The sequence below is a fragment of the Methylococcus capsulatus str. Texas = ATCC 19069 genome (genome assembly GCF_000424685.1).
GTDB classification, from domain to species: Bacteria; Pseudomonadota; Gammaproteobacteria; order Methylococcales; family Methylococcaceae; genus Methylococcus; species Methylococcus capsulatus.
The window spans coordinates 673,653-729,186 of sequence record NZ_KE384224.1 but is presented as its reverse complement, the minus strand read 5'-3'; the positions used below and the strand labels follow the sequence as shown (position 1 = coordinate 729,186).

At 62.6% G+C, this 55,534-nt stretch carries 60 protein-coding genes and 2 pseudogenes (1 of these 62 running past the window's edge); 47 read left to right on the top strand and 15 right to left on the bottom strand.

Annotation, left to right across the window (positions count from 1 at the left end):
- Positions 1–170: 170 nt before the first annotated feature.
- The 11 genes from gspE to gspD all read left to right on the top strand — a co-directional run bounded on the left by gspE (position 171) and on the right by gspD (position 11,251).
- Complete coding sequence (gene gspE / locus H156_RS0114775; RefSeq protein WP_017365124.1) at positions 171–1,928, top strand: type II secretion system ATPase GspE; 1,758 nt, start codon at positions 171–173, stop codon at positions 1,926–1,928.
- 52 nt (positions 1,929–1,980) lie between these two features.
- Entirely contained in the window at positions 1,981–3,198 is a 1,218-nt protein-coding gene (locus H156_RS0114770; protein WP_017365123.1) for a type II secretion system F family protein, read from the top strand.
- 37 nt (positions 3,199–3,235) lie between these two features.
- Positions 3,236–3,667: a type II secretion system major pseudopilin GspG gene (gspG, locus tag H156_RS0114765; RefSeq protein WP_017365122.1), complete on the top strand. Its 432-nt coding sequence runs from the start codon at positions 3,236–3,238 to the stop codon at positions 3,665–3,667.
- A gap of 13 nt (positions 3,668–3,680) precedes the next feature.
- On the top strand, positions 3,681–4,136 hold the full coding sequence (locus H156_RS0114760; RefSeq protein WP_017365121.1) for a GspH/FimT family pseudopilin: 456 nt from the start codon (positions 3,681–3,683) through the stop codon (positions 4,134–4,136).
- Positions 4,111–4,611: a type IV pilus modification PilV family protein gene (locus H156_RS0114755; RefSeq protein WP_017365120.1), complete on the top strand. Its 501-nt coding sequence runs from the start codon at positions 4,111–4,113 to the stop codon at positions 4,609–4,611. The genes H156_RS0114760 and H156_RS0114755 overlap by 26 nt, the downstream gene beginning before the upstream one ends.
- A gap of 2 nt (positions 4,612–4,613) precedes the next feature.
- Positions 4,614–5,216: a prepilin-type N-terminal cleavage/methylation domain-containing protein gene (locus H156_RS0114750; RefSeq protein WP_010960413.1), complete on the top strand. Its 603-nt coding sequence runs from the start codon at positions 4,614–4,616 to the stop codon at positions 5,214–5,216.
- 110 nt (positions 5,217–5,326) lie between these two features.
- Positions 5,327–6,391, top strand: a complete 1,065-nt coding sequence (locus H156_RS0114745; protein WP_238536844.1) for a type II secretion system minor pseudopilin — start codon at positions 5,327–5,329, stop codon at positions 6,389–6,391.
- 31 nt (positions 6,392–6,422) lie between these two features.
- Positions 6,423–7,541: a PilN domain-containing protein gene (locus tag H156_RS0114740; RefSeq protein WP_010960415.1), complete on the top strand. Its 1,119-nt coding sequence runs from the start codon at positions 6,423–6,425 to the stop codon at positions 7,539–7,541.
- Positions 7,492–8,103 (top strand): type II secretion system protein GspM, encoded by a 612-nt coding sequence (gene gspM, locus H156_RS0114735; RefSeq protein ID WP_017365118.1) that lies wholly within the window; start codon positions 7,492–7,494, stop codon positions 8,101–8,103. Before H156_RS0114740 ends, gspM begins: the two co-directional genes overlap by 50 nt.
- Before the next feature lie 2 nt (positions 8,104–8,105).
- Entirely contained in the window at positions 8,106–8,789 is a 684-nt protein-coding gene (locus tag H156_RS0114730) for a hypothetical protein (protein ID WP_017365117.1), read from the top strand.
- A 29-nt stretch (positions 8,790–8,818) separates the two neighbouring features.
- A complete protein-coding gene (gspD, locus tag H156_RS0114725; RefSeq protein WP_017365116.1) occupies positions 8,819–11,251 on the top strand; it encodes a type II secretion system secretin GspD in 2,433 nt (810 codons plus the stop codon).
- A gap of 21 nt (positions 11,252–11,272) precedes the next feature.
- On the opposite strand, the gene H156_RS0114720 is transcribed toward gspD, so the two are convergent.
- Positions 11,273–11,974 (bottom strand): ComF family protein, encoded by a 702-nt coding sequence (locus H156_RS0114720; protein ID WP_017365115.1) that lies wholly within the window; start codon positions 11,972–11,974, stop codon positions 11,273–11,275.
- Positions 11,975–12,354: 380 nt separating this feature from the next.
- Between H156_RS0114720 and bioB the strand changes: the two genes are divergently transcribed.
- The 7 genes from bioB (at position 12,355) to H156_RS0114685 (ending at position 18,645) form a co-directional block, all read left to right on the top strand.
- Positions 12,355–13,365: a biotin synthase BioB gene (gene bioB / locus H156_RS0114715; protein ID WP_017365114.1), complete on the top strand. Its 1,011-nt coding sequence runs from the start codon at positions 12,355–12,357 to the stop codon at positions 13,363–13,365.
- Positions 13,362–14,525, top strand: a complete 1,164-nt coding sequence (gene bioF / locus H156_RS0114710; protein ID WP_017365113.1) for an 8-amino-7-oxononanoate synthase — start codon at positions 13,362–13,364, stop codon at positions 14,523–14,525. Before bioB ends, bioF begins: the two co-directional genes overlap by 4 nt.
- Entirely contained in the window at positions 14,526–15,290 is a 765-nt protein-coding gene (bioH, locus tag H156_RS0114705) for a pimeloyl-ACP methyl ester esterase BioH (protein ID WP_017365112.1), read from the top strand. It begins immediately after the preceding gene.
- Positions 15,268–16,095, top strand: coding sequence for a malonyl-ACP O-methyltransferase BioC (bioC, locus tag H156_RS0114700; protein WP_026045911.1), 828 nt, complete (start codon positions 15,268–15,270; stop codon positions 16,093–16,095). The genes bioH and bioC overlap by 23 nt, the downstream gene beginning before the upstream one ends.
- A 9-nt stretch (positions 16,096–16,104) precedes the next feature.
- Positions 16,105–16,791, top strand: coding sequence for a dethiobiotin synthase (gene bioD, locus H156_RS0114695; RefSeq protein WP_010960423.1), 687 nt, complete (start codon positions 16,105–16,107; stop codon positions 16,789–16,791).
- A 93-nt stretch (positions 16,792–16,884) separates the two neighbouring features.
- A complete protein-coding gene (locus H156_RS16320) occupies positions 16,885–17,280 on the top strand; it encodes a hypothetical protein (RefSeq protein WP_143708475.1) in 396 nt (131 codons plus the stop codon).
- 6 nt (positions 17,281–17,286) lie between these two features.
- Positions 17,287–18,645, top strand: a complete 1,359-nt coding sequence (locus H156_RS0114685; RefSeq protein ID WP_010960424.1) for an MBL fold metallo-hydrolase RNA specificity domain-containing protein — start codon at positions 17,287–17,289, stop codon at positions 18,643–18,645.
- Positions 18,646–18,650: 5 nt separating this feature from the next.
- Here the strand turns inward: H156_RS0114685 and H156_RS0114680 are convergent, their stop codons facing one another.
- On the bottom strand, positions 18,651–19,418 hold the full coding sequence (locus H156_RS0114680) for a Nif3-like dinuclear metal center hexameric protein (protein WP_010960425.1): 768 nt from the start codon (positions 19,416–19,418) through the stop codon (positions 18,651–18,653).
- A 92-nt stretch (positions 19,419–19,510) separates the two neighbouring features.
- Here H156_RS0114680 and H156_RS0114675 point away from each other — a divergent pair, with 92 nt between their 5' ends.
- Positions 19,511–21,007 carry a phenylacetate--CoA ligase family protein gene (locus H156_RS0114675; protein WP_010960426.1) on the top strand — a complete coding sequence of 499 codons (1,497 nt, stop codon included), beginning with the start codon at positions 19,511–19,513 and terminating at the stop codon, positions 21,005–21,007.
- Positions 21,008–21,053: 46 nt separating this feature from the next.
- On the opposite strand, the gene H156_RS16315 is transcribed toward H156_RS0114675, so the two are convergent.
- Positions 21,054–22,271, bottom strand: coding sequence for an MraY family glycosyltransferase (locus H156_RS16315; protein ID WP_010960427.1), 1,218 nt, complete (start codon positions 22,269–22,271; stop codon positions 21,054–21,056).
- 111 nt (positions 22,272–22,382) lie between these two features.
- Positions 22,383–23,177, bottom strand: coding sequence for a TIGR01458 family HAD-type hydrolase (locus H156_RS0114665; RefSeq protein WP_017365108.1), 795 nt, complete (start codon positions 23,175–23,177; stop codon positions 22,383–22,385).
- Between the two features lie 270 nt (positions 23,178–23,447).
- On the opposite strand from H156_RS0114665, the gene H156_RS16310 reads away from it, so the two are divergent.
- Positions 23,448–23,840 (top strand): STAS-like domain-containing protein, encoded by a 393-nt coding sequence (locus H156_RS16310; RefSeq protein WP_017365107.1) that lies wholly within the window; start codon positions 23,448–23,450, stop codon positions 23,838–23,840.
- A 12-nt stretch (positions 23,841–23,852) separates the two neighbouring features.
- Here H156_RS16310 and H156_RS0114655 read toward each other — a convergent pair whose 3' ends face one another.
- The 6 genes from H156_RS0114655 to hyfB are packed head-to-tail and all read right to left on the bottom strand — an operon-like array spanning position 23,853 to position 31,323.
- Positions 23,853–24,362 carry an NADH-quinone oxidoreductase subunit B family protein gene (locus tag H156_RS0114655; protein ID WP_017365106.1) on the bottom strand — a complete coding sequence of 170 codons (510 nt, stop codon included), beginning with the start codon at positions 24,360–24,362 and terminating at the stop codon, positions 23,853–23,855.
- 11 nt (positions 24,363–24,373) lie between these two features.
- Positions 24,374–25,996, bottom strand: coding sequence for a hydrogenase large subunit (locus H156_RS0114650; protein WP_017365105.1), 1,623 nt, complete (start codon positions 25,994–25,996; stop codon positions 24,374–24,376).
- Positions 25,993–27,459, bottom strand: coding sequence for a hydrogenase 4 subunit F (locus tag H156_RS0114645; protein ID WP_010960433.1), 1,467 nt, complete (start codon positions 27,457–27,459; stop codon positions 25,993–25,995). The genes H156_RS0114650 and H156_RS0114645 overlap by 4 nt, the downstream gene beginning before the upstream one ends.
- Positions 27,456–28,133 carry a formate hydrogenlyase gene (locus H156_RS0114640; RefSeq protein ID WP_017365104.1) on the bottom strand — a complete coding sequence of 226 codons (678 nt, stop codon included), beginning with the start codon at positions 28,131–28,133 and terminating at the stop codon, positions 27,456–27,458. The genes H156_RS0114645 and H156_RS0114640 overlap by 4 nt, the downstream gene beginning before the upstream one ends.
- A gap of 5 nt (positions 28,134–28,138) precedes the next feature.
- Positions 28,139–29,077 carry a respiratory chain complex I subunit 1 family protein gene (locus tag H156_RS0114635; protein WP_010960435.1) on the bottom strand — a complete coding sequence of 313 codons (939 nt, stop codon included), beginning with the start codon at positions 29,075–29,077 and terminating at the stop codon, positions 28,139–28,141.
- Positions 29,077–31,323 carry a hydrogenase 4 subunit B gene (hyfB, locus tag H156_RS0114630; RefSeq protein WP_036246574.1) on the bottom strand — a complete coding sequence of 749 codons (2,247 nt, stop codon included), beginning with the start codon at positions 31,321–31,323 and terminating at the stop codon, positions 29,077–29,079. The genes H156_RS0114635 and hyfB overlap by 1 nt, the downstream gene beginning before the upstream one ends.
- Positions 31,324–31,428: 105 nt before the next feature.
- Between hyfB and H156_RS0114625 the strand changes: the two genes are divergently transcribed.
- The 24 genes and pseudogenes from H156_RS0114625 to H156_RS17375 all read left to right on the top strand — a co-directional run bounded on the left by H156_RS0114625 (position 31,429) and on the right by H156_RS17375 (position 50,293).
- Positions 31,429–31,998, top strand: coding sequence for a Uma2 family endonuclease (locus tag H156_RS0114625; RefSeq protein ID WP_026045909.1), 570 nt, complete (start codon positions 31,429–31,431; stop codon positions 31,996–31,998).
- Between the two features lie 50 nt (positions 31,999–32,048).
- Positions 32,049–32,480, top strand: a complete 432-nt coding sequence (locus H156_RS0114620) for a hypothetical protein (protein ID WP_238536843.1) — start codon at positions 32,049–32,051, stop codon at positions 32,478–32,480.
- A gap of 183 nt (positions 32,481–32,663) precedes the next feature.
- On the top strand, positions 32,664–33,044 hold the full coding sequence (locus H156_RS0114615) for a MarR family EPS-associated transcriptional regulator (RefSeq protein WP_017365100.1): 381 nt from the start codon (positions 32,664–32,666) through the stop codon (positions 33,042–33,044).
- Positions 33,041–34,159, top strand: coding sequence for a GDP-mannose 4,6-dehydratase (gene gmd / locus H156_RS0114610; protein WP_017365099.1), 1,119 nt, complete (start codon positions 33,041–33,043; stop codon positions 34,157–34,159). The genes H156_RS0114615 and gmd overlap by 4 nt, the downstream gene beginning before the upstream one ends.
- Before the next feature lie 6 nt (positions 34,160–34,165).
- Complete coding sequence (gene fcl / locus H156_RS0114605; protein ID WP_017365098.1) at positions 34,166–35,134, top strand: GDP-L-fucose synthase; 969 nt, start codon at positions 34,166–34,168, stop codon at positions 35,132–35,134.
- A 284-nt stretch (positions 35,135–35,418) separates the two neighbouring features.
- On the top strand, positions 35,419–36,696 hold the full coding sequence (locus H156_RS16305; protein WP_238536842.1) for a nucleotide sugar dehydrogenase: 1,278 nt from the start codon (positions 35,419–35,421) through the stop codon (positions 36,694–36,696).
- Positions 36,620–36,808, top strand: a complete 189-nt coding sequence (locus tag H156_RS17730; protein WP_238536841.1) for a hypothetical protein — start codon at positions 36,620–36,622, stop codon at positions 36,806–36,808. Before H156_RS16305 ends, H156_RS17730 begins: the two co-directional genes overlap by 77 nt.
- Positions 36,805–37,695 carry a DUF2887 domain-containing protein gene (locus H156_RS16300; RefSeq protein WP_051220202.1) on the top strand — a complete coding sequence of 297 codons (891 nt, stop codon included), beginning with the start codon at positions 36,805–36,807 and terminating at the stop codon, positions 37,693–37,695. Before H156_RS17730 ends, H156_RS16300 begins: the two co-directional genes overlap by 4 nt.
- 63 nt (positions 37,696–37,758) lie before the next feature.
- Positions 37,759–38,049: pseudogene (locus H156_RS17815) on the top strand (Rpn family recombination-promoting nuclease/putative transposase); the annotation flags it as partial.
- 100 nt (positions 38,050–38,149) lie between these two features.
- Positions 38,150–38,335: a hypothetical protein gene (locus tag H156_RS17575; protein WP_017364173.1), complete on the top strand. Its 186-nt coding sequence runs from the start codon at positions 38,150–38,152 to the stop codon at positions 38,333–38,335.
- Positions 38,336–38,469: 134 nt separating this feature from the next.
- Positions 38,470–39,786 (top strand): lipopolysaccharide biosynthesis protein, encoded by a 1,317-nt coding sequence (locus H156_RS0114585; protein ID WP_017364172.1) that lies wholly within the window; start codon positions 38,470–38,472, stop codon positions 39,784–39,786.
- Between the two features lies 1 nt (position 39,787).
- The gene (locus H156_RS0114580) at positions 39,788–40,414 is read left to right on the top strand and encodes a class I SAM-dependent methyltransferase (RefSeq protein ID WP_017364171.1); all 627 of its coding nucleotides are present in this window, start codon (positions 39,788–39,790) and stop codon (positions 40,412–40,414) included.
- 9 nt (positions 40,415–40,423) lie between these two features.
- Entirely contained in the window at positions 40,424–40,675 is a 252-nt protein-coding gene (locus H156_RS16825; protein WP_081504017.1) for a class I SAM-dependent methyltransferase, read from the top strand.
- A 414-nt stretch (positions 40,676–41,089) separates the two neighbouring features.
- On the top strand, positions 41,090–41,947 hold the full coding sequence (locus H156_RS16820) for a glycosyltransferase family 2 protein (RefSeq protein ID WP_081504016.1): 858 nt from the start codon (positions 41,090–41,092) through the stop codon (positions 41,945–41,947).
- A 44-nt stretch (positions 41,948–41,991) separates the two neighbouring features.
- Entirely contained in the window at positions 41,992–43,320 is a 1,329-nt protein-coding gene (locus H156_RS17120; protein ID WP_154656740.1) for a hypothetical protein, read from the top strand.
- A gap of 31 nt (positions 43,321–43,351) precedes the next feature.
- Positions 43,352–43,852, top strand: coding sequence for an acyltransferase (locus H156_RS16815; protein ID WP_081504018.1), 501 nt, complete (start codon positions 43,352–43,354; stop codon positions 43,850–43,852).
- Positions 43,849–45,033 (top strand): glycosyltransferase, encoded by a 1,185-nt coding sequence (locus H156_RS16490; protein ID WP_017364167.1) that lies wholly within the window; start codon positions 43,849–43,851, stop codon positions 45,031–45,033. Before H156_RS16815 ends, H156_RS16490 begins: the two co-directional genes overlap by 4 nt.
- 11 nt (positions 45,034–45,044) lie before the next feature.
- The gene (locus tag H156_RS0114555; RefSeq protein ID WP_161625752.1) at positions 45,045–46,256 is read left to right on the top strand and encodes a glycosyltransferase; all 1,212 of its coding nucleotides are present in this window, start codon (positions 45,045–45,047) and stop codon (positions 46,254–46,256) included.
- Positions 46,257–46,260: 4 nt separating this feature from the next.
- Complete coding sequence (locus tag H156_RS16290) at positions 46,261–47,406, top strand: glycosyltransferase (protein WP_017364165.1); 1,146 nt, start codon at positions 46,261–46,263, stop codon at positions 47,404–47,406.
- Positions 47,407–47,418: 12 nt separating this feature from the next.
- Complete coding sequence (locus H156_RS16285) at positions 47,419–48,150, top strand: acyltransferase (RefSeq protein ID WP_161625751.1); 732 nt, start codon at positions 47,419–47,421, stop codon at positions 48,148–48,150.
- A gap of 125 nt (positions 48,151–48,275) precedes the next feature.
- Positions 48,276–49,037, top strand: coding sequence for an FkbM family methyltransferase (locus H156_RS16810; protein WP_211221995.1), 762 nt, complete (start codon positions 48,276–48,278; stop codon positions 49,035–49,037).
- Positions 49,034–49,660, top strand: coding sequence for an LbetaH domain-containing protein (locus H156_RS0114535; RefSeq protein ID WP_050998164.1), 627 nt, complete (start codon positions 49,034–49,036; stop codon positions 49,658–49,660). The genes H156_RS16810 and H156_RS0114535 overlap by 4 nt, the downstream gene beginning before the upstream one ends.
- A pseudogene (locus H156_RS17810) lies at positions 49,660–49,995 on the top strand (class I SAM-dependent methyltransferase); the annotation flags it as partial. The gene H156_RS0114535 and the pseudogene H156_RS17810, both read left to right, overlap by 1 nt.
- Before the next feature lies 1 nt (position 49,996).
- Positions 49,997–50,293, top strand: coding sequence for a hypothetical protein (locus H156_RS17375; RefSeq protein ID WP_202948222.1), 297 nt, complete (start codon positions 49,997–49,999; stop codon positions 50,291–50,293).
- A 62-nt stretch (positions 50,294–50,355) separates the two neighbouring features.
- Here H156_RS17375 and H156_RS0114520 read toward each other — a convergent pair whose 3' ends face one another.
- From H156_RS0114520 to H156_RS17805, 3 genes are all read right to left on the bottom strand, one after another.
- Positions 50,356–50,754, bottom strand: a complete 399-nt coding sequence (locus H156_RS0114520; RefSeq protein ID WP_017364954.1) for a type II toxin-antitoxin system VapC family toxin — start codon at positions 50,752–50,754, stop codon at positions 50,356–50,358.
- A gap of 4 nt (positions 50,755–50,758) precedes the next feature.
- Positions 50,759–51,037, bottom strand: a complete 279-nt coding sequence (locus tag H156_RS0114515; RefSeq protein ID WP_017364955.1) for a FitA-like ribbon-helix-helix domain-containing protein — start codon at positions 51,035–51,037, stop codon at positions 50,759–50,761.
- 146 nt (positions 51,038–51,183) lie between these two features.
- Positions 51,184–51,327, bottom strand: coding sequence for a hypothetical protein (locus H156_RS17805; protein WP_017364956.1), 144 nt, complete (start codon positions 51,325–51,327; stop codon positions 51,184–51,186).
- A 115-nt stretch (positions 51,328–51,442) separates the two neighbouring features.
- On the opposite strand from H156_RS17805, the gene H156_RS0114505 reads away from it, so the two are divergent.
- The gene (locus tag H156_RS0114505; protein ID WP_017364957.1) at positions 51,443–52,336 is read left to right on the top strand and encodes a glycosyltransferase family 2 protein; all 894 of its coding nucleotides are present in this window, start codon (positions 51,443–51,445) and stop codon (positions 52,334–52,336) included.
- Between the two features lie 56 nt (positions 52,337–52,392).
- Here the strand turns inward: H156_RS0114505 and H156_RS0114500 are convergent, their stop codons facing one another.
- Together H156_RS0114500 and H156_RS0114495 are read right to left on the bottom strand one after the other, a co-directional pair.
- Complete coding sequence (locus H156_RS0114500) at positions 52,393–52,770, bottom strand: HepT-like ribonuclease domain-containing protein (RefSeq protein WP_017364958.1); 378 nt, start codon at positions 52,768–52,770, stop codon at positions 52,393–52,395.
- Positions 52,767–53,018: a nucleotidyltransferase family protein gene (locus tag H156_RS0114495; protein ID WP_017364959.1), complete on the bottom strand. Its 252-nt coding sequence runs from the start codon at positions 53,016–53,018 to the stop codon at positions 52,767–52,769. The genes H156_RS0114500 and H156_RS0114495 overlap by 4 nt, the downstream gene beginning before the upstream one ends.
- 447 nt (positions 53,019–53,465) lie before the next feature.
- Here H156_RS0114495 and H156_RS17110 point away from each other — a divergent pair, with 447 nt between their 5' ends.
- Both H156_RS17110 and H156_RS0114485 read left to right on the top strand, forming a co-directional pair.
- Positions 53,466–53,666, top strand: a complete 201-nt coding sequence (locus H156_RS17110; RefSeq protein WP_026597630.1) for a hypothetical protein — start codon at positions 53,466–53,468, stop codon at positions 53,664–53,666.
- 134 nt (positions 53,667–53,800) lie between these two features.
- A protein-coding gene (locus H156_RS0114485; protein ID WP_017364960.1) for a right-handed parallel beta-helix repeat-containing protein crosses the window boundary here: on the top strand, positions 53,801–55,534 show its 5' portion. 498 nt of this gene lie beyond the right edge of the window; the window shows 1,734 of its 2,232 coding nt (coding positions 1–1,734); it begins with the start codon at positions 53,801–53,803; its stop codon lies beyond the right edge, outside the window.

The window sequence follows — 55,534 nt, the reverse complement described above, 5'->3', positions numbered from 1 at the left end:
TGGGGCGTGCGCTCGTGGAAAGGTAGTCCATTCGAGCAGGAAAACCGGAACGGCATGCAAGGATGCGCACGGCAGGCCATCGTCAAGAATCATCTCGTGATCTGTAGCATAATCGTTCGCCGCGCCGCACCCTGGCAGCGAGCATTGACCTTCCTCCGCGACCCCCACCAATGACCCAGGCAGTATCGAGAAAGACCGAGGCGGAACCGCTCGTGCCCGCCGAGTTGTTGCAGGATCCTGACGGCTATGGCCGGTTCGCCGATGCCCTGCTTCGGCGCGGCAAGGTCCGCGAAATGGATCTGGCAAGGGCGAAGCGCCTCGCGGCACAGGCCGACGAGCTGCGTCTCCCCGCCTTGCTGGTCAAGCTGGGCGTGGTCTCGGAGCGTGACGTGGCCGAGACCCTGGCCGAAGCCAGCGGTCTTCCCCTGATCGGTCCCACCGATTATCCCGACGTGTCGCCCTTGCCGGAAGGCATCGCGTCCCGGTTTCTCAAGGATCGTCATGCCGTCGGCGTCGCGGCCGGGGCCGACGGTTTCGTCGTGGCGGTGGAGGATCCATTCGATGCCGAGCTGATCCATGCGCTCGGGCTGGCCTGTGGTCAGCCGGTCCATCCGGTGGTCGGTCTGGCCTCGGAGATCGACCGGGCGCTGGAGCAGCAGATCGGCTCGGGCCGTTCGGTGATGGGCCAAATCGTCGAAAACCTGGGCGGCGACGAGGACGCCGAGGAGGCCGACGTCGAACACCTGAAGGATCTCGCCAGCGAAGCGCCGGTGATCCGCATGGTGAACCTCATCATGCAGCGCGCAGTGGAATCGCGCGCCTCGGACATCCATGTCGAGCCCTTCGAGCAGACGCTCAAGGTACGGTTCCGCATCGACGGCGTGTTGCGCGATGTGGAAGCGCCGCCGGTACGCTCCACCGCCGCGGTGATTTCGCGCATCAAGATCATGGCCAAGCTCAACATCGCCGAGCGACGTCTGCCGCAGGACGGCCGGATCAAGCTGCAGGTGCAGGGGAAGGAGCTGGATCTGCGCGTTTCCACCGTGCCCACGATGTACGGTGAGAGCGTCGTGATCCGGCTTCTGCACAAAGAGAGCATCACCTTCGATTTTGGCACGCTGGGATTCGATGGTTCGGTGTTGCGGCGTTTCCTCGAGATCCTCGAGCTACCCCACGGTATCATCCTGATCACGGGACCCACCGGCAGCGGCAAAAGCACCACGCTGTATACCGCCCTGCACAAGATCAACACGCCTTCACGCAAGATCATCACGGTCGAGGACCCGGTGGAATACCAGTTGGAAGGCGTCAACCAGATCCAGGTCAAGCCCCAGATCGGTCTGAATTTCGCGAGCGCGCTGCGCTCCATCATGCGTCAGGACCCGGACGTGATCATGATCGGTGAGATGCGCGATCTGGAGACGGCCCGTATCGCCGTGCAATCGGCACTGACCGGCCACCTGGTACTGTCCACGCTGCACACCAATGACGCCGCCGGCGGCGTGACCCGTCTGTTGGACATGGGGCTCGAGGACTATCTCATCACCTCGACCGTGAATGGTATTCTCGGCCAGCGTCTGGTGCGGCGGCTGTGTCAGAGTTGCCGCGAACCACATCCGGCGCTGGAGGAGGTCGCGGAAGAAATGGGGCTGCGGCGGTTCCAGCGTGACGGCGAGGTGGTGCTGTACCGGCCGGTTGGCTGCGAACAATGCGGCGGCACCGGTTTTCGTGGACGGCTCGCGATCCTCGAGTTCCTGGTCATGTCCGACGAGGTGCGGCGGTTGGTGATGAGTCACGCCCAGGCGCGGCAGATCGAGGAGGTCGCCCTACGCGAAGGCATGCATACCATGTATGACGATGGTGTCCGCAAGGCTTTGATGGGGCTGACCACCGTCGAAGAGGTTCTGCGCGTCACCTCGGATTCCTGAAGGCGGCGATGAAGCCGCCGTTCCCCTGTGCTTTGAGGCCGAGGTAACTTTCGTGCCGCTCTATTTTTACAAGGCCGTGAACCGCGACGGCGAATCAGTGGAATCGGAGCGGGAAGCGCCCGATGAGATGAGCCTGGTCCTGGCACTCCAGGGTGAGGGACTGATCCCGATCCGGGTGGCGCCTGCCGGCGCGCGTCCGTTTGCCTGGCTCAGCCTGTCGCGGCGCCGCAACAGGATTTCGCAGAAACAGATCGGCATCTTCACCCGGGAGTTGCTGACGCTGCTGCAGGCCGGGCTGCCCCTGGACCGGGCGCTGTTCGTGCTGGAAGACCTGACCCGGGAGGATGTGGCGCTCAATGGCATGATCGGGCGCGTCATCGAACTGGTGAAGGGCGGTTCTCAGCTCTCGGCGGCCCTGGAACGGCAGGAGGGCGTATTCTCGCGTTTCTACCTGAACCTGATCCGCGCCGGCGAGGCCGGCGGGGCGCTGGAGGACGTGCTGGAGCGCTTGTCGGATTATCTCGAACGCTCCAAGGAACTGCGGGACACCGTTTCGACCGCGATGATCTACCCGGCGATCCTGCTGACCATGTCCGTCGGCTCCTTGCTGCTGCTGCTCACCTTCGTGGTGCCCCAGTTCGAGGAGATGTTCGAAACCGCGGGCAAGGAGCTGCCGGTGCCGACCCAGATCGTGGTCGGCATCGCCGAACTGCTCAAAAATTACTGGTGGGCGCTCTTCGGTGTAGTGCTGGTGCTGGTGGCGTGGGGGCGCTACGAACTCGCCGAGCCCTCGCGCCGGCTGGTGTGGGATCGGCGTTTCCTCGGCTGGCCGTTGTTCGGCGATCTGGTGCGGAAGGTCGAGGTGGCCAATTTTGCCCGGACGCTGGCAACCCTGCTCGGAAACGGCGTGCCTCTCCTGGGCGGTCTTTCGATCGTCAAGGAGACGCTGGGAAACCGGGCCGTGGCCGAGCGGGTCGATATTGCCATGGACAATCTGAAGGAAGGGGGCGCCCTTTCCGGCCCCCTGACCGATGCCGGGGTTTTTCCCACGCTGGCGCTGCAGATGATCAAGCTCGGCGAGGAGTCCGGGCATCTGACCGAGATGCTGGAACGGGTCGCGGTCACTTACGACAAGGAGATCAAGATCACGGTCCAGCGCATTCTCGCACTGCTGGAGCCGGCGCTGATCGTGGGGCTCGGCATCATGATCGGCGGCATCATCGTCTCCATCCTGATGGCGATCGTCAGCGTCAACGATCTGGCCTTCTGATTCCCTCAACCCTTTTTCCCTGATCGAGGTTTTTTCCATGAAGCATCGACGTTTCCTCCGTAGTAGCAGCGGTTTCACCCTGATCGAGCTGCTGGTCGTGCTGGCCATCATCGGGCTGCTCGCCGGACTGATCGGTCCCCAGGTCATGAAACATCTGGGCGAGTCCAAGTCCAAGACCGCCCGTCTCCAGATCGAAGAACTGGCTTCGTCGCTGGACATGTACAAGCTGGACGTGGGCCGTTATCCCACCACCGATGAAGGGCTGAACGCCCTGATCGAACAGCCCAGCACGGCGCGGGTCTGGAATGGCCCTTACCTGCGCAAGAAGAAGGTTCCGCTGGATCCCTGGAACAACCCGTTCCATTACGTCTCGCCGGGACAGCACGGTAAGTACGACCTCTGGTCGCTCGGCCAGGACAACGCCGAGGGCGGCGAAGGCGAGGATGCCGATATCCTCGGCTGGGAATAGGGTGCACGGGGGGATGCGGCGTCGTGGCTTCACCCTGCTGGAGATGCTGCTGGTGCTGTGCATCGGCGCAATCCTCATGGCGGTCGCGGTCCCCAATGTCATGCCTGCCATCGAAGCCGCCCAGCTCGGTTCAGCCGCCCGGGACGTGGCTTCCGGGCTGAGGTTCGCCCGCGGCCAGGCCCTGAGCCGGCGCCAGGAGGTGCGGTTCACGCTCGATGTGCCGGGACACCGTTACCGGGTCAGTACCCGCCCCAAGGTATTCGGCCTCCCTGCCGGGGTGGGGCTCAGGCTGTTCACCGCGGCCGGCGAGGTCGAGGGCGAAGGGGTCGGCAGCATCGTCTTTTTTCCGGACGGATCTTCGACCGGGGGGCGGGTGACCCTGGAGGCCGCCGGCCGGAAACGGCTGATCGATGTCAACTGGCTCACTGGCAGGATTTCATCCAGTGCGGAAGAAGCGGACGATTCCTGAAGCCAAGGCGCAGTCCGGCTTCTCGCTGTTGGAGATGCTGGTGGCGTTTTCCATCATGGCCATCGCTTTGGGCGTGCTGCTGCGGGTGTTCGGCGGTGCGACTCGTTCGGCCCGGATAGCCGAGGAGTATTCCCGCGCCGTGATTGCCGCGGAGTCGGTGCTCGATGACGTCGGCGTGGAAATGCCGCTGGCGCCCGGCGTGACCGAAGGCCGTTTCGGCGATGAATTCCGCTGGATTCTGCGGATCGCCCCCGTGCCCATCCCGGCACTCGAGCAGCAGGTAAGGCCCGACAACGCGCCTCTGGCGGGATCGCCGCTGGCCGGTCTCAAACTGTTCGCCGTGGACGCCAGCGTCGTATGGGGAGAGGGCGAGGAGCCGCGGGAGATCACCCTGAGCACCCTGCGGCTGTTCAACGAGAACCCTTCCGGCGTCCCCGGCCGCCTGCCGGGCGGTCCTTTCGGACCGCGCATGTAACCATGGCCTCCCGTGGTTTTACCCTGATCGAGGTGCTGATCGCGACCAGCCTGCTGGCGGTAATGTCGCTGATCCTCACTGCAAGTCTGCGCATGGCGGCCGCTTCATGGGAAAAGGGCGAGGTGTCGGTGGAGCGCGCCAGCCGCGCCCTCGTGGTGCAGGAGTTTCTTCGCGCCCGGTTGGCGACGGCTTTGCCCATCCGTGAGCCCGGCGAGATGAACCGGATGGTCCTGGCGTTTCGCGGCACTTCGCAGACCCTGAGTTTCGTGTCCACCCTGCCGGCTTACGTGCGGGGCGGTCTCCACCGGTTCCGGCTGTATCTGGCGCAGCGGGAAGACGGGACGGACCTGCGGGTTGCCGTCCTGCCCTTGACCAACAATCCCCAGGATCCGGTCGCTCCCATCGACGACGTGCTCGTCCTGGAAGGAGTGACGCAGTTCCGTTTGTCCTATCTGGGGCAGAACGAACGCAACGGTGAACTGGTCTGGGTCGAGGAATGGAATGAGCCGGTCATGCCGCGGATGGTCCGCTTCGTGATCCAGCCGGAAGGCGAGGACCCGTGGCCGCCGTTGCTGGTCGCGCCCCGCCTCGAGGTGGCGCGGTGAGTACCGCCGGGATACCAATCCGCTACCCTACGAACACACTCCTGATACAAAACCATGGTTAACTCTTGTCCGTGGCTGAAGGTTCCCAGCCACATGAAGGTAGCTTGTTCATGCGTCTTCATCTCTCTCCCTTGACGGAGTGGCCGGCTCCCCCCTTCATGCACCCTCTTGCCGCCGGCCACTTCGCTTTTTCCCTCGTTCCAGGAAATGAGGCCGGCAGTCTGCCGGAGGGGGCGGTGACCGTCCGCGGCCAGAAGGGCATGGCGCTCGTCTTGGTTCTGTGGATGCTGACGCTCATGATGATCATGGCTGGAAGTTTCTCCCTCACCTTGCGCCGCGAATCAGAACTGGTCAGCAGTGTCCGTGGGACGGCCCAAGCGCGCGCCTTGGCCGAAGGCGGCCTCTACTATGCCATGCCCATGCTGGTCGAAAGAGATCCCGCCAAGCGCTGGAGGACCGACGGAACCCCTTATTCGGTCTCGCTGGGCACCGGACGCTTGACGATCCGCGTGCTGGACGAGGAGGGAAAGCTGGACATGAACACCGCGTCGGACGCCGCGCTGCGGGAGCTGTTCCTGCGGGTCACGGGTGACGAAGATCTGGCTCAGCGCCTGTCGGATGCCATCGTCGACTGGCGCGATCCTGACGATCTCAAACGGCCCAGGGGAGCCGAGCGCGGCGACTATGAAGCGGTGGGAAGAGTGGGTCCGCGCAACCGCCCATTCCAGGTGACCGACGAACTGATGGAGGTGCTCGGTCTGACGCCCGCGGTCTATCAGCGTATCGAGCCGCTGATCACGGTATACACGGGGCGCGACGGCATCAATCCGGCCAAGGCCGGACCGGAGATGCTGCGCATCGTGTTCAAGGGTGACGAAGCCGCAGTCAGCGAGTATCTTGCGCAGCGTTCCGTCGCGATCGGGAGCGCTCCTCCGCCGATCCCAGCCAATCGCGCCAACAGTCCGATCAAGCTGACGACTGGAGGCGATACGGCCTACGGCGTTTGGGTCGAGGCGGAGCTTCCCGAGGGTGACCGGGCCGCCGTGGAGGCGGTGCTGAAACGCCAGCAGAATATCCAGAATTTGCCGTTTTCCATATTAAATTGGAAAATTCCCCGTTTACATGCGTCTTCTGGCGGTTCTTCCCCCTGGCCGGGGAATGCTGCCGGCTCTTAGCGACGGGCAGGGACACCGACTTTTCAGCACGATGGTGGATTTCAGCAAACCGATAGAACTGGATGTCCAGGCTTTCCTGCGATGGTGGGCGGGGGAGCTGGCCTTTCTGGTTCCGGATCACTTCCGGCGCCTGTTGGGGGGGCGGGCCTCCTGGATCTTCTTGACCTGGCGGGGGGAAACGCTTGATGCGGTTCACCGCACCGCCAACGGGGCGCGTCCGCTCGGCTCGTTCACACTGGACGACGTCGGCCGTGAGGCCTGGCGCCGGCTGCTGGAAGCGGAGCCCGAACTGGCCGAAAGCCGGACGGTCCTCCGGCTTCTGCCCGATCAATGCATGACGCGCGTGGTCAAACTGCCGCTGGCGACGGAAGAAAACCTGCTGCAGGTCATCGCCTTCGAACTCGATCGTCTTACGCCGTTCAAGCCCGACCAGGTGTATTTCGGGGCACGGCTGATCGAACGGCTCAAGGCGGCGGGACAGATACGGGTGAGTCTCGCCGTGGTGCCGCGGGAAAAGCTGGATCTGATGCTCGAATCCATGATCGCAGCCGGCTGGCGGCCGGATTACGTGGACGTGAGCGAGGACCCCTTCAAGCGCTCCCACCAGTTGCTGCCCGAGCGGTTCAGGGTAAAAAAAAGCCGCTGGAACCGCTGGCTCAACATCGGCTTGGGTGGGCTGGCAGTGGGGCTGATCCTGGCGCTCCTGATCGTGCCGGTCTGGAAAAAGAGCCAGTGGGTCGAGCAACTCGAGGTCGAGGTGCGCAAAGCGGGCAAGGTGGCCAAGGAAGTGGAGGCGCTGCGGCAGGAGGCCGAGCAAATGGTACACGAGATGGGATATCTGGCACAGAAGAAGCGCAAGGACCCGATCGTACTGGACGTGCTCAATGAACTGAGCAAAGTCATGCCGGACGACACCTGGCTTAATGGCCTTCAGTACAAGGAGGGGCATCTCGTCGTCCAGGGACAGTCGCCGTCGGCGTCCAGTCTGATCGCCCGGATGGAGACTTCGGAGGAGTTCAAGAACACCAGTTTCGTGTCGCCGGTCACCAAGGACGTCTCGAATGGTCTGGAGCGGTTCCAGATTGCATCGGATGCGGTCAATGGGAGGTCATCTGAAGCGTCTGCTCAATCTGAAAATCCAGGTCAGTAAGTCCCGGGCCGTGGCCCTGGCTTTGCTGGCGCTGGCTGTCCTGGCCCTGTACGGGTTGATCATGGCGCCACTGTGGGCCTTGTCCTCCGGCTACGACGAGTCGATCGAGAGTCTGCTGTTCCGGCTGAAGCGTTTCCAGACGGTGGCGGCCGAAAGATCGTACTGGGAGGGACGCCTGCAGGAAATCCGCAACGAGGGCGAGCAGGCGAAGAACCTGTTTTCCCAGGCCACGCCCGCCCTGGCGGCGGCGGACCTGCAGTCGCGCATCAAGGATACCGTGACCTCCGCAGGGGGCGAGCTGATCAGCACCCAGGTGATCCCCGAGCGCAAGGAAGACCAGTTCACCCGCATTGCGGTGAAAGTCCGTCTGAACGGCAGCACCGAAGTGCTGCGGCAAGTGCTTTACGAGATCGAGTCGGAGCAGCCGGTGCTGTTCGTGGAAAACCTCAACCTCCGCCCGATCCGTGTTCCGCCCCGGCCCGGCCAGAAGCAGGCGGCCATGCCGGACAAGCTGAGCATCGATTTCGATGCGGTCGGGTACATGTCGCAGAAAGCGCCCTGAACATGAAATGGGACATAGGAAAGCTCAATGCCGAGCTGAGGCTGTCGCTGCTGCTCGCCTCGGTCTGTGCGGGGCTGGGACTGTTGCTGGGGGTGGAGTGGTACAGCGTGGACCGCATGCACCGTATACCCGAGGCTCCAAAGGCCGTGGACAAAGCCGCGGCGGACGAACCGGAGCTCGCTCCTTTCGAATTCCCGGACCTCGGCGAATTCGAAGAGCTGGTCGAGCGCCCGCTGTTCGTGGAGGGACGCCGGCCGCCGCCGGAAGTGGTGGAAGAGCCGCCGCCGCCGGTCAGCCGGACGCCGCTCGACCTCAAGCTGATGGGGATGATCTTTTCCCCGACCGGAAAAACCGCCCTGCTGGTCGATCCCAAGGGCAAGTACAAGCGTGTCAAGGAAGGCGGCGTCGTCAGTGGCTGGGTTCTCAAGGAGCTGAAGACCGATCGCGTCATCATGCAGCAGGATGGGGAGATCAAGGAACTCCCGCTCCTGAAGGTCAAGCCGAAACTTGCAGCCGGCGGAGCGCCGCAGCCGCCCCAGGAGGCCAAGCCCGGCAAGAAGCCCCCGGCCGGCAACCAGTCCCCGGATGCCGAGACACTGGAAGAGGAGGAGGGCGAAATGGGCGAGCCCGACGAGGATACCGAAAGCGACGGTGCCGAAGACACAGAGGATCAAAGCGATGAGTAAGCCGTTCAACGAGTTGCAAGCGACCGTGCATGCCTAAGTTCATTCAAAGAATCGCCGCCGTCTCGGTAGCGGCGGCCCTCGGCCTGAGTGGCTGCGAGTCGCTGCTGCCCGACTTTTACAAAAAGCCGGTTTCACCGGAGAGCCTGAAGATCGAGAAGGTGTCGACCGAGCCTCCGCCCGCGCCGCTGGCGGAGGCTCAGACCGACATGCTCAAGAAGCCGGAGTACTATCCGCGGAAGGGGGCCGTGGTCAATCCGCCGTCCGCCGGCGGTGGCGGCTACCCGGGTTCCGCCACTACGTCCTCCGCTGGCGGCGGTGCGACCGGGAAAGGAGGCGGCCGCACCTCGCCCCGGAAAGAAGGCAAGTACACCCTCAATTTCGACGACGCCGACCTGTCGGAAGTCACCAAGGTCATCCTCGGCGATACGCTGAAGGTGAATTACGTCCTGAGTCCCAAGGTCACCGGCAAGGTGAGTCTGCAGACCACCCGGCCGCTGACCGAGGACGAGATGATCCCGACGTTGGAGACCCTGCTGCGGATGAACGGGGCGGCGCTGATCCGGGAGGGCGGCATGTACAAAATCGAACCCGACGCCCAGGCGGCGATCAGCGCCTCCGGTCCCGGGGTCGGGCTGGGAATGATGGAGCCGGGTTACCAGTTGCGGGTCATTCCTTTGCGTTACATCAGCGCCGCGGAAATGCAGAAAGTGCTGGAGCCCATCATGCCGCCCAAGGCCGTGCTGCGGATGGACGAGACCCGCAATCTGGTCATGGTGGCCGGTACGGCGGAAGAGTTGGGCGGCGTCATGGAAGCGGTGCAGATTTTCGACGTCGACTACATGCGGGGCATGTCCGTGGCCCTGTATCCGGTCAAGAACGCCGACGTGCCGACCATCGCCGACGAACTGACCAAGGTCCTCGGGCTCGGCGGCAAGGGCGCCATGGGCAACGTGCTGCGCATCCTGCCGATCGAACGCCTCAACGCCATCCTCGCCGTGGCTCCTGAGATGCATCTCCTGCACGAAGTGCAGGACTGGATCGAACGGCTCGACCGCTACAACACCACCCGTACCGGCAATGTCCACGTCTATCGCTGCCAGCACGTGGATGCGGGCGAGCTTGCCCACACGCTGGGCGGGATCTTCGGAGGCGGCGCGGGACGGCAGGGGCCTTCGCTGGCGCCAGGGCTGACCGGAATGGACGTCGGCAGTGGCATATCGAGCGCCTTCGGCTCGGCTTCTGCGACCGCAGGCGGTTTTGGCGGGTCTTCTGCCGGCTATGGCGGCTCGGGAGGGTCCTTTGGAGGCTCGGGGAGTTCATTCGGAAGTTCCGGCAGCAGCGGTTCCAGCATGGGGAGCACGACGGGCAGCATGGGAACTTCCGGCAGCAGCGGCGGACTCGGCCGCTCCGGCAGCGGTGGTTTGGGCGGTTCTGGCGGCGGCCTGGGTACCAGTGGGGGCAGTTTCGGCGGCGCGCGGTCGGGTGCGGGCGGTCAGGGAGCAAGCATGACCCAACTCGGCAACAATGCGCGGGTCGTCGCCGATCCTGCCAACAATGCGTTGATCGTGATCGCCAAGCCCCAGGACTGGAAGGAGATCGAAGCGGTGATCAAGGCCTTGGATGTCTTGCCGCTCCAGGTGCTCATCGACGCCACCATCGTCGAGATCAGCCTGAAAAACGATCTCCAGTACGGATTGAAGTGGCTGATCAGCAGCGGTAGCAGCACGGAGGCACTGGGCAGCCCGCTTGCTGCCTTGGTAAAGGATTTCATCAACGGGGCCGCTTCCGCGAGTGGGGGATTCAGCTATGCGCTGATCGCCAACGGCGGTAATGTCAAGGTTCTGCTTAACCTGTTGGCGCAGGAAAATCTGGTCAATGTGATTTCCTCACCTTCGCTCATGGTTCTGAACAATCAACAGGCGAAGATCAACGTCGGCGATCAGGTACCGGTGCTAACGGGTACGACGGCCAGCGCGACCATCGGTACCACCCAGTTCAATCAATTCCAGCAGCAGCAGTCGGGTGTCACCCTGCAAATCCGGCCGCGGGTCAATTCCGGCGGCCTCGTTTCGCTGGAGATATTCCAGGCCATATCTACTCCTTCTCCGGTCGAAGTCGGAAGCGGACAGAAAACCTTCCAATTCGCCAATCGGGAAATCCAGAGCGTCGTCGCCGTGCCCAACGGGCAGACGCTGGCCTTGGGGGGACTGATCTCCGATAAGCGCTCCGAGACCCAGACCGGTCTGCCATACCTGAACCAAATCCCGATGATAGGTTGGATGTTCGGGTCCACCGAGATAAAGCCCGAGCGCACCGAGCTGGTGGTGCTCATCACGCCGCGGGTCGTGGAAAAGAAAGGCGACATCAATTCGATCAGCAACGAATTCCGCCGCAAGCTGACCAACCTATACAGAGGCGAGCCGGATGCCCAGCCGGCGGCGGTGGAGCCTTCGACGCCGTGAACTCGAGACCGGCGGCGCGGCTCAGGCCCTCGCCACGGCCCAAACGTCGATCCGCTCGACGCCCGCTGCCCGCAGCGTTCGCGCCAGTTCGCCCGCCGTTGCTCCGGTCGTGACCACGTCGTCGAAAATGGCGACGTGGCGGACGTTGACCTCCCTTTCCACCCGGAAGGCGCCGCGGATGTTTTTTCTCCGCTCATCTGCGGACAGTTCGGCTTGCGGCCGGGTGGTGCGGTTTCGTGTGAGGGCGCGAAACTCCAGAGGGACCAGCAGGTTCCGGCTCAGGTGCCGGGCGATTTCCAGCGACTGGTTGAAGCCGCGCTCGCGGTAGCGGGAAGGGTGCAGCGGAACCGGAACGATGAGTTCGGGCAGTTCCGCATGTGTCCGGAAGTGGGCGGCGGTCAGTTCTCCCAGCGTGCGGGCGCAGGCATGGCGATGACCGAACTTGAGCCCGTGGATCAGATGCCGTATGGGCTCCTCGTAGCGGAACGCCGCGCGGCAGCTATCGAACGGCGGCGGATGCCGCAGGCAGCGTCCGCAAGGGCTGGGGGCGCCTTCGGGCAGGGCCTCGCCGCAACGCAGGCACACGGTGCCGGTCCTGGGAAGCTGGCGCTCGCATGCCCCGCACAGATCCAGTCCCCTTTCCCCGTCGTCGCCGCACAACAGACAGGTGGGCGGATAGATCCAGTTCTGTATAATATTCAGCCAACCGTTTTCAATTTTCATGTTTGCGCGTCGACAGAGGCTGTCGGCGTGTCCATATCCTGAATTGCGATATCGGGTCGTGTGTGAGTTTGGTTAGGCTTGCCCTCATCCCCATCCCTTCTCCCAAAGGGAGAAGGGGCTGAATCACAATGCCGTTGAAATGAGCCGCAGAGATTCGTCGCCACGGCAGGGAGGCCGGGGTCCAGGCGCCATGGACGGTAGTCGGGGCTCACGTCCCTGTGTTTTGGATGCCGGTTTCCTTGCCGGTATGACGGTTCTCCGATTCACAATTCAACAACATGGGGGCTGACTTCCCTCTCCCTCTGGGAGAGGGGCAGGGGTAAGGGGGCTGCCCTTTGCTCACGGCCGGTATCCGGGCCATCCACTGGAGATCGAGTGTAATGCATGCCGAAGTTGCGATAATGACGAACCAGGAACGGGCGGAAGAGCCCGTGCTGCGCCACGACTGGACCCAGGGCGAGGCCGAGGCCTTGTTCGCGCTGCCGTTCAGCGAATTGCTATTCCAGGCCCAGACCATCCATCGGCGCCATTTCGACCCGAACGAAGTCCAGGTCAGCAGCCTGCTGAGCATCAAGACCGGCGCCTGTTCGGAAGACTGTGCCTATTGCCCCCAGAGCGCGCATTACGAGACCGGCGTCAAGCGCGAATCGCTGATGTCGCTGGAAGATGTGCTGGAAGCCGCCCAGCGGGCCAGGGAAGAAGGCGCCACACGGTTCTGCATGGGCGCTGCCTGGCGCAGCCCCCGCGATGGCGACCTGGAGGCCATCGCGGCGATGGTCGAAGGCGTCAAGGCGCTGGGGATGGAAACCTGCGTCACTGCGGGGATGTTGAGCGATGAACAGGCCCGGCGGCTCAAGGAAGCGGGGCTGGATTACTACAACCACAACCTGGATACCTCGGAAAGCTATTACGGCGAGATCATCACCACCCGGACCTACCAGGACCGGCTGGATACGCTGCAACGGGTGCGCGATGCCGGCATGCACGTGTGCTGCGGCGGCATCGTCGGCATGGGCGAATCCGCCGCCGACCGCGCGGGACTGCTGATCGGGCTCGCCAATCTGCCGCGCCACCCGGAAAGCGTGCCGATCAATCTGCTGGTGAGGGTGGAGGGCACGCCGCTGGCCGATACGGCAGCGCTCGATCCGTTCGATTTCGTGCGTACCGTCGCCGTGGCGCGGATCATGATGCCGGCGTCCCGGGTACGGCTGTCAGCCGGCCGTTCGGACATGAGCGACGAGATGCAGGCCCTGTGTTTCCTGGCCGGAGCGAATTCGATCTTCTACGGCGACAGGCTGCTGACGACGGAGAATCCGCAGGCCCAGCGCGATCGGCGATTATTCGCGCGATTGGGGCTGCGCATGGCGGGCTTGGGCTGCTGGGTTCCATGACATTCGATCCGGCCTCGGCCTTGGCAGAGATCAAGGCGCGCGATGCCTACCGGTGGAGGCGTATCGTCGAAAGTCCCCAGGACACCCGGGTCGTCATCGACGGCCTCCCCCGGGTCAATTTCTGCAGCAACGATTATCTGGGGCTGGCGAACCACCCCGCGGTGAGAGAGGCCTTTCGGCGCGGCGTCGACCGCTGGGGTGTCGGTTCCGGAGCTTCCCACCTGGTCTGCGGCCACTCTGCGGCTCACCATGCGCTGGAAGAAGAACTGGCGGAATTCACCGGTCGTCCGCGGGCCTTGCTTTTCTCCACCGGCTACATGGCCAATCTCGGTGTCGTCTCCGCCCTGGCCGGGCGCGGCGATACGGTGTTCGAGGACCGGCTGAACCATGCTTCGTTGCTGGACGGCGGCCTCTTGTCCGGCGCCCGCTTCCGGCGCTACCGCCATGCCGATGCCCGCGCTCTCGAAGCCGCCCTGGCCGAGTCCCGCGCCGAGACCCGGCTGGTCGTCACCGACGGTGTGTTCAGCATGGACGGGGATCTGGCGCCTTTGCCGGAGCTGGCGCGCGTCGCCCGGGACGGGCGGGCGTGGCTGATGGTCGATGATGCGCACGGCCTGGGCGTCCTGGGCGCCGAAGGGCGCGGAACCCTGGAGCATTTCGGCCTGGGCGCGCCCGAGGTTCCGGTACTGGTCGGCACCCTGGGCAAGGCGCTGGGTACGTTCGGCGCCTTCGTAGCGGGTTCGGAGTCCCTGATCGACTATCTGATCCAGCGCGCCCGTACCTACGTCTACACCACCGCGCTGCCGCCGGCGGTCGCCGAGGCGACCCGGGTCAGTCTGCGTCTCGTGCGCGAGGAGCCCGAGCGGCGCGAGCGGCTGCGTTGCAACGTGCGGCGTTTCCGTGCCGGCGCCGCGAGTCTGGGGTTCGGACTGGGCGACCTGCCCGGTCCGATCCAGCCCCTCGTGATCGGCGCCAATGCCGACGCCCTCGAAGCCAGCCGTCGCTTGGGCGAGCGGGGCTTTCTGGTGAGCGCCATCCGTCCGCCGACGGTGCAGGCAGGCACCGCCCGGTTGCGGATCACTCTGTCCGCGGCGCACTCGAACGAGCAGATCGACGGCCTGCTCGAGGCACTGGCCGACGCCGTTCCTCAGGAGGCTTGAATGGGGCTGTTCGTCGAGACTTCGGGGCGCGGGCCCGAGGTGGTCCTGATCCACGGCTGGGGCATGCACGGCGGCATCTGGTCCGGTTTCGTGCCGTGGCTGACCGACCGTTTCCGGGTCACGCGGATCGATCTGCCGGGACATGGCCACAGCCCGATGCTGGCGGACTGGTCGCTCGAAACCGTAGCGGGGGCCGTTCTGGAGGCCGTGCCCCGGCCGGCGCACTGGGTCGGCTGGTCGCTCGGCGCGATGGTGGCGCTGGAGGCCGCGCGCATGGCGCCGGGGGCCGTGGCCTCGCTCACCCTGCTGTGCGGCACGCCCCGCTTCGTCGCCGAGCCCGGCTGGCCGGGAATGGAAGCCGTCACGCTGACGCGCTTCGCCGACGGCTTTCTGTCCGACTACGAGGATGCCTGCCGGCGCTTTCTGGCTCTGCAGGCGTGGGGCATGCCGAACGAGCGGGAATTGCTGCGCGGCGTCCGCAGCCAGCTGGCCGGACGGCCGCCGCCGGAGCGGCCGGCGCTCCTGGCCGGTCTGGAGGTATTACGCCACGCCGATCTGCGCGGGGTATTGCGTGAGCTTCCCCAACCGGTGCAGGCGCTGCTGGGCCGGCGTGACCGACTGGTGCCGGTCGAGCTGGGGGATGCGCTGGCCGGGCTGAAGACCGGCCTGGTCAGTCACCGCATCGACGATGCCCCCCATGTTCCATTCCTGACCCACGGAGAACGGACGGCCCGCCTGATCCATGAATTCATTGCCTCGTCCTGACATCGGGCCGTTTGCCGATACGCCCGAAAAGCGTTGGGTCGGCGTCTCGTTCGGTGCGGCGGCCGTCGGCTATGACGGCGTCGCGGCATTGCAGCGGGAGGTGGGCGAGTCGCTGCTGGCCGGCATCCGCCATCTCGGGCCGCCACCGGCCCGCATGCTCGATCTCGGTGCGGGCACCGGCCATTTCTCCGGCTTGCTGGTCGCCGCTTTTCCCACTGCCGAATGTCTGGCCTTGGACATCGCCGAAGGCATGCTCCGGTTCCTGCGCTCCCATCGGCCGGGCGCCGATGGCATGGGCCTCGTCGTGGGCGATGCCGAGGCCCTCCCACTCGCGGACGAGTCGGTCGACCTGATTTTTTCCAACATGGCTTTTCAATGGTGCGAACGGCTGGACCGTGCCATTTCCGAATGCTGCCGGGTGCTTCGTCCGGGCGGCAGGCTGGCGTTCAGCACCTTCGGCGAGGCCACATTGGGCGAGTTGCGGATGGCCTGGCGCGCCGTCGATGGGTACACCCACGTCAATGCCTTCGCGACGCGCCGCTCGGTGGAACAGGAGCTGCGGGCGCAGGGATTCACGAAAATCCGGCTCGACGCAAGGACTCTCCGGCGTGGCTATCCTTCGGTGCTGGCGCTGATGAAAGAGCTGAAGGCGCTGGGAGCGCGAAACCTGACCCGGAACCGGCCGCGCCATCTGCTGAGCCGGCACACGCTGGAACGGGTGAGCGAAGCGTACGGGCGTTTGCCGGGCATGGCGTCCGCCGTGACCGCCAGCTTTGAAGTATTGACCGCATTGGTCGAAAAATGAGGGTGCATCGTGGCACAAGGTTTTTTCATCACGGGAACGGGCACGGGGGTCGGCAAGACCCGAGTTTCCCTGGCGCTGATTCGCGAACTGCGCCGGCGGGGATTACGGGTCGCTGCGATGAAGCCGGTGGCGACCGGCGCGGTGCGGAGGAATGGCAGCCTGCGTCATGAGGACGCCGAACTACTGATGGCGGCGGCGGACGTCCAGGCGTCTTACGAAGATGTCAACGCTTTCGCCTACGAAATGCCGACCTCACCCCATATCGCTGCCAGTCTGGAGAGGCGGCCCATCGACATCGGCGCGATCGTCGCCCGCAGCGAGGCATTGGCGGGCGCGGCCGACTGGGTGATCGTGGAAGGCGTCGGTGGATGGGAAGTGCCTTTGAACGACCATGAGAGGGTATCCGACCTCGCAGAAGCCCTGCATTGGCCGGTAGTTCTGGTCGTGGATCTGCGCCTCGGCTGTCTGAACCACGCGCTGCTCAGCGCCGCGGCGATCGGCCGGTCCTGCGTACGCCCGGCCGGATGGATCGGCAATGTGATCGACCCCGAGTTCCCGTATCTGGACGAATATCTCCACACCCTGGACGAATCGCTGCCGGAGCCGCGTCTGGCCCTGCTACCCTGGTGCCCGGATGGCCATCCGGAATCTTCCGGCCTGGTCCTTTCGGCGGCATTCGAACAGTGGGTGGTATGAGGCGTCGAGGGCTGGTCAGGCGGCCGGTTCGGTGATACCGTCCGCCGTGCTGGAATTCCCCAGCGCACCAGAACGATGTTGAGGAGTCGCAAGATGCGTAAACCGATTGAAAGCCTGATCCTGGTCTGGGTCGCGGTTGCAGGACTCGCCGGCCCGGTCTGCGCGGAGGAGCCGAGTGCAAGCCCGAATCCCCACGCCTCCGGCGGAATGGGCGGCATGGGGCCCGGCATGATGGGGGGCGGTGGCATGATGAGCGAGGAGCAGATGGATCAGCGCATCAAGATGATGCAGGATCACATGCTGCAGATGCACGAGATCATGGACAAGATCCAGGCGGCGACCGACCCTGCGGAAAAGGAGAAGCTCAAGCAGCAGCAGCGCGACATGATCAAGCAGCACATGAAGTCGCACCATCAGATGATGATGCAGATGCAGCATCAAGGCGGAATGAGTCACGGCGGAAGCGCGGGGGCTGCGGCCAAGCCCTGATCCTCCATGGAACTGGGCTTCATCGGCGCCACCGGGACCGTCACCGGTTCCAGATATCTGGTGACCGAGGGGCAGTGCCGCATCCTGGTGGATTGCGGGTTGTTCCAGGGGTTCAAGCAGCTCCGGCTGCGCAACCGTGAACCTTTCCCGGTGGCGCCGGACAGTCTCGCCGCACTGGTCCTGACTCATGCGCATGTCGACCACAGCGGCTATATACCGCTGCTGGCGCGCAACGGTTTCGCCGGACGCATCCATTGCACGCCGGCGACCTTCGACCTGTGCCGGATACTGTTGCCCGACAGCGGCCACCTGCAGGAGGAGGAAGCCGAGTATGCCAACCGGCGCGGTTTCTCGCGCCACCATCCGGCCTTGCCGCTGTACACGCGGGAAGATGCCGAGCGCTGCCTCGATCTGTTCGAGCCGGTCGATTACGGCCGCGAGGTGCGTCTGGGCGGCGAATTCCGGTTCCGCTTCCAGCCGGCGGGACATATCCTCGGGGCGGCTTCGGTGGTGCTCCGGGGCCTGCGTTCCTCCCTCGCCTTCTCGGGCGACCTGGGGCGGCCGAATGATCCGACCATGCGTAGCCCGGCGTCCTGCCCGGCGGCCGATTTCCTCGTGGTCGAATCCACCTATGGCAATCGCCGTCACGCCGCGGAAGACCCGGTGGAAACTTTCGGCGACTATATTGGACGGACCTTTCGCCGCGGCGGCGTCGTGCTGATCCCGGCCTTCGCCGTCGGCCGCGCCCAGAGCGTGCTGTATTGCATTCACCGTCTGAAGGCTGCCGGGAGGATGCCGGACGTTCCCGTTTATCTCGACAGCCCCATGGCTGTCGACGCTACCGAGCTGTTCCGCCGTTACCGCTCTGAGCACCGGCTTTCGTCCGCGGAGGCCGAGGCGGTGTGCCGGACCGCGCGCTACGTCAATACCGCCGAGGAATCCAAGGGGCTGAGCGCCCGGCGGACGCCGATGGTCCTGATATCGGCGAGCGGCATGGCGACCGGCGGACGCGTGTTGCACCACCTCAAGGCCTTCGCTCCGGATCACCGCAATACCGTGCTGTTCACGGGCTTCCAGGCGCCGGGGACGCGAGGCGCGGCGATCCTGGGCGGCGCCGAAGCGGTCAAGATCCATGGCGAATACGTGCCGGTCCGTGCCGAGGTGGGGCTGGTCGAAAACCTGTCGGCCCATGCCGATTACAGTGAGATTCTCGACTGGCTGCGGCAATGTCCCAAGCCGCCGCTCAAGACGTTCGTCACCCATGGCGAGCCCGAGGCTGCGGACTCGCTCCGTTTCCGGATCGAGCATGAACTGGGGTGGGATTGCCGGGTACCCGAATACCGGGAAACGGTCGGTTTGGGATGACGGATTCAGGCCGGGTTCGCACTCGGGATGAAACGGCACTCGACTTCCAGATCGCGTCCGATCCGTTCCATCAGGGCCTGAATGCCGAACCGCTCGGTGGCATTGTGACCGCCTGCATACATGTGTATCCCCGCTTCCTGCGCCTCGTGCCAGTCGTGTTCGCTCATTTCCCCGGTGATATAAGCGTCCAGGCCCGCCTTGGCCGCCTCGGCCCAGCCGCCGTTGGCGCCGCCGGTGATGATCCCGATCGTGCAAACCGGAGCCGTCGCATCCGGCGTGGCCAGCAACACCGGGTGTTCGAGGATTTCCGCCAGCCGCTCGCGCAGCGCCGAGGCCGGTAGACTCTCTCGCAGTCTGCCCCGGACCCCGGTGGGACAGCCCTGATGGTCGCCGAACGGCGCCTGTTCGCCCAAGCCGATCCTGTGTCCCAGCACCGCGGCATTGCCGATTTCCGGGTGGGCATCGAGCGGCAAGTGGTAAGCGAACAGATTGATGGCCTGGCGCACCAGCGGAAACACCCGCCTCGCGAACGGTCCCACCAGCGGCCGGGCGCCGTGGAATTTCCAGAACAGGCCGTGATGCACGATCAGCGCGTCGGCCTGCCATTCGGCGGCCGCGGCGATGGAATGGGCCGTCGCGGACACCGCGAAGGCGATCCGCCGGATTTCCTCCCGTCCCTCGACCTGCAGGCCGTTCGGGCCGTAATCGGCGAATGCGCCGGGATTCAGCAGCCCAGCGAGGAATCGTTCGAGAGCGGAGCGGGTGAGTGCCATGGAGCGCGATGCAAGCCGTGTTGGAATCTTCGATTATCCCTCGAGTCACAGTGGTTCTATCATCTTCAATCTTCCGACCTGGAGACAAGCCCATGACCGTCCCCCTTCTCGCTGATCAGCCGATGCGGTTTCTGGATCGCTCCCTGGAGGATCTGCTGGCCGAACGGCTGGCCTGCGACCCCGGCGTTGCCGCTCTCTCGCTATTCCAGCGGGCGGCGGCGGAGGTGCCTGCCTACCAGTCCTTTCTGGCGGCGCACGGGATTCGGCCGGACGCGGTGCGGACACTCGCCGACTTCGTCCGTCTGCCTTTGACCGACAAACCCAACTACATGCAGGCGTACCCTCTGCCGGAGCGCTGCTGGGGCGGGAACCTGGCGGGCTGCGACAGGATCGCGGTGTCTTCCGGTTCCACCGGCAAGCCGACCTTCTGGCCGAGGGCTCTACACCATGAGCTCGATATCGCCTTGCGCTTCGAACAGGTGTTCCGCGATGCCTTCCAGGTCCACGCCCGCAGTACGCTGGCGGTCGTGTGTTTCGCCCTGGGGAACTGGGTCGGCGGCATCTACACCACCTCCTGCCTGTGGCATCTCGCCCGCAAGGGGTATCCGATCACGGTGGCGACGCCCGGCAACCGCTCCGACGAAATCTTCCGGGTGATCCGCGAGCTGGCGCCGCATTTCGAGCAGACGGTGCTGCTGGGTTATCCGCCGTTCGTCAAAGACGTGATCGATGGCGGCGCGGCCGCGGGGATTTCCTGGGATCGCCATGCGGTGAAGCTGGTGTTCGCCGGCGAGGTGTTCAGCGAGGAATGGCGTTCCCTCGTCTGCGCCCGGATCGGGTCCGACTCGCCCTGCTACGATACCGCATCGCTTTACGGCACGGCCGATGGGGGCGTCCTGGGCAACGAAACGCCTCTGAGCATCGCCATCCGCCGTTTTTTCGCTGCCCATCCCCAGGCGGCCCGCGAGCTGTTCGGCGAATCCAGGCTGCCGACGCTGGTGCAGTACGATCCCTTGAGCCGCTATTTCGAGCTGCACGAAGGCACGCTGGTGGTGACCGGCGACAACGGTGTGCCCCTGCTCCGCTACCACATCGCCGACCGGGGCGGGCTGGTCGGCTACGCCGAGATGCGGGACTTCCTGCGCGACTGGGGGACGCATGATCTCACCGAGTACGGATTCGATCCGGCCTGGGGCGAACGGCCGTTGCCTTTCGTCTACCTGTTCGGGCGGGCCGATTTCACCGTTTCGTATTACGGGGCCAACATCTATCCGGAGAACGTGACGGTCGGGTTGGAGCAGCCCGGCATCGTCGACTGGGTCAGCGGCAAGTTCGTCCTCGAGGCGCCGGAAGACTCGGCGGGCGACCGCGAGCTTCTGCTGACGGTGGAACTGTTGCCGGGCGTGGAGGCAGACGAGGCCAAGGCGGCGAGCATCGCCGAGTCGGTGCGGACCGAACTCCTGCGCCTGAACAGCGAGTTCGCCCATTACACGCCGCGTGCGCGGCAGACTCCGCATGTGGTGCTGCGGCCTTTCGGTGATCCGGAGTACTTTCCCGCCGGTGTGAAGCACCGCTATACGCGGCGTTGAGCCGCGTACCCGATGTCTTTCGAATGCCGATCGCCGGCGGTGCCCCTCAATGGCGCCGGAGCCGCCCGTCGCGGGAGCCGCCGATGTCCCCGGAGGTGGGGCTGACCTCCATCGGCAACTCGGCCGTCTTCGGCAGGCAGTGCCGGACCGACAGGGCATTGAGACTTTCAGACACCGTTGACGGCTGGATAGCGGAATCGGCTTGGTCCAGCCGGCAGCCGTAAGTCGTCAGCCGGTAATGCATCGCGAAAATCCCGATGAACCCGACGGTCAGCCACGAGTCGGGCACTCCCAGATGGTGGCTCATCACTCCGATGGCGCCGAGCACCCCGTTGATGCCCACCAGCAGCCACGAGGTCTGACCCGGCGTCAAGTTTTTCCGCAACAGGATGTGGTGGAGATGCTCGCGGTCCGCCACGAAAGGGTTGCCGCCCCGCAGTCCCCGCTGGAGCATGAGTCTGACCGTGTCGATGACGGGCAGCGCCAGCACCCATGCCACCGCGATGGGTGAGAGGATGCGGTTCGGCCCTCCCTCCACCATCTGGATGGCGACCCAGGACAACGCGAAGCCGAGCAGCATGCTGCCGGAATCACCGAGGAAAGCCGAGGCCTTCTTGCGCAAGGGGTGGCGCACGTTGTAGGCGGCGAAGCCGAGAATGGCCGCCAGCAGAACCCATTCCTTGGGATTTATCGGTTGCCCTGCCAGCCAGGTCGCGACGATGAACCATGACATGGCCGTGATGGCGCAGCCCGAGGCCAAGCCGTCAATGCCATCGGACATGTTGAAGGCGTTGATGAATCCCACCGTGCACAAGACCGTGAAGGGGATGGCGAACAGACCGAGCCGCAGCGAGCCTGTGCCGACGATGTCACCGAGATCATGGATCATCTTTCCTCCCCACACCACCATGATCAGGGCGGCACAGATTTCGGCCACGAGCCGGAATCGCGCGGACAGCCCGTAAAGGTCGTCGATCAGGCCGACCACCAGGACGAGTCCCATCCCCAGCAGCAAAATGGGGGAAACGATTCCGGTGCCGCAGCTCGAGGCGAAGACGAAACCGCCGTAGATGGCCAGCCCGCCGGTGAGCGGGACCAGTCCCTCGTGCGTCTTCCGCCCCCCGGGCCGGTCTATCAGGCCGACGCGTTCGGCGGGTTTGCTCAGCAGGTGGATGAGAAGGGCGGTGAATGCGAGTCCGCCGCCCGAGACCAGGACCGGACTCGCATTGCCGAAGTAGCCAAGGATATCCTCGATCAGTGCCACGGATCTGATGATTTGCCCGAAAAGTGAAGAACGCGCGGCTCTCCGCAACCGCGCGGAATCCAAGCCAGATCAAATTATAGTCGATGGTTCCCGAGGGAGGGAGGGCAGGACCTACGGAAATAGAGTATCCACCAGAAGATCCGGCAAATCGGCGATGGAGTCGATGATCCGGTCGGGCTGCATGGAGCCGGTTTCCAGTTGGAAAGGCCGGAACTTGCCGGTTCGGACAAGGATGCCGTAGAGCCCCGCGGCCCGTCCTCCGCCGATGTCCGCCTCGATGTCGTCTCCGACGATGGCGACCCGTTCGGGCGGCAGCCCCATGTCCCGGAGGGCGATGGCGAAAAAATCCGCCGAGGGTTTGCCCATGACCCAGGGCCGGACGCCGGCGCAGTATTCGAGCGCGGCCACCAGCCCGCCGATGTCCATGCGCAGGCCCTGGCCGGTTTGCCAGAAGCGGTTCTTGTGCACGGCGATGAGCTGGGCTCCCCGCAGGATGGCGTTGAACATCCGGTCGAGGCAGTCATGGGTCCAGACCTCGGCGGTGTCGCCCAGCACCAGAGCCTCGGCATCCTCCATCGATGCCTGGGGGATGCCGGCGAAATCGGCTTTCACGTCATCCTCCAGCAGCAGGTGGGCGCTGAGGCCTGTGGTCCGCAGATGGCGCAAGGCGGCCTGTGGGGCGCTAATGATCTCGCTTCTTTCCACCGGAAAACCCAGCGCCCTGATCTTTCGTTCCAGTGTCGCCAGGGATGACGTGCTGGTGTTGGTGACGAAGCGGCAGATCCAGCCGCCGGCCTTGATCTTCGCGACGGCCTCCACGGCACCGGGAAGGGGCTGCGAGTCCACATAGAGCACACCGTCCAGGTCGAACAGTACGCCATGAATGTTCCGGTTATGTCCGTCCATGCGTCTCCTTCGGGTGTGACTGGCGGAAAGGTTCCGGGAGGTGCCTGTACTCCGGAATGTTCCGTGATGGCAGATCAACAGACAAGAGCCCGAGGTCGAGGGAGTTCGATGGCCGGCTGGAATCCCCAAATACCGAGGGTGGATTTCCACCAGCGCCCGGAAGGAATTCCGACGGTCTTCAGGTGATTCAATGGCTTCGTCTCAGACCGGACTGGCACGAACCGTGTTTCCCGCTTGTTCAGGAACCACCGGTCATCTTTCGCCGATGCGATGAATTCGTCCGATCCTTCCCGCGGCGCGACAGCCACGATCCACCTCTCGGCTTATGCCAGTCCCACGACCCACGCGCTCGATTCGGTCCGTCAGGCGCGGTCGGTGATCGCCAGTCTGGGGCGCAAGGCCGGCAACTGGATCGAACTCGATTTTTCCGGGGTGGACAGCGTGAGCGCCGCATTCACCGACGAGCTGTTCGGCTTCGTCGAGCGGGAGCTGCCGGACATCTGGCTGGTGCCTACGCATTACAACGAAACCATCCGCCCTCTCCTCAACCGTCATCTCAGCCTGCTGCAGCAACGGCGGGACCGGGCTTGGTGCCTGGCTTCGATAGCCACGGGATTCGAAGGCTGCGCCGCCTTGGCCGGCCACCCGCGAACACGGCGTTGAGACTGCGGCTCGCTACCGCGAGATCAGGGACAGAAGGCCGCGAACCAGATCGGTCGGCGTCGGCGGGCAGCCGGGGATCACGGCGTCCACGGGGAGCACGTTGCCCACCGCGCCACAACTTGCGTAGTTCACGCCGAATTCGCCGCCGTCGGCGGCGCAGCTTCCGACCGCGACGACCCATTTGGGCTCCGGCGTCGCCTCCCAGGTTGCCTGCAGCGCCGCCTGCATGTGGCGGGAAACCGGTCCTGTCACCATCAGCACGTCGGCATGGCGGGGTGAGGCGACGAAATGGACGCCGTAGCGCTCGATGTCGTAGAAGGGATTTCCCAGCGCGGCGATCTCCAGCTCGCAGGCGTTGCAGGAACCGGCGTCGACTTGCCGGATCGCGAGGCTCCCGGCGAAGCGCCCGTCGATCACGGCCTTGAGTTCCGTACCCAGGCGGTCCAGCTCGGGGTCGGTCAGCGGCTTGAAGGTTTCGGTGACGATGCCTACGCGGGCAATCTTGCCCAATAGCTTGTTCATGGTGGCGGCTCCTAGAGGTCGTGGCCGGAATACGAGCCGTTGACCGACTTGTTGCACAGAGGGAAGTCCGGCACGATGTTGCCAAGGATGAGTTTTTCCAGGGCAGGCCAGTTGAAGACGCTGGGGTCGCGGGGGAAGAAGCGGACGATGCTGCCGCTGCCGTCGAAGCGCACATGGGTGGCGATTTCGCCGCGCCATCCCTCCACCAGGCCCAGTCCCTCGGCATTTGCCGGAGGGGTGCGCCAGGCCGTCCGCAGCGGTCCCGGTTCGATCCGCTGCAGGCATTGGTCGATGATGTCCAGCGAAGCGAACAGTTCTTCGTAACGGACATACAGGCGGGCAGCGACATCGCCGTCGCTGCGGGTGACGGCCTTGACCCCCAGCCGGTCGTACGGCGCGTGCGGCGCCCGCTCCCTCACGTCGCGGCCGATGCCGCAGGCCCGGGCCACGTAGCCCAGACAGCCCAGTTCCCGGACGATGCGTTCCGGCAGCACGCCCGCTCCGACCACGCGGTCCTGAAAGATCGTGCTTTCATCCAATATCGGCTTCAGTTCTTCCAGCTCGCTTCGCAAGGCAGCCATGGCGCCCGGCATCGCGCTGGTGGCTTCCGCCGGCAGGTCCACGGCGACACCGCCCGGCACGATCCGGTCCATCAGCAGGCGATGGCCGAACCAGCGCAGGTTGTCACGGAGCCAGAGTTCGCGCAGGCGGCTGAACTGGTAGTGACCGAAGGCGAAGGCCGTGTCGTTGCAGATCGCGCCGATGTCGTTGAGATGATTGGCGACCCGCTCCCGTTCGATGAAGATCGCCCGCAGCCACAGGGCCCGCTCCGGCGGCGCGACGCCGGCGGCGCATTCCATGGCCTGGCACGCGGCCCAGGCGTGGCCCACCGTCGTGTCGCCGGATACCCGCCCCGCCAGTCGCGCCAGTCCTTCGGGATCACGGCCCTCGGCCAGTTTCTCGATACCCTTGTGCACGTACCCGAGGCGTTCTTCCAGGTTCAGCACCGTTTCTCCCAGCGCCAGGAATCTGAAATGCCCCGGTTCGATGATGCCGGCATGGACGGGGCCGACCGGGATTTCGTTCACCTCGGGGCCGTGGGCGGAGGCGAATCCATAGCTCCGGTCCGGCGCCGTGACGGCCGGTGGCTGGCCGGACAGGGGAAAATCCGGCCGCAGCGGGAACTCGCGTTCACCCCAGGCTTGATGGCGCACCCAGCGCCGGTCGTCGGGATGGCCGGTGAATTTCAGCCCCAGCAGGTCCCGCGTATGGCGTTCGGGACGGGCCGCGCCGGGGAAGTGCGGCGTGTGCGAGGGCAGGCCGGTCCGGCCCGGCGGGAGCACCGTTCTGAGCAGCAGGTAGTCGCCGGATTTTTCGAGGAGGGCATTGACGACCCAGCTTTCGCCGCGGGCCTCGCCCCAGCCCGCAGCCCAGCGGCAGCCTTGGGCCGCGGCGGCTTCGGCGGCGACCCCCCAGTCCTCGGGGATGACCGGACACAGCAGGGCGGGCCCTACGGCGCCCGCCTGGGCCTTCTCGTTGCCGAACTCCGGGGTTCCCAGGCTCTGCAAGCTTGCCGTCAGCCGATCGATGACCATGAATCCGTCCTCCTTGACGGCGGTTCGGGTGGCGGTCATAGCGGCGCGCTCCCGGCTATGAGCCGCGTGGCCTGGCTGAACCAGTCGGCCAGCACGCCCGGAATCGCGAGCCCCAGCCAGAGGACGATGCCGAGATGGGCCATCACCGGCCAGAGGTTGGCCTGCACCGGCGCCTGTCCTGCCGGTCGGGGGCCATAGGCCATGGGGTGCAGATGGCGGAACAGCCCGGCGAAGGCGATGGCGATCCCCAGCAGCAGGAGCGGCGTCAGCCAGGGAAATTCCTGCATGGTGGCGGTGAGCACCAGGAATTCGCTGGTGAAGACGCCGAACGGCGGCATTCCCGCGATCGCCACCACCCCCAGCACCAACCCCCAGCCGACCATCGGCTGGGTCCGCAGCAGGCCGCGGATGTGCTCGATCCGCTGGGTGCGGGTGATCTGGGCGGCATGGCCGACGGTGACGAATATCGCCGACTTGGTGAGCGAGTGCACCGTCATGTGCATCAGCGCCGCAAAGGTGGCCAGCGGGCCACCCAGGCCGAAGGCGAAGGTCATGATGCCCATGTGTTCGATCGAGGAGTAGCTGAACAGCCGCTTGATGTCGCGCTGGCGGTGCAGGAACAGTGCCGCGACCAGGAACGACAGCAGGCCGAAGCCCATCATCAGGTGGCCGGCGAGCTGGCTTTGCAGGGAACCGTCCACCAGCATCTTGGAGCGCACCACCGCATACAGCGCGTCGTTCAACAGCAGGCCGGAGAGGATGGCCGACATGGGGGTCGGACCTTCGGAGTGGGCGTCCGGCAGCCAGTTGTGCAGAGGCACCAGCCCGATCTTGGTACCGTATCCAACCAGCAGGAAAACGAAGGCGATGCTCATGACCGTGGGATTGAGTTCGGCGGCATGGGCGTGGAGCACCGACCATTGCAGGCCATACTCGCCCATTCCTTCCACCTGGCCCGCGGCGAAATAGAGCAGCACGGTGCCGAAAAGCGCCTGGGCGATGCCGACGCCGCACAGGATGAAGTATTTCCACGCCGCTTCGATCGACTCCGGGGAGCGGTACAGGCTGACCAGCAGCACCGTGGCCAGGGTCGCGCCTTCCATCGCCACCCACATCAACCCCAGGTTGTTGGTGGTCAGCACCAGGTACATGGTCAACATGAAGCCCTGGTACATGGCGTGGTAGAGCCGCATGCGCGCGGCGTTCACCCGCCCGTGTTCACGCTCGTTGGCCATGTAGGGCGCGGAGAACATCGCCGTGGTGGTTCCGACGAAGGCGGTCAGCACGATCAGGTAGACATTGAAGGCATCGACGCGGAATTGCAGGTCCGCCAGTTCGATGGTGCCCTGGCGCAATACCGTGGCCGCCAGCACCAGCGAAGCCAGGAACACCAGGCCGCACAAGCGGGTGTTGAGCCGCCCGGCCTGAGGCGCATCGCCGCGCCAGGCCTGATAGAGCATCCCGGCGAATGGGATGCCCAGAATCCAGTAGACCGCGCTCACGGTTCCACCTCGCTCAGGCGGTTCAGCCGGTCCACGTCCAGCGAGTCGATGCTGGAACGGATGTGGAAGAAGAACACGCCGAAGATGACGGCGGCCACCAGCACGTCGAAGGCGATGCCGAGTTCGACCACCATCGGCATGCCCTGGGTCGAGGCCACGGCGGCGAAGAACAGGCCGTTCTCGATCGCCATGAATCCGATCACGTGGGTGACGACCTGGCGGCGGGTGATCATCAGCAGCATCCCCAGCAGCACCACCGCCAGACTCACCGCCATGGCGTTGCGGGTCGCCAGCGTGGAGAGGTGCTCGATCGGCTCCACGACGTAATAGCTGAACATCACCAGCGCGGCCGCGGCCATCATGACGTAGCCGTACAGGTAGAGCGGCTCGGCGTCGCGGTGCATGTCCAGGCGGACGATCAGCCGGTGGAGCATCGCCGGTATCAGGATGACTTTCAGCGTCACGATGATCAGGGCGGAGACGTAGAGGTGCGGGTAGGGCAGGGCGTAGGCGGCGAGCGCGGTGGTGGCGGCCAGCAGCGCGCCCTGGGCCGCGAACAGATGGATCATGCCGGACAGGCGTTTCTGGCCCAGCATCAGGAACGACGTGAAGACTACCAGGGCGGCGATGAACAGGATCGCCTGTTCGTAGACCGAGTAAGCCGGAACGGGCATGATGCCTAGACCTCCAGGATGATGTGGCTCAGCATGCCGAGCAGGCTGAGCAGGTAAGCGAACCCCAGGAACTCCTGGACCCGGAACAGCCGCATCTTCGCGACCGAGGTTTCCGCCAGCGCGAGGGCCACCGCCAGCGCGCCGAGCTTGGCCGCGATGGCCGCGGCCCCGATGCCCAGCGCCTCGGGCGTGAATTCGCGGGCCAGTCCCCAGGGCAGGAAGATGTTGGCGATGAGCACGCCGTACAGCATCAGGCGGATCTGGCCGGCCCATTCGATCAGCGCCAGATGGCGGCCGCTGTATTCGAGGATCATGGCTTCATGGATCATGGTCAGCTCGAGATGGGTGGCCGGGTTGTCGATGGGGATCCGCCCCGTTTCCGCCACCGCCACCAGCAGCAGTCCCCCCAGCGCGAACAGGAAGGAAGGCCGCAGCGCCAGGCCGGTGTCCAGCAGATAATCGATGGCGACGGAAATATTGGTGGTGGAGGCGGTCAGGGCCAGGGTGAAGATGGCCATGAGCATGGCCGGTTCCGCCAGCGAGGCGATGGTCATCTCCCGCGACGAGCCCATGCCGCCGAAGGCGGTGCCGACGTCCATCCCGGCCAGGGCCAGGAAGAACCGGCCCAGGGCGAAGAAGCCCACCAGCACGATCATGTCGGCGATGGCCGCCGTCGGCAGGTCTACGGCGAAGAACGGCACGATGGCGCCGGACAGGGCCGCCGCGCAGAACACGACGTAGGGCGTGACCGGAAACAGCCACGATGCGGTGTCGGCGACCACCGGGCGCTTGCCGAACAGCTTCCGCAGGTCGCGGTAGGGCTGCCACGGTGGGGGCGGGCGGCGGTTCTGCAGCAGGCACTTGACCCATTTGAGCCAGCCCGAAAACAGCGGCGCCAGCAGCGTGAACAGCACGGCCTGGATCAGGGCGAGCAACCAGTCCATCAGCTTACGACTCCCAGGAGAACGATCAGCGTCATGAAGGAATACGCGATGTAGATCCGCACCTGCCCGGTCTGGATCCGCGCCGTCTGGCGGGCCAAATCCTCGACCACACGGGTCAGCGGCAGGTACAGCCAGCGCCAGGAGCGGTCCCCGATCTCCAGCCGGTAGCTCAGGGCGGTGACCTGCAAGGGATTGGCGGCCGCCGTCTCCGGGGTCGAGGTTTCGACGGTCTCCCACACCGGCGCGAAGATGCGTCTGACCGGCTGAGCGAAGGCGGCGGCGGTGTACTGCATGCGGGGGCTCAGTCCCCCGAAGCCGCAATCCCAGGCCGGCGCGCGCCGGACGTCGGCCGCCGGCCCGCGACGCTCGAGCCGGCGCAGGAGCCACCAGGCCAGCGCCATCGCCAGCAGCACCAGCGGGGCCGAGTACGAAGCCGTGCTGACGCCGCCCGGCGTCAGCCACAGCCAGCCTCGGGCCGAAGCGCTGGTCAGGGTTTCCCCGAGCAGTTGGCGGGTGATGGGGCGCATGGCGTCGAGCACCCAGGTCGGAAGCACCCCGAGCAGCAGGCACAGGCCGGCCAGCATGGCCGGCGCCCACAGCATGCCGGAATGCGACACCTCGTGGGCATGGGCCGAGCGCCGCTCGCGCGGCTGGCCCAGGAAGGCCACGCCGTAGAGCTTGACGAAACAGGCCGCGGCCACGGCGGCGGTGAACGCCAGGATCGCCGCCGCCACCGAGACCATGCTGCGCAGGATGCCGTTGTCGATGACCGACGCCGCCTGCAGGGCCGCCTGAAAGGTCAGCCACTCCGAGACGAAGCCGTTCAGCGGCGGCAGGCCGGCGATCGCGACCGAGCCCGCCAGGAACAGTCCGGCGGTGACCGGCATGCGCTTGATCAAGCCCCCCATGTGTTCCAGATCGTGCCGATGGGTCTGGTGGACCACCGAGCCCGCCGCCAGGAACAGCAGGTTCTTGAACAATGAGTGGTTGAGCACGTGATACAGGGCGGCGACCAGGCCGATCAGCCCGAGCTGCACGTGTCCCTTGCCGATGAAGACCATGCAGAGGCCCAACCCCATGAACACGATCCCCATGTTCTCGATCGAAGAGTAGGCCAGGAGGCGCTTCAGGTCGCTCTGCACCACCGCGTACAGAATGCCGAGCGCCGCCGAGCCGGTTCCGAGGCCCAGCACGATCGCGCCCCAATACCACTGCACGTCGCCCAGCAGGTCGAACGCGAAACGCAGCAGTCCGTAGACCGCGATCTTCAGCATCACCCCGCTCATCAGGCCGGAAACGTGGGCCGGCGCGGCGGGGTGGGCTTCCGGCAGCCAGGCGTGAAGCGGCACCAGACCCGCCTTCATCCCGAACCCGGCCAGGGCCAGCAGGAAGGCGGCGGTTCCCCAGGCCGGCGTGACGTGTGCGTCCCGCCAGGCGTCGAAGGCGAAGCTGTGTGAAGCCGCGGCCAGGATGCCGAACGCGAGGATGATGGCGATGGCGCCTACCTCGCCCATCAGCAGGTAGAGGAAAGCCGCCCGCCGGTGCGAGGCATGCTCGTGCTGGTAACCCACCAGGAAATAGCTCGATACCGTCATCGCCTCCCATGCGATCACGAAGAGATAGGCATCGTCCGCGATCAGGACCCCCTCCATGCCGGCCACGAACGAGCCGGTGAAGAGACCGAGCGCCCCGAACGAGTACTGGCCGGCGAACTGGCGGGTGTAGCCCGGACCGTAGACGCCCGCGGCGATGACGCCCAGGCCGAGCACCACGAGGAAGAAGGCCGACAAGGTATCGAGCCGCACATGCCAATGCAGCCAGGGCAGACCGAAAGGCAGTTGGCCGGAAACCGCCGCATCGGCATGGAGCTGCAGGAGGCCCGCCCCCAGGGCCGACACGCCGGACGCCGTCAGCAGAGCGAACACCATGCGCCGCCAGGCGTGCGGCAAGCGCCGATGATGGCCGACCGCCGGCTTCGGGCGCAGGGGAACGGGGATGCGGACCAGCTTGGCGACCTGCAGCGCCGGTCCCGTCCAGGCGGCGCGGTGCTCCCCCAGCAGCGCCAGCAGACCCGAAGATAGCGCGGCCGCCACGGAGGCATAGGCCAGAAGTAATGTCATGGAGGAACCTGGGGAAAGGCGAGAGGGATACGCAGGACAAGCAAATTTAGTGCCAATAAGCCGTTTGCCTGAAACGATGGACGATTTTCCACCCCTGCCGGCCCGGCCGGGGTTGTTATGAACCATTGGTTGCGGGGCATTTGAACGGAAAAACCGTTCGAAGCGGCCGCATTGCGTCGCTGGCGCGAAGCCGGCACACTGTGCGCGGCCTTCGAATGGGGAACGACAGCCATGGGACAAGCACGAGCCGTAGCCGCACCGACACCCTATGAGCGTCTGATGGCGCTGCCCGACAATCTGGTCGGCGAGATCGTGGATGGCGAGCTTTACGCCCAGCCTCGGCCTGCCGGACCGCACGCCTTAGTGGAGCGCAGCCTTAACATCGAACTGGGCGGACCTTTTGACAAAGGCCGGGGCGGCCCTGGCGGCTGGTGGATTTTGCCGGAACCGGAACTGCACTTCGTCCGCGACGTCGAAGTCGTCGTGCCCGATCTTGCCGGCTGGCGCCGCGAGCGCATGCCCGCGGTGCCCGAGGACCACCGTTTCGAAGTGGTGCCGGACTGGGTCTGCGAAATCCTCTCGCCCAATACGGCCAAAAAGGACCGAGCCATCAAGCTGCCGCTGTACGCCCGTCGCGGCGTGGGCCATGCCTGGCTGGTCGATCCGCAGGCGCGCATCCTCGAGGGATTCGAGCTGCGCGACGGTTCCTGGCTGTTGCTCGGCATCTTCAAGGACGACGATCCGGTCCGTCTGACGCCTTTCGATGCCGTGACTTTTTCACTGGCGGATCTGTGGACATGAAACCGAAATGGCTCGACCCGAGGCAAGGCCGGTCTGTGAAGGATCGGCGGATGAACACGACACGGCGGATGGCGGCGATGAGCGGCGCAGCCCAATGTTGTGTTCCGGTGGTCGCGTCTGTGTTCTTCCTCCTTGCGGGGTGTGCGGGCAGGGAAGAGAAGGTCGAAAGCGTCGAAGAACTGCTTTCCGCCTCCGGGTTCACGACCTTCTACGCCCAGAATCCGCAGCAGCAGGCCAACCTGGAAAAGATCCCGCAGCGCCAGCTGGTCGCGCACCGGACCGGCAAGGCCGTGACCTACCTCTATGCCGACGACGAGCTTTGCGACTGTGTCTACGTGGGAGACCAGCAGGCCGAAGACCGCCTGAAGCAGCTCGCCGCCCGGAAAGTCCAGGCGGACAAGCGGCTCATGGCGTCCGAACTCAAGCTCGACATGACGGAAAATCCGCAAATGTGGATGATGGGGAGTGGCTTCGGCTACTGAAACCCGCGCGCCGTTTCCTGCGGGCGGGGTCCGGGCCCGCGCCCCGGAACCGGGACCGACGAAGATCGTAATCTTTGCGTGCGCTTGCGTCGGACGATGGACGACCGAAGCCGCTCGAATTTGACGTAACCCGTTTGGCTGCTAAGCTGCGTTCAACGCCTGAACAGACCTTGCGCCGAACCGATGACCCCTCGTGAACAGGCCCAATTGCGGATTCTCAAGAACCTGGAGGATTCCCCGGGCATCAGCCAACGGGTGCTTGCCGAGCGGCTCGGCATCAGCCTGGGAAAAACCAACTATCTCCTCAAGGCACTGCTGGAAAAAGGCTTCATCAAGGCCGGCAACTTCCGCCGCAGCGGCAGCAAGCTGGGTTATCTCTACTTGCTGACCCCGCAAGGCATCGAACAGAAGCTCAGCCTCACCCGTGCCTACCTGGCGCGCAAGGAGGCGGAATACGAAGCGCTGCGCGCCGAGATCGCCGCGCTGCACGTCGAGCTGTCGACGGCTGCGGATTCGAACGCACCCGGCGAAAAGTCCATTCAAAACCCCGTGACCAAACCATGACCCGAAAAATCGCTCTCATCACCGGCGTCACCGGCCAGGACGGCGCCTACCTGTCCGAATTCCTCCTCGGCAAGGGCTACGAAGTCCATGGCATCAAGCGCCGGACCTCGCTCTTCAACACCGATCGCATCGACCACCTCTACCAGGACCCGCACGTGAAGGACCGCCGCTTCATCCTGCACCACGGCGACCTGACCGATTCCACCAGTCTGGTCCGCATCATCCAAAAGGTGCAGCCGGACGAAATCTACAACCTGGCGGCCCAGTCCCACGTCGCGGTCAGCTTCGAGGAGCCGGAATACACCGCGAATGCGGACGGCATCGGCGCCCTGCGCATCCTGGAAGCCATCCGTATCCTCGGAATGGAAAAGAAAGCCCGCTACTATCAGGCGTCCACCTCGGAACTCTACGGCCTGGTGCAGGAAGTTCCGCAGAAGGAAACCACGCCGTTCTACCCGCGCAGCCCGTATGCCGTCGCCAAGCTCTACGCCTACTGGATCACGGTTAATTACCGCGAGGCTTACGGCATCTACGCCTGCAACGGCATCCTGTTCAACCACGAAAGTCCGGTGCGGGGCGAAACCTTCGTCACCCGCAAGATCACCCGCGCCATCGCCCGCATCGCGCTCGGCCTTCAGGAGTGCCTCTACCTCGGCAATCTGTCGGCCTTGCGCGACTGGGGCCACGCCCGCGACTACGTCGAGATGCAGTGGCTGATGCTCCAGCAAGACCAGCCCGACGACTTCGTGATTGCGACCGGGGTCCAGTACAGCGTCCGCCAGTTCGTCGACTTCGCCGCGGAAGAACTGGGAATTTCGCTGGCCTGGGAAGGGGAGGGCGAACGCGAAACCGGCAGAGTCGTGGCCGTATCCAACAAGGACGTCAAGGTGAAAGCCGGAGACGTCATCGTCCGGGTCGATCCGCGCTATTTCCGTCCGACCGAGGTCGAGACTCTGCTCGGGGATGCCAGCAAGGCGCGCGAGAAACTCGGCTGGAGCCCCCAGACCAGCCTGCGGGAACTGGTCAAGGAAATGGTGCAGAGCGATTACGCGGCCGCGAAGCGCGATGCCCTCGTCAAGATGGCCGGCTTCACCGCCTACGATTACAACGAGTAGACGGCGATGGAAGCCAGTCCCCGCATCTTCGTCGCCGGCCACCGCGGCATGGTCGGCAGCGCCATCGTCAGGCTGCTGCGGCGGCGCGGCCACACCAACATCCTGACTCGTACCCGCTCCGAGCTGGACCTCACCGACCAGGCCGCCGTCCGCGCGTTTTTCCAGGCCGAGAAGCCCGACCAGGTCTACGTCGCCGCCGCCAAGGTGGGCGGCATCCATGCCAACAATACCTATCCCGCCGAGTTCATCTACCAGAACCTGATGATCGAGGCCAACCTCATTCACGAAGCCTGGCGCGCCGGCGTGCAAAGGCTGCTGTTTCTGGGCTCCAGCTGCATCTATCCCAAGTTCGCGCCGCAACCGATGGGTGAGGACGCGCTGCTCACCGGCATGCTGGAGCCTACCAACGAGCCCTACGCCATCGCCAAGATCGCCGGCATCAAGCTCTGCGAGTCCTACAACCGCCAGTACGGCACCGACTACCGCAGTGCCATGCCGACCAACCTTTACGGCCCCGGCGACAACTACCACCCGGAAAACAGCCACGTGATCCCCGCGCTCCTGCGGCGTTTCCATGAAGCCAAGGCGAGCAGGGCGCCCAACGTCGTGATCTGGGGCAGCGGGCGCCCACGGCGCGAATTCCTCCACGTGGACGACCTGGCCGAAGCCTGCCTGCACATCATGGATCTCGACAAGGCGGCCTATGATGGTTGCACGGAACCCATGCAGAGCCATCTCAACGTCGGCACCGGGGAGGACATCACCATCCGGGAGCTGGCCGAGCTCATCGGGGAAATCACCGGCTTTGCGGGAGAAATCGTATTCGACACCGCCAAGCCCGACGGCACGCCGCGCAAGCTGCTGAACGTTCAACGGCTGGCCGACTGCGGATGGCGGGCCAGGATTCCCTTGCGGGAAGGCCTCGAACGAACCTACAAGGCATTCCTGGAAGAGACCGGCGAGTTCGCGGGGTGAAAGGGCTCTTAATTTCTCCGGCAACCCCCCAAAAAATTTTTCGAAAGGACCCTTGCTACCCCGCTTCGGCCGGCTATGCTTGGTGTTCAAGTGTTGAACGTGCAGCGAAGCGTCATGCTCCCGACCATTCCCGCCAGCAGACTTCCGGCTCGGCCAGCGGCTCTTTCTCCCGCGGAACCAGCCCACCGGTTCGTTCAAGAACCACGCGCCGCGTCCGGGCGATCGCCGCATCGCCACCCCATCCAACTTCCTGTCATCCGTTTCGCGCGCGCCTGAACCATCCAATGAATCCTGACAACGTCCGCATCGCCATCATCGGGCTTGGCTACGTCGGCCTGCCGCTTGCCGTGGAATTCGGCAAGCACTTCCCCACCCTTGGCTTCGACCTCAAACAGGCACGCATCGACGAGCTTCGCGCCGGCCTGGACAGCACGCTCGAAACGACACCCGACGATCTCGAGGCCGCCAGGCACCTCGGCTACACCACCACCCCGGACGATCTGGCCGGCTGCAACGTCTACATCGTCACCGTGCCGACGCCCATCGACCGCTACAAGCGCCCGGATCTCACTCCTCTGGAAAAAGCCAGCCAGACCGTAGGGCGGCTGCTCAAGCCGGGCGACCTGGTCATCTACGAATCCACCGTCTACCCCGGTTGCACCGAAGAAGTCTGTGTCCCCATCCTCGAGCGTGAATCCGGCCTCGCCTGCGCCCGCGAGGCTCTCCCTCTCCCTTTGGGAGAGGGGTGGGGTGAGGGCAATGCTTTTCACTCCGTGCCGACATCGACCCACAGTGAATCAAGACGCAGCGAAACCGACGGATCGACTGGCTACTTCTTCGTCGGCTACAGCCCCGAACGCATCAATCCGGGCGACAAGGAACACCGCCTCACCACCATTAAAAAAATCACCAGCGGTTCCACGCCCGAAGCCGCCGCCTTCGTCGATGCCCTCTACCGTCGCATCATCGAAGCCGGTACCCACCCGGCCAGCAGCATCCGTGTCGCCGAGGCAGCCAAGGTCATCGAAAACACCCAGCGTGACGTCAACATCGCCCTGATCAACGAACTCGCCATGCTGTTTCAAAAGCTCGGTATCGACACCAGCGAAGTGCTCGCCGCTGCCGGCAGCAAATGGAACTTCCTGCCGTTCCGTCCCGGTCTGGTTGGCGGCCACTGCATCGGAGTCGATCCCTATTACCTGACCCACAAGGCGCAGGAAATCGGCTACCACCCGGAAATGATCCTCGCCGGCCGCCGCATCAACGACCAGATGGGGCAATACGTCGCTGGACAAGTCGCCAAGCTCATGATGCAGCACCATATCCCGGTCAGCGGCTCGAAGATACTCATCCTCGGCCTCACCTTCAAGGAAAACTGCCCGGACCTGCGCAACAGCCGCGTCGTCGACATCATCGACGAACTGCGGAGCTACGGCGCCGAGGTGGAAGTCCACGATCCCTGGATCGATCGGGAAGAGGCCAGGCATGAATATGGCATCGACGTCCTCGAAAGCCCCCCCCGTCGGACGGTACGACGCCATCGTCCTGGCGGTCGCCCATGACCAGTTCCGCCGGCAGGGCGCCTTCGCCATCCGCGCCCATGGCCGTCCCGGCGCCGTGCTGTACGACGTCAAGTACCTGTTTCCGGCCCATCAAGTCGATGGACGGTTGTGAAGACCGACACCCTGTTTCATGAACTCTTTCGTCAATGGCCGGCGGTGGCCCTTGATCTGGCTGGCCTCGACCCTGGCCGGGCGGCTCACTACCGCTTCCGGTCCGAAGAGCTCAAACAGGCCGCTTTCCGGATCGATGGCGTGCTGTCGCCGATCGAAGACGGCGACGACCCCCATGTTTTCATCGAAGTCCAGTTTCAGCCCGACGACACGCTGTATCGGCGCCTGTTCGCCGAAATCTTCCTCTACCTGCAACGGCTGGCGCATCCCCGCGAATGGCGCGCTCTGGTCCTGTATCCCAGCGCCGGCATCGAGCGCATTCCCCGCGGTTACGCCAACCTGCTGAGTTTGCCGGAAGTGCGGCGGGTAGACCTCGGTGTCCTCAGCGGGCAAGATAGCGAAACCCCGGGTTGGGATTTGTTGCGGTTGATCGTCGACGATACTGACGTCGCACTGGCCCGTGCCGCCGGAATGATCCAGCGGCCAGTCCAGGACCTGGAACTGCTCAATTTCATCGAAACCATACTGATCTACAAACTACCGCGCAGCAGCCGCGAGGAGATACAAGCTATGCTGGGCATTACCGACATCGATCTCAGGCAAACCCGCTTTTACCAGGAGGTTCTCGCCGAAGGACGCCAGGAGGGACGTCGGGAAGGGCGTCAGGAAGGGCGTCAGGAAGGGCGTCAGGAAGGGCGTCAGGAAGGCCGTCAGGAAGGGCGCCGAATGGGGGAGGCTCTGGTATTGCGCCGGTTGCTCATCCGTCGCTTTGGGCCTTTGCCGGAGTGGGCCGAACTACGCATCCAGCAGGCGCCGCCCGAACGGCTGGAGGCCTGGGCCGAACGCCTGCTGGACGCGGAAAGCCTTTCCGCGGTATTCGAGACCTGAAAAGCAGGCTCTCATTGGTGAACAGGCCCCACCCATTGCCGAACCGGAACCTGCTGCACGACCATGCATGACGGATCGTACAGGCACGTCTTCGCCCGCGCCCTCATCGTGGAAGACCTGCCACGCGGCTTCGTGCGTGAAGACGGGGTGTCCCGGGTCGACTACGGCGGCCTGGAGAAGGGGGGCGGCGGTCATGTCACCGACGACCTGCGCGAACGGGAAGACGACGCCATCTGGCGGGTGACGCCCGAGGACGACGGGCCGCATGTCTACCTGCTCATCGAGTTCCAAGGCCGCCGTGCCCTCTGGATGGTGCGGCGCAGCCTGGTGTATGCGGGCCGGCTGTATCAAGACCTGGTGAAAAGGGGCCGGATCGTGGAGCCGAACAAATCACCCCCCGATCTTTCCCATCGGGATATACGATGGCGAAAGCCACTGGCGGGCCGCCTGCGAAGTGGCCGAGTCGATCGAGCCGGCGGGGCTGGGTGCCTGGCGCTCCAGTCAACGGTACTTCCTGACGGACGAAGGGCGGATGAGCGAACCCGGCATGGCAGGAGCGGACGACACGCTGAACGACCTCATCCGGCTGGAACCCGGTCCCGAAGCCATGCGGCACATCTTGGCCGGGCGCCAGTCATGAACTCCTACGACCGCGATGCCCGCGCCGTTCCGGTGTCTGGCCGCGCGCTACCCGGCCTTTCCGGCTTGATCCGGATTGGGAGCCCCGGATGCCCCGGCGTTGCATCCGGGTTACCCGCCACTCGCTGAAAAATTATGTCAGTGCGCCACACGATATTTCAGTTCACCAGACGGCCGTTCGTTCGCAATGTCCTCGCGGTTGCCGGCGGTACGGCGGCTGCTCAGGGCATTACGATGGCCTTTTCGCCCATCGTCACCCGTCTTTATGGCCCCGAGGCATACGGCATCCAGGGCGTGTTCATGTCCGTCGCGGGTATACTCGGGACCGTCGCGGCCATGAACTACCCGGTTGCCATCGTCCTGCCTAAAAGCGATGCCGAGGCGTCCGGACTGGCCCGGCTGTCGATCTATATCGGCATCGGCATGTGCATCCTGGCAGCCGTCCTTTTGTTTCTCTATGGGTCCGAACTGCTTGACTTGCTGAACGCCGGCAAGATTGCTGCGTTCATCTACCTCATCCCGGTGTTCATGATGGTCTCCGTCGTCAACCGGGTGGCCAGCCAGTGGCTGATAAGGAAGAAAGCCTTCGCGTTGACAGCCAGAATCGCAATCTGGCAGGCGCTTTTGATCAATTCGGCGAAAGCGGGATTGGGATTCGCCTACCCGGCAGCGATAGCGCTGATTGTCATGAACATCTTGAATGGCCTGCTGGGAACGGCCATGGCGCTGTTTGGCTGGCGCATGTCACGCGCAATCCAGCCGGTTGCGGCAAAGGTTTCGGATCCCCCCTCGAACGCATGGACGCTTGCCAAGAGCCATCGTGACTTCCCGCTGTATCGTACCCCGCAAGAATTGCTGAATACCTTCTCGCAAAGCCTGCCGGTCATGATGCTCGCCACTTGTTTCGGTCCATCCGAGGTCGGCTTCTTTTCTATCGCTTCCGGCGTGTTGGCTTTGCCTGCTGGCCTTATCGGCACATCGGTCATGCAGGTCTTTTACCCGCGCATCAACGAGGCAATACATCGCGGGGAAGATGCAAAAGGGTTGATCGTCAAGGCGACCCTGGGTCTGGCGCTCAGCGGCGCGCTGCCTTTCCTTGTCGTGATCGCCGCGGGCCCGATGCTGTTTGGATTGATTTTTGGAGCAGAATGGGAAACCGCCGGCGTCTATGCACAATGGCTGTCGCTCTGGCTTTTCTTCCAATACATCAACAAGCCGGCCGTATCGGCCATTCCGGCGTTGGGGCTTCAACGCGGCCTGCTCATCTACGAGTTGTTCAGTACGGGCACCAAGGTGCTCGCGCTTTATCTCGGCTATGTCGTTTTCAAAAGCGATGTAGCGGCAATCGCCCTGTTTTCGGGGTTCGGCGTTGTCGCCTATACGTGGCTGATCCTGTGGGTCATCGTTCACAGCGGCAAGCCGCTGCTCAAATCAATAGCGGATACGGTCTGATATGCGTTTTGAAAAACAAGTCGATAAATCCATCTATGAGTTTCATCGTTATATGTCGAAGGAGCGATGGTCAAGCCTCTGGCATCAGCTCGATGAAGTCCAACGGCTCGATCCGGAAAAGGTGCTCGAGATTGGCCCGGGGCCCGGACTATTCAAGCACATGGCGACGGCACTGGGAATAGCGGTCGAAACCCTGGATTTTGATCCAGAACTGAAGCCCGATCATGTGGCTTCCGCAACCGACATGCCTTTCGAAGATGCGACCTATGACGTGGTTTGCGCTTTCCAGATGCTGGAGCACCTGCCGTATGAGCATTCATTGAAAGCGTTTTCTGAGATGGTGCGCGTCAGTAAACGCCATGTGGTCATCAGCCTGCCCGATGCCAGAGGGGTATGGCGATACCAGATCCATGTGCCCAAATTCGGTACGCACCCATTTCTTGTGCCGCGCCCGCAGCTCCGTTCGCCGGAACATACGTTCGATGGGCAGCATTATTGGGAAATAAACAAGCGTGGTTATCCGCTATCACGCATCGTCAGTGATTTGACTGCTCATGCGGTACTGGAAAAAACCTACCGAATTCATGAGATGCCCTATCATCGTTTTTTTGTCTTCAAGAAACCGTAGACGGTATATATGCAAGAATTCGATAGAAGAACCTTGGCGTCCTGCTTTGGTAGATATGTCCGAAAGTCCGCGCGCATTCTTGATGTAGGATGTGGTATTGGTGAAAACATGTTGCTGCTGAAGGGCATGGGATATCAGAATATCGTTGGGGTTGATATCTCTCCCGAGATGGTGAAAAAGGCGACGGCCGCGGGTTGCGAGTGTTATGTCGATACCGATATGAGCGAAAAGGGTTCTGATGTCATCTCGCATCGACAATAGGGCACCTCGAAAAACTACCGTTTTTACTAAATTTCGTCCTACAAGACATTGATTTTCCGATTGCTGAAATCTAGAAATTGAGGTTTTTCGAGGTGCCCAATATAAAGCCATATTATCCAGAAGGATTGCTTCTGTTGTTCTCTGATCGCAATGCTTCTAGACAGTATCATTCCAGGTTCAGGCTTGAACTGGTCGATATTCGATTCCGCCGCGATTCGCTGATTCCTTATAACCTGCGTTCGAGATACATAAGAACACTGCCAAACAGGTTTTTGTTTTTCTTCATTTCGCGGTTTTTCCTGATATTGAAGGCAATCACATTCAACATGCTGTCAAGAACCACCGGCTATATTGCCGTATTCAGGTTGAAGACCGACAAACAAACCTGTTCGGCATGAAGGGGTGAATGATTCCATGGACGCTGTGACAGTTATAATACCAACGTACAATCGCGCCGGAAGAATTGAAAGTACGATTTCCTCAGTATTGGACCAGGATTATGGCAAAGTTGAAATAATAGTAGTCGACGATGGCTCCACGGATTCGACGGAATCAATAGTTCGTGGGCTTGCTGATAAAAGCGCCGATTCGAACAAACAGATTCGCTATGTAAAGCAACCTAACCAAGGCGCGTGTGTAGCAAGAAATCATGGAATGATGCTTGCCACCGGTAGATACATCATGTTTCTTGATTCAGACGATCTGATCAAGAAATCAATGTTAAGCATACAGGTCTCTAAAATAGAGTCAGAAAATACCCAATGTTCTATATGTGATTTTGAAACAGTAGACGAGAGTGGTATGGTGTTGAATTATTATAATAATAATAGACACCCGCATGATTTTATACGCAATCTCATTAGTCCTCATATATCGTCACTCCTTATGCGGCGTGATTCTATCCCTCCAGGTCTTGTCTGGAATCCCAAATTGCTGAGAACGCAGGACATCGACTTCATATACAAATATTTTGCGTCGATTGAAAGCTACTCTTACGTCAATGAGGCGCTGTTCCACTATTGTCTTCATGGCGACGAGCGAATCTCGGACGGATACATCAAAGGACTCCAATACCGCGTCTTGAGGGAGTCTTTCAGGTCATACGTCAATAACAATGACTTGTTCCCAATCTATCCAAAGCAGGTTTGCAATGCGTATATGTACGCTCTTTGGAGACACCAAATAAAAAATTTTATTGCAAAACATACTCCACTTCGAGCAAAACTTGTTATCAAGAAGTTACATCCGTACATAAAATTGTATATTACTTGATACCTCGATGACATGCTGGTTAATAATATTTATTTGATTTAGCCGTGATAACAGAAATAGCAAATTCTGATTCTTATTATATATATCTCTTAGGCATCCTTTTGCTGAGCGGTTATATTTGCTTTCTGCTTACAAAAAGAATTATTACAGCCGAGGTGGTTTTCTGGGTGGCTTGGTCACTTGCCATACTGGGTGGTGAGCTGCGTAAGTCGAGGGAGGACCATTATTTTTATGGATATATCTTTGACGAAGGAAGTAAAGAGCTGGTGATGCAAATGTTTATAAGCAGTGCCTGCGGCTTTGTGTTGGCTTCTATTGTCTACTCAATCAAACGAAAAATGGGAGATTATGTTCATCGCCATTCGATGGTTAATAGAATTATATTAATCGACAGGTATCGTGAAAAGATAGCTTTTTTATTTCTTTTTATCGGATTTTTCGAGTTTTTAGTCAGTTATGTGACGCATGGTGGTTTGTCCTCCGTCAGACAAGTTGCTGTAATAGAGGGAACAGATGAGCGTTTTTTGATCATGTCTTATATTTTTTACGCTTCATATCCGATTCTAGTTTATTTCGCTATCATAGATGTCGAAAAGAGCGCGATTAGGTGGCGGTCACTTTTGCCATTGTGGCTTGGATTGGTGTTTCACGGATTATCAATAGGCGGGAGAATAAATATTGTCGTTGGCACCTTATTTTACATACTGTCGTTTGTTCTATATCAAAACAGGATTCGCCGTGTTTCTCCTAATAAAAAGAGGCGATTGTATTTTATGGTTAGGGCGTTTATTTTTATTGTTTTTGCTTCCACAATGTTTTCTCTATTTGGTATATTGAGGACTAGTGACAACATTCTGGAATTAGGTACTGATAGAACGACCAGTCCAATCGAACTTTTCTTGTATGTATCTGATTCATTGGTATCTACAAGCACACACGCATCAGAGGCGCAAACCTATGGGAAACTCTTTGGTAAATTCTTGTTTGATGGGCCGTATAGGATATTAACAAAATTTGGTCTTGTGGAGCATATACCAGATGACTTATTCGGGCATAAGCATTACCAAGGCTACCCGCCTCAACCTTATGGATGGTGTCAGGTAAATTCGATTCCACGCATGATTGCAGATTTCGGATACGATTATTATATGTTTGCTTTTTTTGTCGTATCATTTATTGCACAGTATATAAGTCTCGTGAGTTATGGTAGATCATTGTTTGTTCATACTTTGGGGGTCTTATCGATGGTATGCTCTGCTTATTCGATTCAGGCATCGATGTGGTTCTCTGCTTACAGCATAATTATAATGGCTTATTGTATTATAATACAAAAGATAAACTTATATTACATTAGAAATTTGATAAAAATATAAGACAGCACATATTAAATATATCTTGCTCATTATGTTTAGAAGCTACTTTGTTAATTTATTGCTATCTTACCTACCTGTTACACGTTTGTTTTCATTAAAAGCTATTTGTTTAAGATACGCAGGGGTTGATGTTGGAAAAGATACATATGTTACCGGAAGCATCAAATTATACGGGCGCGGGGGGTTATCCGTCGGCGCCAATGGATGGCTTGGCATCGGCTGCAGGTTTTATATCCCGGTCGGGTCGTCCGTTGTGATTGGCGACCGCTGCGACATCGCTCCGGAGGTGAAGTTTGTATGCGGCAGCCATCGAATTGGCACGGCCGAGCGGCGCGCAGGGGAAGGTTTTGCCGATGATATCGTCGTAGGGGCGGGGTCATGGATCGGGGTGGGAAGCACCCTGCTCGCCGGCGTGCGAATAGGCGAAGGCTCCGTGGTGGCCGCTGGCGCCGTGGTCACGCCAGGACGATACCCAGCCAATGCACTTTTGGCCGGGGTACCCGCCAAGGTTGTCAAAATCTACGACCCATGAAGACCGAACCCCGCGTGTTCTATTTTTGCGCGATCAATTCGCCCGGGTACGAGAAAAAGCTGAAGCAGCGTCTCCATGTCGGCGCTGCCAGCAACAAGGTGCTTTCGGTCGTATCGGCCCTTCGCAGCGTGGGATGTCGAGCCTATGCCGTTTCCTTGCCGGTGTTGGGCCGAGCGTCAAATAGCCGGGCGGTTCGAGGCGATGTCATCCGCGAGCGGGGCGCTCCCGTCGTTTACCTCAGCGTCGCCGCCGACCCGGTGTTGCGTCGGTTGCTCGGCGCGATGGGTTTTGCCGGATTTTGCCGGAGATTCATCAAGAAAACCGACCGGGTGCTGATTTATAACTTCATGCCGGAATATCTGCCTGCGCTGCTGCTATTAAGGCTGAAAGGAAATTCCGCCGTACTGGATCTGGAAGATGGGCCTTTGAACAAATGCTCAAGCTGGCGCGAGATTGGCAATCTCATGACTTATAAGCTGGTTCGTTTTTTGTGCCGCCGAGGGGGGGTGACGGTATCGTTACAGGTTGCGCAGAACCATGGATTGCAACCCGCTTGCGTCGTTTATGGCGCGGTCAGGCAGATGAATATCCCAATGTCCAGGCCATCGCCCGATGAAAGTTCGTTTCGAATTCTCTATGGCGGCTCGCTTTGCGAGGATACCGGCTTGAACCTATTCTGCGATGCGGTCAGGCTGATTCGCGAGCGCATGGATTACCGCGACGGGGCGCTGGTATTCGTCGTCACCGGTTTCGGTGGCGAGGGGCTGATCGAACGGCTGCGCGCGCAAATCGACGATGAGCGCGTCTCCGTGGAAAGAAAGACCAATCTATCCATGGAGCAGTATCAACAGGAGCTGGCGTCCTGCGATGCCGCATTGTGTCTCAAGCTGCCCGGTTCCGGGATGGGTGATACCACTTTTCCGTCCAAGGTGGTGGAAATCACTGCCGCCGGTCGGCTTTTGATTTCGACCAGAGCCAGCGACATTCCGCTGTTGTTCGATGACCGGAATGCTCTGTTGCTCGATGAGGCCACGCCGGAGGCGCTTTGCTCGGCCATCTTGTGGGCGCTGGACCATCCCGAAGAGTGCGCCATACGGGCGAGACGAGGCCGGGAGCGCGCCATGGAGTTGTTTTCCGAGGTTGCGGTGGGGCAAAGGATTCAGGATTTTATTTTTCGATGATGGACATTTCCTTGAATTCCGATATTCCCTTGCGGCGGATCATCTTCTGGGAGCCCTGTGTTTCCCCGCATAAATCCGATTTCATGCAGGCGGTTTCCCGCACCCTGCCCGACGTCGAAATCATCTGTTGCGCGGATTCCGATGTCCCGCCGGATCGGAAGGCCATGGGCTGGTCGGCGCCCGACGGCAACGGCATCGAGACTCTCATCGCCCCCGGTGCCGGACAGATCGAGCGGCTCGTCCAGGGACGGCATCCCGGCACTTTTCATGTGTTTTCGGGAACCCGGCATTTATCGACGCTGATCCGCGGGTTGCAAGCCGTCAAGGCCTGCGGTGCGCGCTTCGCCATCCTGTCGGAGCCGCGCGTGCGGGAAGGCTGGGCCGGGGGGCTGCGTTACCTGCAGTCCCGGCTGACCGAGGGATGGTTACGCTCGCACTGCGAGCTGGTTTTGGCGATCGGCAGGAATGGCCCGCCCTGGTATCTGTCGGTCGGCTATCCGTCCGAGAAGGTGTTCCCGTTTGCCTATTTCGTGGCGCCGCCTCGCCTTTCCCGGTCATCGTCCGGGGAGACGGGCGGGCAGGGACGGCCAGCCGTCCGGGTGGGTTATGTCGGCCGGCTGGTGGCGATGAAAGGGGTTTTCGACCTGGTACAGGCCGTGGCCAGGCTGAAACGGCCGGCGCACCTGACCCTCGTTGGCGGAGGGCTGGATGAGGCGGCGCTGAGAAAGACTTGCCTGGAGCACGGCGTCGATGCAGATTTCCGCGGCGTGCTGCCCATTGAATCCATCGGTGAGGTGATGGCGCAACTGGACGTGCTGGTGTTGGCCTCCACATCATCCGATGACGGTTGGGGGGTGGTGGTGAGCGAGGCATTGATGGGCGGCACGGCGGTGGTCGCCACAAGCTGCGTGGGTGCATCGCTGATGCTGGACGAGCCGTCATTCGGCCGTTTGGCGCCGCCGCGCGATCCTGGGGCGATCGCCCAAGCCATCGTCGCACTGGCGGAAGAGGGGGCATTCACGCCCTCGTCACGTCTGCAGCGCCGGCGGCTGGCGCTGGCGCGATTGAGCGCGGAAGCGGGTGCGCGCTACTTCGTGGATTTGCTCCATCACCGGCTGGCGGGCGGGGCGCCCCCGGTGCCTTTTTTCCAGTATCCACCGGCGGATGAGATCATCGAGCCATGTCGTAGGGTGGGCGGGTTGCCCACCCCAATCCAAGGTTGATCCCATGAGCGGAACGTTAGCGGTCATTCATACGATCGCCCGTCTGTGGCGCAACAGCGGCGTGACCGACGCCGTGGTTCATGCCGCGAACGGCTGCGCTCGCGCGGGGCACAGGACGGCGGTCATCACCTGGTCGGATGCCGAGTCCATCGCCCCCGGTGCCTTCGCGCCCGGCGTCGAGCTATGGGCGCTGCGACGGCCCCGCAGCGTCATCCAGCGGTATGTACGCTTCCGGCGGACCTTGCGCGACCGGGTGCTTGGCTTGAGGCAGGGCGGACATCGGGTCGTCATTCACGATCATGGCCTGTGGCTGGAATCGGACATTGCCGCGGCGCGGGCGGCCCATCAGGCGGGCCTGCCTTTGGTCGTCAGCCCGCACGGCATGCTGGAGCCCTGGGCGCTGAGCCATCGGGCCGGCAAAAAGCGGCTGGCGTGGCGCCTGTATCAGGAAAGGCTCTTGCGCGCGGCCCGGCTGATCCACGTCACCGCGGCGGCGGAGCGTGAGTCCGTTACCGCGTTATTGCCGGGAACGCCCACCCGCGTCGTTCCGCTGGGCGTGGCGCCCAGCGCAGCGGTTTCCTCATGCGATGGCAAGACCGCCCTGTTTTTGTCCCGCATCCACCCGGTAAAAGGGCTCGATCTTTTGTTGGCAGCCTGGGCCAGGGCCATGCCCGCGGATTGGCGCTTGCGCATCGCCGGTCCGGACGAAGGCGGCCACGCGCAGGTGGTGGCCGGGCAAATCCGGGCCTTGGGCCTGGAAGACCGGGTCGAACTGTCGGGGCCGTTGTATGGGGAGGATAAGGCGCGGGCCTTGGCGGAAAGCGCGCTGTTCGTGCTGCCGTCGCGTTCGGAGAACTTCGGGCTGGTGGTGGCCGAGGCGTTGATGGCGGGGGTGCCGGTGATCACCACCCGCGCCACGCCCTGGCTGGACCTGCCGATGCGGGGCTGCGGCTGGACGGTGGCTCCCGACGTGGAAGCGCTGGCGGATGGCCTGCGGGAGGCGAGCCGACTCTCCGCCGAACGCCGCCGGGCCATGGGGCGAGCCGGGCGCGCCTGGATGTTGGCGGATTTCACGTGGGATGCCTACGGCCAGCGCTTGGCGAGGTTGTATGAAGAGTTGGCGGCGGATGCCGCCGACTTGATCCGATGAATGTCGCGCGCGATGAGAAACAGGCTCAAACAGTTTTGTCTGCGGCTCGGCGAGGCTCATCCTGCAACGGGATTTTACCTGCGCCGTTTTTACAAGGGGTATTTCTTCAACAGGATCAAGAAGAAAATAAAGGGCCGGCAGAACGTCATCCGCTACAAGCATGCGGTCCTGTCTTCGGTGTGGTTTGACGTGGCCGGTGATTCCAATCAGATAGACATCGGGGACGGTTGCATCCTGGACGGCGTGGGCTTCCTCATCCGAGGAAACCATCATCGTATCGCCATCGGTGAGAACTGCACCTTCGATAAAGGCACGGTGTTGTGGTTCGAGGATCATCACGGGGCTTTGACCGTCGGGGCCGGCAGCACCTTTGGCGCGGTGCATATCGCCGTGACCGAACCCTGTTCCAGAATCGAGATCGGCAACGACTGCATGTTCGCCTATGACATTGACGTCAGGACCGGCGATTCGCATTCCATCGTGGACAGGGAGAGCGGGGAAAGACTCAATTTTGCCAGGAATATTTCCATCGGAAATCACGTCTGGGTGGGCGCCCACTCGATCATCCTCAAGGGCGTCAAAGTGCAGGATCATTCCGTCGTCGCCACCGGGTCGGTGGTCACCCGCGCCTTCGACGAGGCAAACGTCGTCATCGCCGGAAACCCGGCGGCCGTCGTCAAGAAGAACATCAGTTGGCTAAGGCAGCGTATCGAGGCGACGGCGATTTCAGCGAAGGTAGACTGAATGGGCATCTTGAACACCCTGTCTTTTCTTTTGAACCACCCGCTCAGCCAGGGCCGGAAATTACCGGCACTGGCGCGGTTCGTACGCTGGCAGCTCGGCAGCCGGCTGCTCCCGGGCGAGGTGGTGTGCCCCTTCGTCAACGACGCCTGCCTGGTCGTCCGGCCCGGCATGACCGGCGCCACCGGCAACCTTTATGTCGGCTTGCACGAATTCGAGGACATGGCCTTCCTCCTGCACTACTTGCGCCCGGAGGACCTGTTCGTGGACGTGGGCGCCAATGTCGGCTCCTACACCGTGCTGGCGGGGGGGGCATCGGCGCCGCCTGCCTCAGCATCGAGCCGCTGCCGCAGGCCTTCGCCGCCCTGCGCCGCAACATCGCCGTCAACGACATGGGCGGCCGGGTGCAGGCGCTCAACCTGGGATTGGCCAGTCAACCGGGCGTGTTGCGCTTCACCAGCCGCCTGGACACGGTGAATCATGTATTGAGCAAGGAGGAAGATCACGCAGACGCGGTCGAGGTTCCGGTGCGCACCCTGGATGAGGTCGTGGGCGATGCTTCACCTGCCCTGCTCAAGATGGACGTCGAAGGCTACGAAACCGAGGTCCTCGCCGGCGCCCAGCGGGTTCTGGCGAACCCCGCGCTGCGCGCGCTGATCCTCGAACTGAACGGCAGCGGCCGCCGCTACGGCTTCGACGAAGACGCCATCCGCCGGCAGTTGCGGGACCTGGGCTTCACCGCCTGCGCCTATCGGCCTTTCGAGCGCGCCTTGACGCCTCGCGCCGAAACCGCCGCCGGCGGCAATACCCTCTTCGCGCGTGATCTGGAGTATGTCGAAAACCGCCTGCGCACCGCGCCGGCTTTCCGGGTGTCAGGATGGGAACTATGACTGCACGATCCGCTTTTCGCTCACGGAATTTGTCCATCGCTAACAAACTGGCCCGCGCTCTATGGAACCTGGTCTGGCTGCTGCTCTACCGCCCCAGTCCCGTGCCTTTGCACGGTTGGCGGCGGTTTCTGCTCAGGCTGTTTGGCGCGAAGGTCGGGCGGGGTGCGCATCCCTACCCTTCCGTCAAAATCTGGGCGCCCTGGAATCTGGAGATGGGCGATCATAGTTGCCTCAGCCACCATGTGGATTGCTACTGCGTGGACCGCATCAGGCTTGGCGCGCATACCACGGTCAGCCAATACAGCTTCCTTTGCACCGCCAGCCACGATTACACGGATCGCGCCATGCCGCTGATCACCGCGCCGATCACCCTCGGCGAGTGGGTTTGGGTCACCGCGGGCGTTTTCGTAGCGCCAGGCGTCACCATCGGCGATGGATCGGTCATTACTGCCCGCTCCAGTGTATTTCGCGACATCGGACCTTGGATGGTTGCGGCAGGCAACCCGGCCGAACCGGTAAAGCCGCGCCGGTTTGAGGATCACGGTTTACGGTCGGAAACCTCATCCCCTTACTGCGGTGAACAGGGAACTCTCTCTCGCCTCGATCAGGAGCACTGCCACTGATGGATACTACCGAAATTTCCGGCTACCGCTATGCCGACGCCGGCTTGAACCACTCCCACGGTTATCTGCTGCCCGCCGTGTTCCGCCTGCTGGACGGGCTGAACCTCCCGGCGGATCGGCGGCGGCTGTTCGAGTTGGGCTGCGGCAACGGGTCGGTTGCGCACCAGCTGACCCGGCGCGGTTGGCAGGTGACCGGGGTGGACCCTTCCGCCGAAGGCATCGGCGCCGCCAATGCGGCCTATCCGGAACTGGCGCTTTGTTCCGGCTCCGCCTACGACGATCTGGCCGGGCGCTACGGCCGCTTCCCGGCCGTTCTCAGCCTGGAGGTGGTCGAGCATGTCTACTTTCCCCGCCAGTATGCCGCCACCCTGTTTTCGCTGGTCGAGGGGGGGGGGGACCGCCATCGTTTCCACCCCGTATCACGGCTACTGGAAGAATCTGGCACTGGCATTGAGCGGCAAGATGGATGCGCACTTCACCGCCCTTTGGGATCACGGCCACATCAAGTTCTGGTCGATGAAGACGCTTTCCTTCCTGCTGGAGGAAGCGGGCTTTCGCGACATCCGCTTCGAGCGGGTCGGGCGCGTCCCGGCGCTGGCCAAGGCCATGATCGCCGTTGCCCGGAGGCCTTGATGCCAACCCGGACGCAGCAGGTGGTTGCCGATTCCGCCGTATTGGCGCCACTTCCGTATTCGTCAGGGCAGAATGTTTTCGTCGATTTTTTCGATCAGGGAAATCAGTTTCTTGTCGGCCGTCAATACCTTGCAACCGTGCCTTCTGGCAAGAATGACGTACAGCAAGTCGTAAACCGGGTGGCTATACTGGATCGCGGCGGAAATGGCTTCGGTGGCGAGTTGCTCATCCGTTTCGAAAGCATCGACCAAACCGATGGCTTCCTCGTAGCAGGTTAGGGCCGTTTCTCTATCGAGATTGCCGAAACGGACATATTTCCAAAGCGTATTGGCGATTTCGCTGTGAAACAGGGCAGGAGCCAAGACCAAGGAACTACCCTCGAGTCTTTCAATGAAATCCGGCGCGCGCTCTGTACGCATGACAATATTGGCTGCCGCTGAGGCATCGAGCACCGCGCGCATGAGATCAGCGCTCCCGGTCTTCGCGCAGCAGTTGCTCAGGGGGGATAAATGGCGTTTGAACGCCCTGGGTTTCGAGATTTAGCTTGATGCGCTCGAGGATTTGGCGGCGGCGCCCGGAAGCGGCCGTACCGATGGCCTCGCGCAGTTCGATGATGGCCTGCTGGGCCAAGCTGCGGTGCGCCCGCTCGGCGCGAAAAGACAAGGCGTGGTACAGATCGTCGGGAAGGTTGCGGATTTGCAGGGATGGCATGATGATGCGCCTGAAGGAGATCGGGTTCCTCATGATGCATGCATTCTGGTGAGCTTGGCAAGTGACCTCGACCGTGTCGACGTGGACCGAATGGTTCTATTTTTTCGAGGATTTGGTTAATGCGCGTGACTCCGCAAAAAATTCGGAACCGTCGGAGGGCTCGCTGGAATATCCTGAAACTACAGATTGGGAATCTGGATCAGGCGGCCTACCGTTCCGCTGAATTGCAGGACGGTATGGGCCAGAAGGTATTGCCGGCCATCCTCGAAGTGGTGCCGTGCCTTCGGCAAAAACGTTGCATGGCTCGCAATGCGATCGCTCACGGATATCCCGACGATCCCGGGTCGCGGGCGAGCGCGATCAACGTTTCCTCGACGGCGCAATGCGGCCATGCTGCACGCGTTTGGGTGATTTCTGCGACCGACCATCCGATCTTCCATGAACCTCACCGCCATCATCCTCACCCATGACGAAGAAAAACATCTGGCCCGCTGCATCGATAGCCTGCAAGGGGTGGCGGACCGGGTCGTGGTGGCCGATTGCTTTTCCACCGACGCCACGCTGGCGATTGCGAAGGCCAAGGGCGCGCGGGTCATCCAGCGGGCGTGGGTGAACTATGCCACGCAGTTCAATTGGGCTTTGACGCAACTCGATCCCGATACCGGCTGGGTGTTGCGCATCGATGCCGATGAGGTGTTGACGCCGGCACTGGCGGCGGAGATTCGCGCGCGCCTGCCGGAACTTGGGCCGGAGATCGACGGGGTGAACTTTGGCCGGCGGATGACGTTTCAGGGCCGGCTGATCCGCTGGGGCGGGGTTTTTCCGGTGAAGGTGTTGCGGCTGTTCCGGTACGGGCGGGGGCAGTGCGAAAACCGCTGGATGGACGAGCACATCAAGGTTGCCGGGGCCACGGTGGATTTCACGGGCGAGCTGATCGACGACAATCTCAATCCGCTCACCTGGTGGACCGACAAGCACAATCGCTACGCCAGCCGCGAGGCGGTGGATTTGCTCAACCTGAAATATGGTTTCATGCCCCATGACACCGTCGCCAGCCTGCGCGGCAGCCAGGCGGGGGTGAAACGTTGGGTGAAGGAGGAGATTTACGCCCGGCTTCCGGGCGGTGTGCGGGCCTTCGTCTATTTCTTCTATCGCTACGTGCTGCGGCTGGGGTTCCTGGACGGGCAGGCGGGCGCGGCGTTCCACGTGTTGCAGGGCTTCTGGTACCGTTACCTGGTCGACGCCAAGGTCGTGGAAGTCGAGCGTTGCATGGCCCAGAGGGGATGTTCGGTGGTGGAAGCGATCGAGGCGGTATTGGGAATCCGGCTTTGAAGCAGGCAGCCTCGATGCAGAGGCTCATCGTAATCGCGGTTTCCTTTGGATACGGCTCAACATGGGTTGTTGCGCTCCTCGTCATGGACATCCCGGCGCACGGCCGGCAGTTGTTTGAGTAGATCTGGCAGCGCCGTCTGCACCGTCTCCCACACCACATCGAGGTTGATGTCGAAGTAGCCATGGGCGATGCGGTTACGCATACCGCGCATGCTGCGCCAGGGCATTTCGGGGTGCGCCTGCGTGAACTCGGCATGGCCTTCCATCACCTTCGTGGCAGCCTCGCCGATGATGATGAGGCTCATGATGACGGCTTGCTGGGTGCGCTTGTCGGCAAGGAAGTCGTCTTTGCTCAGACCTTCCACGAAGCCGCAAGCATCCGTCGCAGCCTGCTGTATGTGCTCGAGGTAATCGGGAAGCCGGTTTCCACTCATACCGGCTGCGCCTCCGCAAGCACCTTGGCCCGGAATTTCGGCGGCAGGTCAGCCGGGGTCAGCAGATCGACGCGAACTCCGAGCAACGATTCCAGTTCGTCTTGCAGGCCACCTAGGTCGAACAGCGTCGCGCCGGGCAGCGCATCGACCAGCAGATCGAGATCGCTGCCGTCCTGGTCGGTGCCGTGCAGCACCGATCCGAAGATGCGCGGGTTCGCCGCACGGAAGCGGCCTGCCGCTTCGCGCACGGCGTTTCGTTTAAGGTCAAGCGCGACAGATGGCCGCACGGGGCTCCCTCCATTATCGAAACGCGTTGAAAGGGTAGGCAACCGAGAATAGCATTTCAAGAACCATCTTCGAGAATCATGACGCCTTGATTTCCTGTGTCACCTCGAATGGCTGGGCCGGCTTGTCACAAACCTATGTGTTCGAGCGATTGAAAGAGCCGGATTTGGATATGCGTGACGGAGGGGTTCGTGTCGTGGCCTGATGAAATCGACTTGGCGCCTGACGCCCTGTATGCCGCGATCAAACGCGGTGGCGAATGGATATTGTCGTGAGAGTGCATCTTTATTCGTCTTACCGACGTTCAGCAAACGACAGGTAGAGGTTCATCGTACGGTTTCCTTCGGATACGGCACGCTCCATGGTTCACTACCGTCGCAACTTCGTACCGGGGGCAGGTATTTTTTACCGTGGCATCGCTCAACCGGCATGTGCGCTGGTTGAGCGAATGCCTTGGCGTTTTGCGCCATGCCTTTCGGGAAACTCGCGCCGCGCAGGCATTCCATGTCGATGCCATCGTCGTTTTGCCCGAACACCCGCACACGATCTGGCCCTTGCCGCCCGGCGAACCTGATTTTGAAGAGGGTCACGGATGGAATGCCGAATGCTGATCCTCCGATTGCGCCGCATCAAGGCTACCTGCGGTGGCGGTTTGACCGGTCAAACTGCTTTGAGCTCGATTCCTTGTGGATAGGCGGCGGACACCCCTGAGACGTCTTGTACGCAAACATAGGAGATATCCTTCATGCTCAAACATGGCCTGTTGTTTGCCCTTTTCCTACTGGCCGCGCCGGCTCTCGGCGCACCCCAGATTTTCTGGGCCAGCGACCCGGTGAAGCCCGGCGAGGCGGCCCTGATGGTGGGCGACGGCTTCGGCGAGCATCCCAGGATCGAGTTGACGCGCCTGAAGGACGATGCCGGCGGCGCTCCGGCCAGCCCCAAACGCACCGTAGCCGGCGCGAGCGTCGAACCGTTGCAGGCTTCGGACCAGTCGGTCAAGTTCATCATTCCGGCCGAATTCGAGGACGGCGTTTATGCCGCCCGCATTACGAACGCCAATGCTTCGACGATCGGCCTGCTCAATGCACCCACGGTCTACTGGGCGCAGGGCGATCAGGGCGTGCACGCCGCGCCGGGCGGCTGGATTCGGGTTTTCGGCCGCTGCATCGGCCATGCGCCGGCTTCCGCGGTTCTGCTTTTGAACTCCGTGTCAGACAGGACTTCCCGGCGGCTTGCGGCGGCGTCTTCGAGCCCGTGGGAGGCAAGGTTCGAGGTGCCTGCCGACATGAAACCGGGCGCTTACGATCTTCATCTGCACAGCGGCGCGGGCGACAGCGGGGCCTGGAGTCCGGCGGGCCGGCTGGAGATCAAGGCCGCCGAACATTGGCCGGAGCGGCAGTTCGATGTCCGCGATTTCGGGGCGACCGGCGCCGGCTCCACCGACGACACCCAGGCGGTGCTGGCGGCGGTGAAGACCGCCGGCGATCTGGGCGGCGGCGTGGTGTATTTTCCCCGCGGCCGTTACCTGCTGACGCAGGCCCTCATTCTCCCCCGCTTCGTCACCCTGCGCGGGGAGCGCCGCGATCGGGTGAACCTGCTCTGGCCCGATATGGAACAGCCGCCCGCGGCGCTCATCCAGGGCAGCAATCACTTCGCCCTGGAGGATCTGACGCTGTACGCCTCGAACCATACGCACCTCATCGCTGGCGACCTGCAAGCCACGCCCGCCGGCGAACCGGGTCATGTGCGCATCCAGCGGGTGACGGCGCGCGCCGACGTCTACCGCGGCCATCTCAAGCCCGAACAAGTCGATCAGCGCTTCAGGGAAAGTCTGAAACTGTCCACCGGCGGTGGCGACACGCTCCGGCTGGGCGGCGAGCATCTGGTGATCACCGACAACGATCTGTATGGCTCGGGCCGGGCGCTGTATCTCTTCAAGCCCAAGGGCGCCTACGTGGCCAACAACCATTTCTACAACGGCCGCTGGGGCTGGTATTGCCTGTCGGGAGTGAACGGACTGATCTTCGAGGACAACCAGATCACCGGAGCCGATCTCATGTCCACGGGCGGGGGCATCAACAATCTGGGCGGCACGCCTTATTCACAAAATGTCTTCTTCGCCCGCAACAGACTCAGCCTGATGCACGGCTGGGACCGCGAGGCGATGACCTCCGATGCCGGAGGCGGCCTGTACTATGGGCCGCTGAAAGATATCAGAGCCAATGCCTTTGCGTTCACTGCCGAGCCCACCGGCAAGCGCGAGCGCGCCGACGGCTGGAAGGGCGCCGGGGTCTTCATCCTGGGCGGCAAGGGCATGGGCCAGTTCGCGCAGATCGATCATATCGACGGCGATTCGGTCCATCTCGACCGCCCCTGGAAGGTCCCGCCGGATGGCTCTTCCGTGGTCACCGTCACGGGAATGCAGCAGCACTATATGTTCATCGCCAACGATTTCAGCGACGCCAGCGTGGCCTTGTCC

Coding starts and splice junctions, on each gene's coding strand:
- gmd (WP_017365099.1), top strand. CDS start 33,041: ATGACCCGAAAAATCGCTCTCATCACCGGCGTCACCGGCCAGGACGGC.
- H156_RS0114655 (WP_017365106.1), bottom strand. CDS start 24,362: ATGAACAAGCTATTGGGCAAGATTGCCCGCGTAGGCATCGTCACCGAA.
- H156_RS0114625 (WP_026045909.1), top strand. CDS start 31,429: ATGGGACAAGCACGAGCCGTAGCCGCACCGACACCCTATGAGCGTCTG.
- H156_RS0114535 (WP_050998164.1), top strand. CDS start 49,034: ATGACTGCACGATCCGCTTTTCGCTCACGGAATTTGTCCATCGCTAAC.
- H156_RS0114520 (WP_017364954.1), bottom strand. CDS start 50,754: ATGCGCGCGGTGCTCGATGCCTCAGCGGCAGCCAATATTGTCATGCGT.
- gspD (WP_017365116.1), top strand. CDS start 8,819: ATGCCTAAGTTCATTCAAAGAATCGCCGCCGTCTCGGTAGCGGCGGCC.
- H156_RS0114730 (WP_017365117.1), top strand. CDS start 8,106: ATGAAATGGGACATAGGAAAGCTCAATGCCGAGCTGAGGCTGTCGCTG.
- H156_RS0114750 (WP_010960413.1), top strand. CDS start 4,614: ATGGCCTCCCGTGGTTTTACCCTGATCGAGGTGCTGATCGCGACCAGC.
- H156_RS0114720 (WP_017365115.1), bottom strand. CDS start 11,974: ATGAAAATTGAAAACGGTTGGCTGAATATTATACAGAACTGGATCTAT.
- H156_RS16290 (WP_017364165.1), top strand. CDS start 46,261: ATGAGCGGAACGTTAGCGGTCATTCATACGATCGCCCGTCTGTGGCGC.
- H156_RS0114585 (WP_017364172.1), top strand. CDS start 38,470: ATGTCAGTGCGCCACACGATATTTCAGTTCACCAGACGGCCGTTCGTT.
- H156_RS16320 (WP_143708475.1), top strand. CDS start 16,885: ATGCGTAAACCGATTGAAAGCCTGATCCTGGTCTGGGTCGCGGTTGCA.
- H156_RS17375 (WP_202948222.1), top strand. CDS start 49,997: ATGTCTACTTTCCCCGCCAGTATGCCGCCACCCTGTTTTCGCTGGTCG.
- H156_RS0114505 (WP_017364957.1), top strand. CDS start 51,443: ATGAACCTCACCGCCATCATCCTCACCCATGACGAAGAAAAACATCTG.
- H156_RS16815 (WP_081504018.1), top strand. CDS start 43,352: ATGTTTAGAAGCTACTTTGTTAATTTATTGCTATCTTACCTACCTGTT.
- H156_RS0114515 (WP_017364955.1), bottom strand. CDS start 51,037: ATGAGGAACCCGATCTCCTTCAGGCGCATCATCATGCCATCCCTGCAA.
- H156_RS0114615 (WP_017365100.1), top strand. CDS start 32,664: ATGACCCCTCGTGAACAGGCCCAATTGCGGATTCTCAAGAACCTGGAG.
- H156_RS0114650 (WP_017365105.1), bottom strand. CDS start 25,996: ATGACCGCCACCCGAACCGCCGTCAAGGAGGACGGATTCATGGTCATC.
- fcl (WP_017365098.1), top strand. CDS start 34,166: ATGGAAGCCAGTCCCCGCATCTTCGTCGCCGGCCACCGCGGCATGGTC.
- H156_RS0114740 (WP_010960415.1), top strand. CDS start 6,423: ATGGTGGATTTCAGCAAACCGATAGAACTGGATGTCCAGGCTTTCCTG.
- H156_RS16490 (WP_017364167.1), top strand. CDS start 43,849: ATGAAGACCGAACCCCGCGTGTTCTATTTTTGCGCGATCAATTCGCCC.
- H156_RS0114675 (WP_010960426.1), top strand. CDS start 19,511: ATGACCGTCCCCCTTCTCGCTGATCAGCCGATGCGGTTTCTGGATCGC.
- H156_RS0114635 (WP_010960435.1), bottom strand. CDS start 29,077: ATGGACTGGTTGCTCGCCCTGATCCAGGCCGTGCTGTTCACGCTGCTG.
- H156_RS0114760 (WP_017365121.1), top strand. CDS start 3,681: ATGCGGCGTCGTGGCTTCACCCTGCTGGAGATGCTGCTGGTGCTGTGC.
- bioC (WP_026045911.1), top strand. CDS start 15,268: ATGAATTCATTGCCTCGTCCTGACATCGGGCCGTTTGCCGATACGCCC.
- H156_RS0114640 (WP_017365104.1), bottom strand. CDS start 28,133: ATGCCCGTTCCGGCTTACTCGGTCTACGAACAGGCGATCCTGTTCATC.
- gspG (WP_017365122.1), top strand. CDS start 3,236: ATGAAGCATCGACGTTTCCTCCGTAGTAGCAGCGGTTTCACCCTGATC.
- gspM (WP_017365118.1), top strand. CDS start 7,492: ATGGGAGGTCATCTGAAGCGTCTGCTCAATCTGAAAATCCAGGTCAGT.
- H156_RS0114680 (WP_010960425.1), bottom strand. CDS start 19,418: ATGGCACTCACCCGCTCCGCTCTCGAACGATTCCTCGCTGGGCTGCTG.
- bioB (WP_017365114.1), top strand. CDS start 12,355: ATGCATGCCGAAGTTGCGATAATGACGAACCAGGAACGGGCGGAAGAG.
- H156_RS16285 (WP_161625751.1), top strand. CDS start 47,419: ATGAGAAACAGGCTCAAACAGTTTTGTCTGCGGCTCGGCGAGGCTCAT.
- bioF (WP_017365113.1), top strand. CDS start 13,362: ATGACATTCGATCCGGCCTCGGCCTTGGCAGAGATCAAGGCGCGCGAT.
- H156_RS0114500 (WP_017364958.1), bottom strand. CDS start 52,770: ATGAGTGGAAACCGGCTTCCCGATTACCTCGAGCACATACAGCAGGCT.
- H156_RS17730 (WP_238536841.1), top strand. CDS start 36,620: ATGAATATGGCATCGACGTCCTCGAAAGCCCCCCCCGTCGGACGGTAC.
- H156_RS0114620 (WP_238536843.1), top strand. CDS start 32,049: ATGAACACGACACGGCGGATGGCGGCGATGAGCGGCGCAGCCCAATGT.
- H156_RS16310 (WP_017365107.1), top strand. CDS start 23,448: ATGAATTCGTCCGATCCTTCCCGCGGCGCGACAGCCACGATCCACCTC.
- H156_RS16305 (WP_238536842.1), top strand. CDS start 35,419: ATGAATCCTGACAACGTCCGCATCGCCATCATCGGGCTTGGCTACGTC.
- H156_RS16825 (WP_081504017.1), top strand. CDS start 40,424: ATGCAAGAATTCGATAGAAGAACCTTGGCGTCCTGCTTTGGTAGATAT.
- H156_RS0114745 (WP_238536844.1), top strand. CDS start 5,327: ATGCGTCTTCATCTCTCTCCCTTGACGGAGTGGCCGGCTCCCCCCTTC.
- H156_RS16820 (WP_081504016.1), top strand. CDS start 41,090: ATGGACGCTGTGACAGTTATAATACCAACGTACAATCGCGCCGGAAGA.
- bioH (WP_017365112.1), top strand. CDS start 14,526: ATGGGGCTGTTCGTCGAGACTTCGGGGCGCGGGCCCGAGGTGGTCCTG.
- gspE (WP_017365124.1), top strand. CDS start 171: ATGACCCAGGCAGTATCGAGAAAGACCGAGGCGGAACCGCTCGTGCCC.
- H156_RS0114685 (WP_010960424.1), top strand. CDS start 17,287: ATGGAACTGGGCTTCATCGGCGCCACCGGGACCGTCACCGGTTCCAGA.
- hyfB (WP_036246574.1), bottom strand. CDS start 31,323: ATGGTTCATAACAACCCCGGCCGGGCCGGCAGGGGTGGAAAATCGTCC.
- H156_RS0114580 (WP_017364171.1), top strand. CDS start 39,788: ATGCGTTTTGAAAAACAAGTCGATAAATCCATCTATGAGTTTCATCGT.
- H156_RS0114665 (WP_017365108.1), bottom strand. CDS start 23,177: ATGGACGGACATAACCGGAACATTCATGGCGTACTGTTCGACCTGGAC.